Origin of the sequence: Antarcticirhabdus aurantiaca, from assembly GCF_009765365.1 — a bacterium.
In the GTDB taxonomy this organism is placed as follows: domain Bacteria; phylum Pseudomonadota; class Alphaproteobacteria; order Rhizobiales; family Rhizobiaceae; genus Antarcticirhabdus; species Antarcticirhabdus aurantiaca.
This window is the reverse complement of record NZ_VTOM01000031.1, coordinates 1-57,671: the sequence shown is the minus strand read 5'-3', so window position 1 is coordinate 57,671 and position 57,671 is coordinate 1. Positions and strand designations below refer to the sequence as shown.

Annotated in this window: 45 protein-coding genes (1 of these 45 running past the window's edge); 24 read left to right on the top strand and 21 right to left on the bottom strand. The window is 71.5% G+C overall.

The window, feature by feature from the left end; all coding sequences use genetic code 11:
• The 3 genes in view from FZN60_RS25980 to FZN60_RS25970 are tightly spaced (each overlapping or abutting the next) and all read left to right on the top strand, a layout consistent with a single transcriptional unit that may run on beyond the window.
• A protein-coding gene (locus tag FZN60_RS25980) for a fatty acid desaturase (RefSeq protein WP_158876828.1) crosses the window boundary here: on the top strand, positions 1–47 show its 3' portion. It extends 907 nt beyond the left edge of the window; the window shows 47 of its 954 coding nt (coding positions 908–954); its start codon lies off the left edge, out of view; the stop codon is at positions 45–47.
• Positions 44–958 (top strand): DMT family transporter, encoded by a 915-nt coding sequence (locus tag FZN60_RS25975; RefSeq protein WP_158876826.1) that lies wholly within the window; start codon positions 44–46, stop codon positions 956–958. The genes FZN60_RS25980 and FZN60_RS25975 overlap by 4 nt, the downstream gene beginning before the upstream one ends.
• Positions 955–1,770: a phosphate/phosphite/phosphonate ABC transporter substrate-binding protein gene (locus FZN60_RS25970; RefSeq protein WP_246727213.1), complete on the top strand. Its 816-nt coding sequence runs from the start codon at positions 955–957 to the stop codon at positions 1,768–1,770. The genes FZN60_RS25975 and FZN60_RS25970 overlap by 4 nt, the downstream gene beginning before the upstream one ends.
• A 4-nt stretch (positions 1,771–1,774) precedes the next feature.
• Here FZN60_RS25970 and FZN60_RS25965 read toward each other — a convergent pair whose 3' ends face one another.
• Genes FZN60_RS25965 through FZN60_RS25950 form a run of 4 tightly spaced genes read right to left on the bottom strand, consistent with a single transcriptional unit; the run spans position 1,775 to position 7,347 of the window.
• Positions 1,775–3,811 (bottom strand): ABC transporter ATP-binding protein, encoded by a 2,037-nt coding sequence (locus tag FZN60_RS25965; protein ID WP_246727212.1) that lies wholly within the window; start codon positions 3,809–3,811, stop codon positions 1,775–1,777.
• An 8-nt stretch (positions 3,812–3,819) separates the two neighbouring features.
• Positions 3,820–4,701, bottom strand: a complete 882-nt coding sequence (locus tag FZN60_RS25960; RefSeq protein WP_158876822.1) for an ABC transporter permease — start codon at positions 4,699–4,701, stop codon at positions 3,820–3,822.
• Positions 4,698–5,663, bottom strand: coding sequence for an ABC transporter permease (locus FZN60_RS25955; RefSeq protein WP_158876820.1), 966 nt, complete (start codon positions 5,661–5,663; stop codon positions 4,698–4,700). Before FZN60_RS25955 ends, FZN60_RS25960 begins: the two co-directional genes overlap by 4 nt.
• A gap of 22 nt (positions 5,664–5,685) precedes the next feature.
• Complete coding sequence (locus FZN60_RS25950; protein WP_158876818.1) at positions 5,686–7,347, bottom strand: ABC transporter substrate-binding protein; 1,662 nt, start codon at positions 7,345–7,347, stop codon at positions 5,686–5,688.
• A gap of 171 nt (positions 7,348–7,518) precedes the next feature.
• Here FZN60_RS25950 and solA point away from each other — a divergent pair, with 171 nt between their 5' ends.
• From solA to yghU, 3 genes are all read left to right on the top strand, one after another.
• Positions 7,519–8,673, top strand: coding sequence for an N-methyl-L-tryptophan oxidase (gene solA, locus FZN60_RS25945; RefSeq protein ID WP_158876816.1), 1,155 nt, complete (start codon positions 7,519–7,521; stop codon positions 8,671–8,673).
• A gap of 130 nt (positions 8,674–8,803) precedes the next feature.
• On the top strand, positions 8,804–10,276 hold the full coding sequence (locus FZN60_RS25940) for a mannitol dehydrogenase family protein (protein ID WP_158876814.1): 1,473 nt from the start codon (positions 8,804–8,806) through the stop codon (positions 10,274–10,276).
• Between the two features lie 440 nt (positions 10,277–10,716).
• Entirely contained in the window at positions 10,717–11,592 is an 876-nt protein-coding gene (gene yghU / locus FZN60_RS25935; RefSeq protein WP_158876812.1) for a glutathione-dependent disulfide-bond oxidoreductase, read from the top strand.
• Between the two features lie 31 nt (positions 11,593–11,623).
• On the opposite strand, the gene FZN60_RS25930 is transcribed toward yghU, so the two are convergent.
• Complete coding sequence (locus FZN60_RS25930; protein WP_158876810.1) at positions 11,624–12,232, bottom strand: TetR/AcrR family transcriptional regulator; 609 nt, start codon at positions 12,230–12,232, stop codon at positions 11,624–11,626.
• Positions 12,233–12,401: 169 nt separating this feature from the next.
• Between FZN60_RS25930 and FZN60_RS25925 the strand changes: the two genes are divergently transcribed.
• The 10 genes from FZN60_RS25925 (at position 12,402) to FZN60_RS25880 (ending at position 27,238) form a co-directional block, all read left to right on the top strand.
• Entirely contained in the window at positions 12,402–12,905 is a 504-nt protein-coding gene (locus FZN60_RS25925) for a (2Fe-2S)-binding protein (RefSeq protein ID WP_158876808.1), read from the top strand.
• Entirely contained in the window at positions 12,902–13,963 is a 1,062-nt protein-coding gene (locus FZN60_RS25920) for an FAD binding domain-containing protein (protein ID WP_158876806.1), read from the top strand. Before FZN60_RS25925 ends, FZN60_RS25920 begins: the two co-directional genes overlap by 4 nt.
• Positions 13,956–16,211: a xanthine dehydrogenase family protein molybdopterin-binding subunit gene (locus FZN60_RS25915; protein WP_158876804.1), complete on the top strand. Its 2,256-nt coding sequence runs from the start codon at positions 13,956–13,958 to the stop codon at positions 16,209–16,211. The genes FZN60_RS25920 and FZN60_RS25915 overlap by 8 nt, the downstream gene beginning before the upstream one ends.
• Before the next feature lie 743 nt (positions 16,212–16,954).
• Positions 16,955–17,980: a 3'-5' exonuclease gene (locus tag FZN60_RS25910; protein ID WP_158876802.1), complete on the top strand. Its 1,026-nt coding sequence runs from the start codon at positions 16,955–16,957 to the stop codon at positions 17,978–17,980.
• Between the two features lie 124 nt (positions 17,981–18,104).
• Positions 18,105–20,348 (top strand): TonB-dependent siderophore receptor, encoded by a 2,244-nt coding sequence (locus FZN60_RS25905; protein WP_246727210.1) that lies wholly within the window; start codon positions 18,105–18,107, stop codon positions 20,346–20,348.
• Between the two features lie 2 nt (positions 20,349–20,350).
• The gene (locus FZN60_RS25900) at positions 20,351–21,238 is read left to right on the top strand and encodes an ABC transporter substrate-binding protein (protein ID WP_158876800.1); all 888 of its coding nucleotides are present in this window, start codon (positions 20,351–20,353) and stop codon (positions 21,236–21,238) included.
• Positions 21,239–21,240: 2 nt separating this feature from the next.
• Complete coding sequence (gene fhuB / locus FZN60_RS25895) at positions 21,241–23,232, top strand: Fe(3+)-hydroxamate ABC transporter permease FhuB (protein ID WP_158876798.1); 1,992 nt, start codon at positions 21,241–21,243, stop codon at positions 23,230–23,232.
• Positions 23,233–23,281: 49 nt separating this feature from the next.
• Positions 23,282–24,928, top strand: a complete 1,647-nt coding sequence (locus FZN60_RS25890; protein WP_158876796.1) for an NAD(P)/FAD-dependent oxidoreductase — start codon at positions 23,282–23,284, stop codon at positions 24,926–24,928.
• A 56-nt stretch (positions 24,929–24,984) separates the two neighbouring features.
• Complete coding sequence (locus FZN60_RS25885) at positions 24,985–25,875, top strand: NAD-dependent epimerase/dehydratase family protein (RefSeq protein ID WP_158876794.1); 891 nt, start codon at positions 24,985–24,987, stop codon at positions 25,873–25,875.
• Positions 25,862–27,238, top strand: a complete 1,377-nt coding sequence (locus FZN60_RS25880) for an MFS transporter (RefSeq protein ID WP_158876792.1) — start codon at positions 25,862–25,864, stop codon at positions 27,236–27,238. The genes FZN60_RS25885 and FZN60_RS25880 overlap by 14 nt, the downstream gene beginning before the upstream one ends.
• A 6-nt stretch (positions 27,239–27,244) precedes the next feature.
• Here FZN60_RS25880 and FZN60_RS25875 read toward each other — a convergent pair whose 3' ends face one another.
• The 8 genes from FZN60_RS25875 to FZN60_RS25840 form a co-directional block, all read right to left on the bottom strand.
• Positions 27,245–28,993 (bottom strand): ABC transporter ATP-binding protein, encoded by a 1,749-nt coding sequence (locus FZN60_RS25875; protein ID WP_158876790.1) that lies wholly within the window; start codon positions 28,991–28,993, stop codon positions 27,245–27,247.
• A 249-nt stretch (positions 28,994–29,242) separates the two neighbouring features.
• The gene (locus FZN60_RS25870; RefSeq protein WP_158876788.1) at positions 29,243–30,187 is read right to left on the bottom strand and encodes an acetamidase/formamidase family protein; all 945 of its coding nucleotides are present in this window, start codon (positions 30,185–30,187) and stop codon (positions 29,243–29,245) included.
• Position 30,188: 1 nt separating this feature from the next.
• Entirely contained in the window at positions 30,189–31,808 is a 1,620-nt protein-coding gene (locus tag FZN60_RS25865; RefSeq protein ID WP_158876786.1) for an ABC transporter substrate-binding protein, read from the bottom strand.
• A 20-nt stretch (positions 31,809–31,828) separates the two neighbouring features.
• The gene (locus FZN60_RS25860; protein WP_158876784.1) at positions 31,829–32,749 is read right to left on the bottom strand and encodes an ABC transporter permease; all 921 of its coding nucleotides are present in this window, start codon (positions 32,747–32,749) and stop codon (positions 31,829–31,831) included.
• Positions 32,749–33,657, bottom strand: a complete 909-nt coding sequence (locus FZN60_RS25855) for an ABC transporter permease (protein ID WP_158876782.1) — start codon at positions 33,655–33,657, stop codon at positions 32,749–32,751. Before FZN60_RS25855 ends, FZN60_RS25860 begins: the two co-directional genes overlap by 1 nt.
• Positions 33,635–34,240 carry an ANTAR domain-containing response regulator gene (locus FZN60_RS25850; RefSeq protein WP_158876780.1) on the bottom strand — a complete coding sequence of 202 codons (606 nt, stop codon included), beginning with the start codon at positions 34,238–34,240 and terminating at the stop codon, positions 33,635–33,637. Before FZN60_RS25850 ends, FZN60_RS25855 begins: the two co-directional genes overlap by 23 nt.
• Positions 34,237–35,331, bottom strand: a complete 1,095-nt coding sequence (locus tag FZN60_RS25845) for a transporter substrate-binding protein (protein ID WP_158876778.1) — start codon at positions 35,329–35,331, stop codon at positions 34,237–34,239. Before FZN60_RS25845 ends, FZN60_RS25850 begins: the two co-directional genes overlap by 4 nt.
• Positions 35,332–35,544: 213 nt before the next feature.
• Complete coding sequence (locus tag FZN60_RS25840; protein ID WP_158876776.1) at positions 35,545–35,745, bottom strand: heavy-metal-associated domain-containing protein; 201 nt, start codon at positions 35,743–35,745, stop codon at positions 35,545–35,547.
• A 223-nt stretch (positions 35,746–35,968) separates the two neighbouring features.
• Between FZN60_RS25840 and FZN60_RS25835 the strand changes: the two genes are divergently transcribed.
• Complete coding sequence (locus FZN60_RS25835) at positions 35,969–38,305, top strand: heavy metal translocating P-type ATPase (RefSeq protein ID WP_199266653.1); 2,337 nt, start codon at positions 35,969–35,971, stop codon at positions 38,303–38,305.
• A complete protein-coding gene (cueR, locus tag FZN60_RS25830; RefSeq protein ID WP_158876772.1) occupies positions 38,302–38,742 on the top strand; it encodes a Cu(I)-responsive transcriptional regulator in 441 nt (146 codons plus the stop codon). Before FZN60_RS25835 ends, cueR begins: the two co-directional genes overlap by 4 nt.
• On the opposite strand, the gene FZN60_RS25825 is transcribed toward cueR, so the two are convergent.
• The 4 genes from FZN60_RS25825 to FZN60_RS25810 all read right to left on the bottom strand — a co-directional run bounded on the left by FZN60_RS25825 (position 38,743) and on the right by FZN60_RS25810 (position 46,489).
• Entirely contained in the window at positions 38,743–41,892 is a 3,150-nt protein-coding gene (locus tag FZN60_RS25825) for an efflux RND transporter permease subunit (RefSeq protein WP_158876770.1), read from the bottom strand.
• Between the two features lie 6 nt (positions 41,893–41,898).
• Complete coding sequence (locus FZN60_RS25820) at positions 41,899–43,065, bottom strand: efflux RND transporter periplasmic adaptor subunit (RefSeq protein ID WP_158876768.1); 1,167 nt, start codon at positions 43,063–43,065, stop codon at positions 41,899–41,901.
• A gap of 109 nt (positions 43,066–43,174) precedes the next feature.
• Entirely contained in the window at positions 43,175–44,281 is a 1,107-nt protein-coding gene (locus FZN60_RS25815; protein WP_158876766.1) for a siderophore-interacting protein, read from the bottom strand.
• Between the two features lie 3 nt (positions 44,282–44,284).
• Positions 44,285–46,489, bottom strand: a complete 2,205-nt coding sequence (locus FZN60_RS25810; RefSeq protein WP_158876764.1) for a TonB-dependent siderophore receptor — start codon at positions 46,487–46,489, stop codon at positions 44,285–44,287.
• 149 nt (positions 46,490–46,638) lie between these two features.
• Here FZN60_RS25810 and FZN60_RS25805 point away from each other — a divergent pair, with 149 nt between their 5' ends.
• Genes FZN60_RS25805 through FZN60_RS25795 form a run of 3 tightly spaced genes read left to right on the top strand, consistent with a single transcriptional unit; the run spans position 46,639 to position 50,425 of the window.
• A complete protein-coding gene (locus tag FZN60_RS25805) occupies positions 46,639–47,625 on the top strand; it encodes an iron-siderophore ABC transporter substrate-binding protein (RefSeq protein WP_246727208.1) in 987 nt (328 codons plus the stop codon).
• Positions 47,622–49,610, top strand: coding sequence for a Fe(3+)-hydroxamate ABC transporter permease FhuB (gene fhuB, locus FZN60_RS25800; RefSeq protein WP_158876762.1), 1,989 nt, complete (start codon positions 47,622–47,624; stop codon positions 49,608–49,610). Before FZN60_RS25805 ends, fhuB (FZN60_RS25800) begins: the two co-directional genes overlap by 4 nt.
• Complete coding sequence (locus tag FZN60_RS25795) at positions 49,610–50,425, top strand: ABC transporter ATP-binding protein (protein WP_158876760.1); 816 nt, start codon at positions 49,610–49,612, stop codon at positions 50,423–50,425. Before fhuB (FZN60_RS25800) ends, FZN60_RS25795 begins: the two co-directional genes overlap by 1 nt.
• 8 nt (positions 50,426–50,433) lie before the next feature.
• Here the strand turns inward: FZN60_RS25795 and FZN60_RS25790 are convergent, their stop codons facing one another.
• Complete coding sequence (locus FZN60_RS25790) at positions 50,434–51,708, bottom strand: glycerate kinase type-2 family protein (protein WP_158876758.1); 1,275 nt, start codon at positions 51,706–51,708, stop codon at positions 50,434–50,436.
• 204 nt (positions 51,709–51,912) lie between these two features.
• Between FZN60_RS25790 and FZN60_RS25785 the strand changes: the two genes are divergently transcribed.
• Both FZN60_RS25785 and FZN60_RS25780 read left to right on the top strand, forming a co-directional pair.
• Positions 51,913–53,628, top strand: coding sequence for an ABC transporter ATP-binding protein (locus FZN60_RS25785; RefSeq protein ID WP_158876756.1), 1,716 nt, complete (start codon positions 51,913–51,915; stop codon positions 53,626–53,628).
• 74 nt (positions 53,629–53,702) lie between these two features.
• Positions 53,703–53,888: a hypothetical protein gene (locus tag FZN60_RS25780; protein WP_158876754.1), complete on the top strand. Its 186-nt coding sequence runs from the start codon at positions 53,703–53,705 to the stop codon at positions 53,886–53,888.
• Positions 53,889–54,352: 464 nt separating this feature from the next.
• Here the strand turns inward: FZN60_RS25780 and FZN60_RS25775 are convergent, their stop codons facing one another.
• From FZN60_RS25775 to FZN60_RS25765, 3 genes are all read right to left on the bottom strand, one after another.
• Complete coding sequence (locus FZN60_RS25775) at positions 54,353–55,363, bottom strand: NAD-dependent epimerase/dehydratase family protein (RefSeq protein ID WP_158876752.1); 1,011 nt, start codon at positions 55,361–55,363, stop codon at positions 54,353–54,355.
• Between the two features lie 209 nt (positions 55,364–55,572).
• Positions 55,573–56,916: a UDP-glucose dehydrogenase family protein gene (locus FZN60_RS25770; protein WP_158876750.1), complete on the bottom strand. Its 1,344-nt coding sequence runs from the start codon at positions 56,914–56,916 to the stop codon at positions 55,573–55,575.
• Between the two features lie 129 nt (positions 56,917–57,045).
• Positions 57,046–57,234, bottom strand: coding sequence for a helix-turn-helix domain-containing protein (locus FZN60_RS25765; protein WP_158876748.1), 189 nt, complete (start codon positions 57,232–57,234; stop codon positions 57,046–57,048).
• Between the two features lie 301 nt (positions 57,235–57,535).
• Between FZN60_RS25765 and FZN60_RS25760 the strand changes: the two genes are divergently transcribed.
• The coding region (locus FZN60_RS25760; RefSeq protein ID WP_439647312.1) for a sugar phosphate nucleotidyltransferase at positions 57,536–57,671 on the top strand (136 nt) is incomplete at its 3' end.

Sequence of the window (57,671 nt, the reverse complement as noted above, 5' to 3'; positions counted from 1 at the left end):
GGCCGACGCACCCCTTCGACCGCGCGCCCGGCCGCGAGACGCAGTGACGCGCCGCTCGGGGACGCTCGCCGGCGCCGGCTTCATGATCGCTTCCGGCGCCGTCGTCGCGGCGATGGAGGCGGCGGTGCGGGGCCTCAGCCAGACGCTGCACCCCTTCGTCATCGTGTTCTGGCGCGAGCTGTTCAGCGTCGCGCTGCTCCTGCCGCTCTGGCGCCTCGCGGGGGCGCCTCGGATATCGCGCGCCCGCCTGCCGCTGCACGCGCTGCGCGCCGTCCTCAACGGCGCGGCGATCCTCGTCTGGTACCTGGCGCTGCGCGCCCTGCCGCTCGCCGAGGCGACGGCGCTCGGCTTCTCGGCCATCCTCTTCGCCGCGCTGGCCGGCGGCCCGGTGCTCGGCGAGCGGGCCTCGCCGCTGCAGTGGATCGCGATCGCCGCGGGCCTTGGCGGCGTCGCCCTGATCGTCGGCCCCGGCCTCGACATGGGCGCCGCCAGCGCGTTCGGCATCGCCGCCGCGCTCGCATCGGCCGCGCTCTTCGCGGCCTCCATGCTCGTTGCCAAGCTCCAGGCGCGCGGCGACGGCAGCGCGGTGAGCGCGCTCGTCCTCGCCCTCGGCATGGGCGCGCTGGCGGGCGTCCTGGCGGTGCCCGTCTGGGCTTGGCCGAGCGCGGCGGACCTCGGCTGGCTCGGCTTCTTCGCGCTCTGCAACGTTCTCGGCCAAGTCTTCTTCCTGGAAGCCATGCGCCGCGCGGACGCGGCCGTCGTCATCCCGCTCGACGTGGTGCGCCTCGCCTGGGCGCTCGTCTTCGGCGCGATGTTCTACGCCGAATGGCCGGCGCCGCCCGCCCTTCTCGGCGGCCTCCTCATCGCGGGCTCGGGCGTTCTCGTCGTCATCGGCGGCCGTCGGGGCGTCGTTGTTCCCGAGCCCGCCGCGGAGCCGCTGCACGGGGAGAGCCCGTGAGCGACGGCGCCCTCGCCAATCTCGGCATGTACGACCCACCCTGGCTCCGAGGCGCCAACGACGCGCTCTGGGCGGCGCTCGGCCGCCGCCTGCGCGCGGCGGGGATCGCGGACGTGCCGGACGAACTGGAGCGCGAGCCATCCCTTCGCGCGATCTGGGGACATGCGCGCCTCCTTCTCGGCCAGACCTGCGGCTACCCCCTCGTCACCGAGCTCGGCGGAACCGTCGCCGTGGTCGGCCGGCCGACATACGCGCTCCCCGGCTGCCGAGCCGGCTTCCATCGCAGCCTCGTCGTCGTGCGCGCCAAGGCGCCCTTTCGCGGCCTCGAAGACCTCCGCGGCAGCCGCGCCGCGCTCAACGGGCGCGACAGCAATACGGGCATGAACCTCCTGCGCCGCGCCGTCGCGCCGTTCGCGCGAAACGGCCGCGTCTTCGGCGCGGTCGTCGAGACCGGCGCGCATCTCGCGAGCCTCGCGGCGGTGGCGGCGGGCGGGGCGGACGCAGCGGCGATCGACTGCGTCACCTTCGGCCTCGCCGCCCGCCACCGGCCGGACCTGACGGAGGGTGTCCGGATCCTGGCGCAAACGCCCGAGAGCCCCACCCTCCCCTTCATCACCGCGGGCGGGACGAGCCCGGAGCGGATCGCGATCCTGCGCCGCGCCCTTGCCGAAACGATCGCCGACCCGGCGAACACCGGGACCTGCGCCGCCCTCGGCCTCGCCGGCATCGAGCCGGCGGCCGTCGAGGACTACGCCGTGCTCCTGCGCTACGAGGCGGAAGCGGCCGAGCTGGGCTACCCGGTTCTCGCCTGACGCTTCACGCCGGCTCGGCCACGGGCGCGGTGGCCAGTGCCCGGCCGAGCTGCTCGCGCGGCAGGTGGCAGCGGATGGCGTGGCCGGCATCGTCGGCGGCGAGCGGCGGCTCCTCAGTGTCGCAGATCGGGCCGATGCGGCGGGGGCAGCGGGTGTGGAAGACGCAGCCGGTCGGCGGGTTGAGGCCGCTCGGCACCTGGCCTTCGAGGCGGATGCGGGTGCCGCGCTCGCCGGACACGGAGGGCGCGGCCGAGAGCAGGGCTTCCGTGTAGGGATGGTGCGGGCCGTCGAGGACGTCCGTCGCGCGGCCGACCTCCATCAGGCGCCCGAGGTAGAGGACGGCGATCTTGTCGGACAGGTACCGGACGACGCCGAGATCGTGGGAGATCAGGAGGTAGCTGACCTGCCGCTCGGCCTGGAGCTCGGCGAGGAGGTTCAGGATCGCCGACTGCACCGACACGTCGAGCGCCGAGGTCGGCTCGTCGCAGACGACGAGGCGGGGCGAGCCGGCAAAGGCCCGGGCGACAGCGACGCGCTGCTTCATGCCGCCGGAGAGCTGGCGCGGGCGCGCCGGCAACTGGCGCTCGGTGAGCCGCACGGCATCGAGGAGCCGGCGCACCTGCGCCTCGCGCGCGGCGCCCGACAGGCCGGCGAGGCGCTTCACCGCCCGGCCGACGAGGCGTCGCACGCTCTGCGAGCGGTTCAGCGCCGAGTCCGGGTTCTGGAAGACGATCTGGACGGCCTTGATCTCGTCGGCCGAGCGCGAGCGCACCTCGGGCGGCAGCGCCTTGCCGTCGAGAAGGATGCGGCTGCCGGGATCGGGCGCGAGGAGGCCGAGCAGCGCGTGGGCGAGCGTGGACTTGCCCGAGCCGGACTCGCCGACGAGGCCGAGCGTTTCGCCGGGCATCAGCGTCAGCGACACGTCGCGCAGCGCGTGGACCTTGGCGCCGCCGGTGTCGTAGGTCTTGGACAGAGGTTCGAGGGCGAGGACGGGAACGGCCGCGTCGTCCCGCGCAGGCACGGCGAGTGCCGGAGCGGGCGTCGCGCGGGGGAGGTCCGCCACCCGGTCGGGATAGTGGCAGCGGCTGGCGCGCCCCTCACCGACGACGGCGAAGGGCGGGTCGATCGTGCGGCAGCGCTCGTCGGAAAGGCCGCAGCGGGGCGCGAAGACGCAGCCCTGTTTGATCGAGCCCGGCGCCGGGGGAAAGCCGGGAATGGCGTCGAGGGGCGCGACGCCCTTGCGCATGCCCGCCCGTGGCAGGCAGCGCAAGAGGCCTTCCGTATAGGAGTGGCGCGGCTCGGCGAAGAGCGCGCGCGCCGGCCCCTCCTCGACGAGGCGGCCGGCATAGAGCACGCCGACGCGGTCGCAGAGGCCGGCGATGGCGCCCAGATTGTGGCTGATGAACAGGATCGAGGCGCCGAACTCGCGCCGCAGATCGTCGACGAGGTCGAGCACCTCCGCCTCGATCGTGGCGTCGAGGCCCGTCGTCGGCTCGTCGAGGATGAGGAGCGAAGGGGACTTCGCCAGCGCCATGGCGATCACCATGCGCTGCTGCATGCCCCCCGAGAGCTGGTGCGGGTAAGCGCCCATGACGCGGGCCGGCGAGGAGATGCGCACGCGCGCGAGCATGGCCTCGGAGCGCTCGGCCGCTTCGCGGGCGCTCGACCCCAGAATGGCGAAGACCTCGGCCATCTGGCGCCCGATCGTGAGGGACGGGTTCAGCGCCCGGCCGGGGTCCTGGAACACCATGGCAACAGTCTTGGCGCGCATCCGGCGCAGCGCCGCGCGGTCGAGGCTTGTGACGTCCTGCCCCTCGATCAGCGCCCGGCCGCCGGAAATGCGGCCGCTTGGCGGCAGCACGCGCTGGAGGGCGAGCGCGACCGTCGACTTGCCGGAGCCGGACTCGCCGACGAGCCCGTAGGCCTCGCCGCGACCGACCTCGAGGCTGACCTTCGTCAGCACGGGCATCGCCCGGCCGCGCACCGAATAGGAAACGCTGAGCTCGTCGAGGCGGAGAACGGGCGAGGCGGCGGGGCTCATGTGGGCGTTCATTCGGCGAGCGCCCTTTGCAGGGATTCGGCGACGAGGTTGACGGCGACGACGAGCGAGGCGGTCGCGATCGTGTCGAACACCACGGTCCACCAGAAGCCGCCGACGAGGACGCCGTAGTTCTCAGCGATCGACAGGCCCCAGTCCGGCGAGGGCGGCTGGACGCCGAAGCCGAGGAAGGAGAGCGAGGCGATGGTGAAGATGGCGTAGCCGAGGCGCACCGTCGCCTCGACGATGATCGGCGGCAGGATGTTGGGCAGGATCTCCATCACCATGATGGTGAAGGCCCCCTCGCCGCGCACGGTCGCCGCCGCGACGTAGTCGAGGTGGCGCTCGCTCAGCACCGCGGCGCGCACGGTGCGCGCGACGAGCGGGGCGAAGACGAGGCCGACGACCACCACCACGGTCGGCGTCGAGGGGCCGAGCGCGACGAGGACGAGAAGGGCGACGATGATGAGGGGCAGCGACAGCATGACCTCGAGGAGGCGCCCGACGATCGCGTCGATCCAGCCGCCGAAATAGCCGGTGACGAGGCCGATCGCGGTGCCCGCCACGGTGCCGACGAGGGTGGCGAGCGGGGCGATGGTCAGGATGTCGCGCGCCCCGGTGAGGACGCGCGAGAAGACGTCGCGCCCGATCTGGTCGGTGCCGAACCAGTGCTCGGCGGAGGGCGGCGAGAGCGTGTTGAGGAGGTCGTCGGCATAGGGGTCGTAGGGCACGAAGCTCGGTGCGAAGGCCGCGCAGACGCCCCAGAAGAGAAGGATGGCGGCGCCGACGAGGAAGCTCGGCGTGCGCAGGAGCGTCGCGAGCGTTCCGCGCTGGGGCCGGTCTACGGCGGGCGCCGTCATCTCGGCGGGGGCGCGGACGGACAGGTCGCTCATCGCCGGCCTCCGGTTCTCAGGCGCGGATCGAGCATGGCGGTGGCGAGGTCCGCGGCGAGCGTCGTCACGACGAAGAAGCCGCCGATGACGAGGACGCCGGCCTGGAGCATCGCGAAGTCCTTGGCGCGCGCGGCGCCGAGCACCAGCGAGCCGATGCCCTGGTAGCGGAAAAGGGATTCCACGACGACGAGGCCGCCGAGCGCGTAGCCCATCTGGGCGGCGATCACGGTGATGGTGGGGAGCAGCGCGTTGCGGAGCACGTGGCGCGACAGGACCGTGCGCCAGGGCAGGCCCTTGAGGATAGCGGTGCGGGTGTAGTCCGCCGACAACGCCTCGACGGTGCCCGCCCGCGTCATCCGCGCGATGTAGCCGAAGAGGACGATCACGAGCGGCAGAGCAGGCAGGAGGAGGTGCTGCATCTGCGTCAGCGGCCCGGCGCCCGGCGGCCATGTGGCCGAGAGCGGCAGCCAGCGCAGGATGACGGCGAAGACGAGGATGAGCGCGATCGAGGAGACGAATTCGGGGATCACCGTCAGGGACAGGCCCGCGACGCTGATCGCCCGGTCCACCGGGCGGCCGGCATGGAGCGCGGCGAGCACCCCCGCGCCGATGCCGATCGGCACGACGATGAGGAAGACCATCCCCGCGAGCTTCAGGGAGTTGACCAGCGCCGCCTCGATGAACGGCGCGACGGGCGAGCGGTAGGCGTAGGACTGGCCCATATCGCCCGTCAGCAGCCCGCCGACCCAGGAGAGATAGATCTCGACCGGCGGCCGGTCGGCGCCGAGCTGCTCGTTGAGCGCTGCGACGGCGCGGGGATCGGCCAGCGGCCCGAGAATGGCGCGGGCCGGGTCCCCCGGCAGCACCTGGGTGCCGAGGAACACGACGACGCTGAGGAGCCAGAGCGTGAGGAGGCTGAGGCCTAAGCGCTTGGCGAGGAAGCGGCCGAGGGCGTGCGGCATGGGAACCTGTCGCCCCGGCCCGTCAGGTGTAGCTCGCCTTGTGGAGGAAGATCTGCCCCATGGCCGTGGTCTCGACGCCCTGGAGGTTCGGCACGGTCGCCGAGAGGTAGTCGTAGAAATAGGGGAAGATCACCGGCGTCTCGTCGAGGAGAAGCGTCTGAATCGCGCCGGCCTGCGCCTTCTGGTCGGCCGGGTCGAGCGCGGCGATGTAGGAGGCGACGAGGCGGTCGTATTCCGGGTTCTTGAACTCGGCCGAGTTCCAGGTGCCGGTGCTGAGGAGGGGCGCGGAGAGGAAGACGTTGGGCGTGCCGCGATGACCGTAGTCGGTCATGCCGAACTCGGAATCCAGCCAGTCCGACTTGCCCGGCACGGCGTCGCCGTAATAGGCGCCGACGTCCTCGATCTTGAGGTTGACGCGGATGCCGATCTCGCTCGCCGCGTTGCGCAGCAAGGTCGCGAGCGTCGGCAGCTCCTGCATCTGCATCGTCGTGAAGGTGACGTCGAAGCCCGAGCCCATGCCGGCCTCGGCCATGAGAGCCTTGGCCTTGTCGATGTCCTTGACGCGCTGGGGCACGTTCGGATCGGTGGAGGGGAAGACGGGCGCGAAGGGGCTGTCGTTGCCCAGATCCGCCATGCCCTTGAACAGGCCCTTCACGATGGCCGGCCGGTCGAGCGTCATGGCCATGGCCTGGCGCACCCGCTTGTCGGCGAAGCCGCCCTTGTTCTTCATGTGGATCTGGCGGTGGGCGTTCGACTTCAGGCGGATGATGTTGACCGCCGGGTTGTCGAGGAGGGTCTGGCCGCCCTGGACCGAGACCTGCTGGATCATGTCGACCTGGCCGCCGAGGAGGGCGAGGATCTGCGGCTGCAGCTCGGCGTAGAAGGAGAGCTCGACCCGATCGATCAGCGCCGGCCCGTCCCAATAGTCCGGGTTGCGCACCAGACTCAGCCCGACCTTCGGGGTGTAGCTGTCCAGCTTGAAGGGGCCGGTCGCGTTGAAGGTCTTCTCGAAGTCGCCGGCATAATCGGCGGGCACGATGATGGCGTTGTAGTTGTCGGTGGAGACGTAATAGGGGAAGTTGCCGTTCGGCGCGTCGAGGGTGAAGCGCACCGTCAGGTCGTCGACCTTGGTGGTGCCGCCCTTGGACAGGACGCCCTTCAGCGCCGAGAGCGCGTTGGAGCCGTTGGCGGGGTCGGCGAGACGGTCGATCGAGGCGACGACGTCGTCGGCCGTCATGGTCCGGCCGTCGTGGAACTTGACGCCCTCGCGCAGCTTGAAGGTCCAGACGCTGCCGTCCTCGTTCGGCTCCCAGGAGGTCGCGAGCATGGGCCGGAGCCGCAGGTCCGGCCCGTCCATGACGAGGAAGTCGCCGACGAGCTGGAGCGGCAGGAGGCCGCCCTGGTCGTAGACCGAGACCGGCTCGATGGCGCCGGCCGGGGTGATCTGCGCGACGCGCACCGTGCCGCCGGGCTTGGCCTCTTGCGCCAGGGCGCGGCCGACCGGGTCGATGCCGACACCCTTCAACACGCCCGCCATGACGGCGGCGGAAAGGCCGATGCGGCTGCCGTGGCGCAGAAAGGCGCGGCGGTCGAGACGGCCGGCGAGGAACTCGTCCACGACCTGGTTCTCGAGGGGTGTCCGCCCCCGCCGCAGCTGGTCCAAGGTCTTGATGAAACGCGACATGGCGGCGATCCCCCGATCCGGATTGCCCGATGATTAGACAAGTTTGAAATCAGTGCAACCGGCCGAATGGTCAGTTTGACGGAAGATTTTCCGGGACTAAACTCCCCGCCGCCCGCGACGCCGGTCAAATGATAAGCCGGCGTCGCATTTCCGACCCAAAGCGAGGCCCCGATGGCTCCTTTCGATTGCGACGTCGCGGTGATCGGACTCGGCGCCATGGGCAGCGCGGCGCTGGCGCAGGCCGCCGCGCGCGGCGCGAAGGCCATCGGCATCGAGGCGCGCACGCCCGCCAACAGCTTGAGCTCCTCGCACGGCGACAGCCGCATCATCCGCCTCGGCTATTTCGAGGATCCGAGCTACGTGCCGATGCTGCGCCGCGCCTACGAGACCTGGCGCGCGCTGGAGCGGCACACGGGCCGGGAGGTGCTGACCATCACCGGCGTCCTCCAGATCGGCCGGCCGGACAGTCCGATCGTGTCGGGCACGCTCGCCTCCTGCCGGGAATACGACCTCGCCCACGAGGTCCTCGACCCCTCCGCCATGGCCGCGCGCTTTCCCGCCTTCGCGCTCGATCCCGACGAGATCGCCGTCCTGGAGCACCAGGGCGGCTTCGTGCGGCCCGAAGTCGCCGTCGCCGCGCATCTCGACTGGGCGCGCGCGAACGGCGCCGAGCTGCGGCTGGACACGCGCGTCGAGGCGATCGAGCCGGACGATGCGGGGGTGACGCTGCGCATCGGCTCCGAGCGCCTGCGCGCGAAGGCCGTCGTCGTCGCGACCGGCCCGTGGATCGCCGAGCTGGTGCCCGCGCTTCGCGGCCTCGCCCAGCCGATCCGCCAGGTCGTCGCCTGGTACGAGCCGAAGAACAAGGCCGCGACGGCGCTCGGCACCATGCCCGTCTTCCTGCGCGATGCCGGCCCCGTCGGCTCCTTCTTCGGCATGCCGGCGCTGGGGCCGGACGGCGTCAAGGTCGGCAAGCACGCGCATTTCCGCGAGCCGGTCGGCGATCCCGACCAGGCGGACGCCCCGGCGAACGCGCGCGACACCGACCTCCTCGACGAGTTCATTGCCCGCCGCCTGCCGCTCGCCGCCGGGCCGCGGCTGGCGACGACCACCTGCCGCTACACCATGCTGCCGGGCGAGGACTTCCTTCTCGACCACCTGCCGGGCGAGCGCCGCGTCGTCGTCGCCTCGCCCTGTTCGGGCCACGGCTACAAGTTCGCCAGCGTCGTCGGCGAGATCCTCGCCGACCTCGCGCTGGAGGGCGCCTCGCGCCTGCCGGTCGAGGCCTTCGGCTTCGAGGCGCTCGCGCGAAAAGCGGCGGCCTGATCGGGTGTCCTGCCGAAGGTTGAAGCGCTCGCCGGGGCCGCTTGCCTCCCCGCGCCGCCGGGCGTAGCACCATCGCCATGACCGCCCGGGCCCGCTGCGTCGGCCCACGGCACCTGGAGGAGATCCGCCGATGACGCCCGTCGAAGCCGCCGCCCTCGGCGCCTTGTCCGCGACCGCAGCCGTGCCCTCCTACGACCGCGCCGCCCTCAGGGCCGGCATCGTCCATATCGGCGTCGGCAACTTCCACCGCGCCCACCAGCTCGTCTACCTCGACGAACTGTTCGGGCAGGGCCAGGCCCACGAATGGGGCGTGACGGGCCTGTCGGTGCGCCTGGAGGACAAGGGCCTTCGCGACGACCTCGTTTCGCAGGACTGCCTCTACACCGTGACCGAAGTGTCGGAAGCGGGCGCGGACACGCGGGTGATCGGCGCGCTCGTCGACTTCGTCGAGCCGGGGAACCGCGCCGCCATGCTCGCGGCACTGACCGCGCCCGACACGCGCATCGTCTCGCTCACCATCACGGAAGGCGGTTACTACGTTTCCGGCGACAAGCCGGACCTCGGCCATCCCGACCTCGTCGCCGATGCCGGCAACCTCGACGAAGCCCGCACGGTCTTCGGCCTCATCGTGTCGGCCATCGCCGCGCGCCGGACCGCCGGCGCCCCGCCGCTGACGGTCCTGTCCTGCGACAACCTTCCCCACAACGGCGACCTGACGCGCACCCTCGTGGAAGGTCTCGCCCGTGCCGCCGATCCGGACCTCGCGGCCCATATCGCGCAGAGCGTCACCTTTCCCAACTCGATGGTCGACCGCATCACGCCGGCGACGACGCCGCAGCAGGTCGAGCAGCTGAAGGCGCAGAAGGCGATCGCCGACAAGCGGCCGGTCTTCTGCGAGCCCTTCAAGCAGTGGGTGATCGAGGACCGCTTCGCCAGCGGCCGCCCCGCGCTGGAGGCCGTCGGCGTCACCTTCGTCGAGGACGTCACGCCCTACGAGCTGATGAAGCTGCGCATCCTCAATGCCGGCCACGCGACGATCGCCTACCCCGCCGCGCTCCTCGGCATCGAGCTCGTCCACGAGGCGATGCGCGAGCCGCTCGTCGCCCGCTTCCTCGCCAGCGTGGAAACGAACTACCTCCTGCCCGCCTCGCCCTCGATCGAGGGGGTGAGCCGCGAGGACTATCTCGCCACCGTCACCCACCGCTTCGGCAATCCAGAGGTGCGCGACACGACCCGCCGCCTCTGCCTCGACGGCTCGAACCGCCAGCCGAAGTTCGTGCTGCCGGCGGCGCGCGAGCTCCTGGCGCGCGGGGAGGACGTATCGGGCCTCGCGCTCGTTTCGGCGCTGTGGTGCCGCTACGCCTATGGCGAGCTGGAGGATGGAACTCCGATCGAGCCGAACGATCCCGACTGGGACACGATCCGCGCCGCGGCCATCGAGGCGAGGCAAGACCCCTCGCGCTTCCTGGCGATGCGCCGCGTCTTCGGCGACCTCGGAGAGGACCCGCGCTATGCCGAGGCTTTCGCGGGGCACCTGCGCTCGCTCTGGGCACGCGGCGTGCGCGACACGGTCGAGGACTATCTCCGGCAGAAGCCGGCCTGAGGGCATCCGGCCTCGAAGGCCGGCGCGCCGACCGGCGGCATGCCGCCGGTCGGGCTTTGTCCGGATTTGGCTCAGGCCAGCATGACGACCGCCACCGGCAAGCCGGCCACGATCATGCCGACCAGGATGCCCAGGGCCGGCGAGCGCTTGATCGAGTCCATCGGATCGCTCCTCTGCTCGTTGCGTCGAACAGGAGGCTCGGCCGATAGGCTTAAGGAAGAGTTAAGCGGCGCGCGGCAGCGGGACGAGATTGGGTCGATCGCCCCGCCGCCGGCCGAGTTCCCGGAACTGGCGTCGCTGACAACCGCCCGAGGTGATTGCACCCTGGCCCGCGACCGGTGAAGAAATGGTTGGCGGCCGCGTGCCGGCTCGGCGTTCCACGTTGGCATCGCACGCGCCCTTGCCCATATCTCGCGCGATTCCTCCTTCGGAGACCTCAGATGACCGACAGCGCCGACTACGTACCGCCGAAGATCTGGACCTGGGACAAGGCGAGCGGCGGGCGCTTCGCCAACATCAACCGGCCGATCGCCGGGCCGACCCACGACAAGGAACTGCCGGTCGGTCGCCATCCGCTTCAGCTCTACTCGCTCGCCACGCCCAACGGCGTGAAGGTCACCATCATGCTGGAGGAGCTTCTCGCCCTCGGCCATGGCGGGGCCGAGTACGACGCCTGGCTCATCCGCATCAACGACGGCGACCAGTTCGGCAGCGGCTTCGTGTCGGTGAACCCGAACTCCAAGATCCCCGCCCTTCTCGACCGGAGCGAGCCCGAGCCGGTGCGCGTCTTCGAGTCCGGCTCGATCCTGATGTACCTCGCCGAGAAGTTCGGCGCCTTCCTGCCGCAGAACCGCGCGGCGCGCGCCGAAACGCTGTCCTGGCTGCAGTGGCAGATGGGCAGCGCCCCCTTTCTCGGCGGCGGCTTCGGGCACTTCTACGCCTATGCCCCGGTCAAGATCGAATACGCGATCAACCGCTACGCCATGGAGGCCAAGCGCCAGCTCGACGTCCTCGATCGCCGGCTGGCGGAGAGCGAATACGTCGCCGGGCCGGACTACACCATCGCCGACATGGCGATCTGGCCCTGGTACGGCGTGCTCGCCCGGGGCGAGATCTACGAGGCGGGCGAGTTCCTGCAGGTCCAGGACTACAAGAACCTCCAGCGCTGGACCGAGCTCGTCGGCGCCCGCCCGGCGGTGAAGCGCGGCCGCATGGTGAACCGCGTCTTCGGCGATCCGGCGAGCCAGCTCCACGAGCGGCACGAGGCGAGCGACTTCGACACGAAGACGCAGGACAAGGTCGCGCCCCAGGCCTGACGGAGCGGCCGCGGGCTCGCGCCGGCGCGGCTCAGCCCGCGACCGCGTCGGCCGGAAGCGGCGCGGCCGCGCGCAGCCCGTCGACGAAGATGTCGACGAGGCGGATGACGTTGGTTTCCCAATCCTCCTGCCGGCCCATGAGCGACAGGCCGACGAGGGCCTGGAGAACATCCTCCGGCTCGACGTCGCCGCGCACCTCGCCGGCGGCGCTCGCGCGCCGCAGAAGAACGCCGAGCGCCAGGGTCAGCTGCGCGGAGGAGAAGGCGTAGATCTCCGACGACTTGTCGATCGCCAGCGTCAGGGCGGTCAGCATGCCGCGTTTCGTCGCGGTCAGCCGGACGCCCGCGTGAAGCCAGAGCCGCAACGCCCGAAACGGCGGCTCGCTTTTGGCGAGCGCCTCGGCCAGCCCCGCCAGCTGCTCCACCTCGCGCCGGTAGATCGCCTCGAACAGCGCCTCGCGCGTCGGGAAGTGACGGTAGAGCGTGCCGATGCCGACCCCGGCGCGCCGGGCCACCGCTTCCAGGCTCGCCTCGGGGCCGCCGGCGCGGAAGATCTCGGCCGCCGCCGCCAGCAGGCGCTCGCGGTTTCGCAGCGAATCGGCGCGGGGCTTGCGCGTTGCTTTGTTCGGGTCCGTGACCATTTTGGACCTTGGAACTCCTCCAGGCTTGAAAACGGAGGGACCCTCCGTATAATTGCGTGCAGGCCGGTCGACGGATCGGCGCGACCATCGATCCAGCGCCGCCTAGCGCGCGGGCGCCGGCGGCGACTTCGATCAATCCGGTTCGACTTATCACTGAACGGGTGACGGCATGAACCATTCCATTCGCCTGACAATCAACGGTGAGGAGCGGCGGATCGACCTCGACGATCCGCGCGTGACGCTGCTCGACCTCCTTCGCGAGCGGCTCGACCTGACCGGCACGAAGAAGGGCTGCGACCGCGGCCAATGCGGCGCCTGCACGGTTCTTCTCGACGGGCGGCGCGTCAATTCCTGCCTCGCCCTCGCGGTCAGCCTCGACGGATCGAGCGTCACCACGATCGAGGGCCTCGCCACGAACGGCGAGCTGCACCCCGTCCAGGCGGCCTTCATCGCCCATGACGGCTTCCAGTGCGGCTACTGCACGCCGGGCCAGATCATGAGCGCCGTCGGCCTCATCGCGGAAGCGCAGGCGGGCGGCGATCCCGAGCGGGTGCGCGAGGGCATGAGCGGCAATCTCTGCCGCTGCGGCGCCTATGCCGGCATCACCGAGGCGGTGATCGAGGCGGGCGCGCGCATGGCCGAGGCGAGCGGACGCCAGGAGAAGGCGGCATGAACAGGTTCGAATACGTCCGTCCCGGGACCCTGGCCGAAGCCGTGGCGGCCGCGGCCGCGCCCGGCGCCGCCTTCCTGGCCGGCGGCACCAACCTCCTCGACCTGATGAAGGGCGGCATCGCCCGGCCGGATCGGCTCGTCGACCTCACCCATCTTCCCGGCCTCGACGCGGTGGAGCGCCTTCCCGATGGGAGCACGCGCATCGGCGCGCTGGTGCGCAACGCCGACCTCGCCCACGATCCGGATTTCGCCGCCCGCTATCCCGCGATCGCCGAAGCGCTCCTGTCGGGCGCTTCCGGCCAGCTGCGCAACGCCGCGACGGCCGCCGGAAACGTCCTCCAGCGCACGCGGTGCCGGTATTTCTACGACACGGCGAGCGCCTGCAACAAGCGCGAGCCCGGCAGCGGCTGCGACGCCCTCGGCGGCGAGAACCGGGCCCACGCCGTTCTCGGCTGGAGCGAGCACTGCATCGCCACCCATCCGTCCGACTTCTGCGTGCCGCTCGCCGCGCTCGGCGCGGTGGTGGAGCTGGAAGGACCGGCCGGCCGCCGCGAGGTGCCGCTCGCCGAGTTCCACCACCTGCCCGGCTCGACGCCGGAGCGCGAAACGGCGCGCGGCCCGGGCGAGATGATCGTCGCCCTCCGCCTGCCGCCCGAGGCCGCCCGCTTCGCCGCCCATTCGCGCTACCTCAAGGTTCGCGAGCGCATCTCCTACGCCTTCGCCGTGGTGTCCGCGGCGGCCGCGCTGACCCTGGCGGATGACGGCCGGATCGGCGAGGCGCGGCTCGCGCTCGGCGGCGTCGCGCTCAAACCCTGGCGCTCGACGGAAGCGGAGGCCGCGCTCGCCGGACAGGCGCCCGACCGCGCCGCCTTCGAGCGTGCGGCGGAGATCGCGCTGGCCGATGCCAGGCCCTCCGGCGACAACGCCTACAAGATCCCGCTCGCCCGGCGCATCGTGGTGCGGGCCCTGCAGCTCGCCGCCGCCGGCACGCCGGAGCGGCTGCCCGCCCTTCCGGCCTCCCCCTTCGCTCCCGCTCCCGGAGGTGTCCTCCATGTCTGAGATCAGCCTGACCGACGACGCCCGGCACATGCGGCACGGCTCCAACATCGGCCAGCCGATGACCCGGCGCGAAGGCGTCCTCAAGGTCACCGGCACGGCGACGTTCGCCGCCGACAACCATCCGCCGGGCATGCTCTATGCCGTTCTCGCCGTCTCGACGATCGCCCGCGGGCGGGTCGTCTCGCTGGACGAGGCGACCGCGCGCGCCCACCCCGGCGTCGTCGAGGTGATCACCCCGGCGAACCGGCCGCCGCTCGCCATGGACCCGGACGCCAAGACCAACCCCTTCATGTTCCGGCTCGACCTCCTGCAGAACGACCGCGTCCGCTATCCCGGCCAGCCGATCGCCGTGGTGGTCGCCGAAACCCTGGAAGCCGCGACCGAGGGCGCCGCGCTCCTCGCGCCCCGCTACGAGGAAGAGCCCGCCCGCACCGGGCTCGACGGCGCCGAGATCTTCGTGCCCCCGGCCGTCGGCCCCGGCCATCCGCCGGAAGCCAAGACGGGCGACGTCGAGGCGGGGCTGCAGGCCGCGGTTCGGCGCGTCGAGGCCGTCTACGAGACGCCGGCGCAGTACCACAACGCCATGGAGCCGCACGGCGTCGTGGCGAGCTGGGACGGCGACCGCTTGTCGCTCGACATGCCGACGCAGGCCCTGGCGATGGCGCAGGGGCGCATCGCCGGGCTCTTCGGCGTTTCGCCGGAGAACGTCCACATCCGCAGTCCCTATCTCGGCGGCGGCTTCGGCTCGAAGGGCTTTCCGAGCGGCCCGCAGGTCCTCGGCATCCTGGCGGCGAAGATGACCGGGCGCCCGGTCAAGCTGGTGCTGCGGCGCGAGCAGATGTTCGGCCCCGTCGGCCACCGCGCGCCCACGCGCCAGCGCATCCGCATCGGCCTGTCCGAGGACGGCGGGATGACGGCGCTCGCCAACCACACCCGCACCGCGTCGAGCACCTTCGACGACTTCTTCGAGCCGGCCGCCGACGTCGCCCACACGCTGTATGCCAGCCCGGCGATCGCGACGAGCTACGAGGCGGTGCGCCTCGACACGGGAACGCCGCTCTTCATGCGCGCGCCGGGCGAGGCCTCCGGCTCGATCGCGCTGGAAAGCGCCATCGACGAGGCGGCCGAGGCCGCGGGGATGGACCCCCTCGCCTTTCGCCTGCGCAACTATGCCGAGGTCGAGCCGATCTCGAACAAGCCCTTCTCTTCCAAGGCGCTGCGGACCTGCTACGAGGAGGGCGCCGCGCGCTTCGGCTGGGCGGGCCGGCCGCTGGAGCCGCGCTCGATGCGCGACGAGGCGGGCCTCCTCACCGGCTGGGGCATGGGGACGGCGACCTTTCCCGCGCTGATGTTCCAGGGCAAGGCGCGGGCGACGATCCGGCGCGACGGCAGCGGCCTGATGGAGACCGGCGCCCACGACATGGGCCAGGGCGCGTGGACCGCGCTCGCCCAGATCGCCGCCGACGCGCTCGGGCTCGGGATCGACGAGGTGGAGTTCCGCTCCGGCACTTCGGACCTCCCGGATGCGGGCATCGCCGGCGGCTCCGGCCACACGGCGACGGCCGGCATGGCGCTGCACGCGGCCGGCACCAACGTCCTCGCCAAGCTCGCCGAACTCGCGACGGCGGACGAGCGCTCGCCGCTCTTCGCCGCCGGCAATGTCGGCACGATCGCGCGGGCCGGCCGACTGGTTCGCCGGGACGACGAGAGCCGCGGCGAGCGCTTCGCCGACATCCTGTCGCGCGCCGGCCTCGACCGGATCGAGGCGGACGGCGGCGCGGCGATGGACCCCGCGGCGCAGGAGGCCTACGCCATGCACGCCCACGGGGCGGTCTTCGCGGAGGTGAAGGTCGATCCCGATTTCGGACAGGTTCGGGTAACGCGGCTCGTCGGCGCCTTCGCGGCGGGGCGGGTGATCAACCCGCGCATGGTGCGCAGCCAGCTCCTCGGCGGGATGATCTGGGGCGTGTCCTTCGCCCTTCACGAGCACGCCGTCGTCGACAAGCGCTCGGGCCGGGTGATGAACGCGGACCTTGCCGAGTACCACGTGCCGGTGAACGCCGACGTGCCCTCCCTCGAAGCGATCCTCGTCCACGAGGACGACCCGCACGTCAACGCGCTCGGCATCAAGGGCGTCGGCGAGATCGGCATCACGGGGACCGGCGGCGCCATCGCCAACGCGATCCGGCATGCCACCGGCAAGCGCGTCCGTCGCTTCCCGATCGGCCTCGCCGATCTCCTCGACTAAGCGCATCTCCGAACGAATCGAGGCGGAGCAGGTCCGCCTCGCCGCCGGATCATGCGGCGATATCAGGAGGTTGAGGACCCGATCGCGGACGGGCTGCCGGCTCGTCCGCGCGTGCCCGTCAGTGGTGGCGCGGACGGTGCCGGTCGGCGGCCCAGCCGAGCGCCGCGAGAAATCCGCTCACGCCGGTCGCGACGAGCGTCACGCCGAGAATGAAGTCCATCGTGGTCACGGCCTGTCCTCCCAAGACGTCGAAGTTGCGTCACATCTGTGGCAACGCATCTCCTCGCCCTTTTGTTCGGAAGGTGCGGCGTTTTACTTAAGTTGCTTCGATTCGCCGGTACCGCTCCCTCCGAGCGGGCCGCAGGAAACGGGCCGCCGGGGCTGCTCCGTCGCCGGTCTCGACAAGACGATCGTCGCCCCAGGTCAGGAACGTCTTGTTGTCCTAGCCGTGAAGGGCGCAGGCGACGGCGCGGTTCTCGCCGCCGTCCGGCGTTACCGTGAAGGACGGATCGTCGACGTCCACGAAACGGCAGGCCGCCGCGGCCGGTCCCGCCATCTCTTCGAGTCCAGCGTCGGACGAGGCCCGGAGATCGAGCGCGGCGGCGCGCAATTCTGGGGATAAGCACGCCTTCGAACAGGTCGGCAGGTTTTCCTTCACCCGCGCCGAACAAGGTCATGGGACCATGCGGGCCCGACGCGAAAGCCGATCGCGGGTCCGCCCGATCGCCTGGACGCCCATGCCGATGAAACGCCGCCTCCTGTCCGACGCCTCGCAGGGCGACCTCTTCGCCGAGGTGCGGCAGGACGGACTCGACGCGTTCGCGGCGGCGCGCCTCGACGACCAGACCCGGCGCCGGCAGGCGCGGTCGGTGCGGGCGGCGCCTCTCGTCCCGGACGAGGCGGAGATGGCGCGCCGGCTGGAAGCCAGCGGAGACTACCGCGTGCTGCGCCGGCTGGAGCCGCGGCCGGTGCGGCCGCTGCCGGTTCCGCGCGCGGCCTCCACGCGCATCGGCATCGTTCTCGACACCGAAACCACCGGGCTCGACCACGGCCGCGACGAGATCATCGAGCTCGGCATGCTGGCCTTCACCTATGACGAGACCGGCATCGGCGAGGTCGTCGGCGTCTTTTCCGAGCTGCGCTGCCCGAGCCTGCCGATATCGGCCGAGATCACCCGCATCACCGGCATTACGGCCGAGATGGTGGCCGGCCGGACCATCGACCCGGAAGCGGTGCGCCGCTTCGTCGAGCCGGCCGACCTCGTGATCGCGCACAATGCCCGCTTCGACCGCCCGTTCTGCGAGCGCTTCGCGCCCGGCTTCGAGGCGAAGCCCTGGGCCTGCTCGGTGGCGGAGGTCGACTGGACCGGCCTCGGCTTCGAAGGCACCAAGCTCGGCTACCTCGTCGGTCAGAGCGGCTACTTCCACAACGGTCACCGCGCCGTTGACGACTGCCACGCGCTGCTCGAAGTCCTCGCGCAGCCCGCGCGCGCGGCCGCCGAGCCGCCGTTCCGCCAGCTTCTCGCCTCCGCGGCGCGGGCGCGGCTGCGCCTCTTCGCCATCGCCTCGCCCTTCCACACCAAGGACGTCCTCAAGGCACGCGGCTATCGCTGGAACGACGGCAGCGACGGGCGCCCGAAATGCTGGTGGCGCGAGATCGCCGAGGAGGCGCGCGAGGAGGAGACCGAGTTCCTGCGCCGCGAGATCTACCGCGCCGACGTCGACCTCCACGTGCAGCGCCTCACCGCCTGCGAGCGCTACAAGGCCTGACGGGCGGGCCCGTCACTTTTTGGCCACAAGGGGGAGACCCCGCACTTAGCCGGCAACGGAGCCGGTTGCCGGATATTAAGTTGAGTTGATAAATCATCTTATCAGCTCTTCCGGGAATCGCCTCGTGTCCGTTCGCTCCGCCCTGCCGCTCGCCTGCCTCCTGCACACCGCGTCCCGTCCGGCGCTCGCCGCGATGCTGCTCCTGGCGGCGGGAGGCGGCGCTTCGTCGGCGCAGGAGGTGATCCAGCTCGAGACCGTCACCGTTTCCGGCGAGACCGAGGGCACCGGCGGCGAAGCCGGCGAGGGCTCCGGCACCGTCACGACGCAGGACACCGGGCCGGGCGAGCCGAACCAGCAGCAGGGCTTCGTCGCCCAGCGCAGCGCCGGCGCCACCAAGAGCAACACGCCGCTCATCGAGACGCCGCAATCGGTGTCGGTGGTCACGGCCGACCAGATCGAACGGCAGGAATCGCGCTCGATCCGCGCGGCGACGCGCTACAGCGCGGGCGTCACGCCCGAGTTCACCGGCGGCTCCGACACGCGCTTCGGCGGCTTTGCCATCCGCGGCTTCGACGCCACCGCCAACTCCGCCTTCTTCGACGGGCTGCGCCTGCCGTCCAGCACCGTCATCAACTTCTTCGGCCTCGACCCCTACGGCGCCGAGCGCATCGAGATCCTGAAGGGCCCCTCCTCGGTGCTCTACGGCCAGAGCGGCCCGGGCGGCCTCGTCAACTACGTCTCCAAGAAGCCGACCGACGAGACGCTGCGCGAGATCCAGCTCCTCGGCGGCAGCTTCGGCCTCCTGGAAGGGCGCTTCGACGTGTCCGGCCCAGTCTCCGACGGCAGCCCCTTCGCTTATCGCCTGACGGGCGTCGCGCGCGATTCCGGCAACCAGGTCGACCACGTCGACGACGACCGCCTGTTCATCGCGCCGGTGCTGTCCTGGAACCCCGATCCGGAAACGAGCCTGACGATCTCCGGCAACTACCAGCGCGACCGCGCCGGCTGGGGCCTCCAGTTCAATCCGGCCTCCGGCACCGTCTACCCCAACAACGGCCGCCGCATCCCGGTCGACCGCTTCCTCGGCGAGCCGGACTTCGACTACTACGACACCGACCTCGGCTCGGTCGGCTGGCAGTTCTCCCACCAGCTGAACGAGACCTTCACGCTGCGCCAGAACGCCCGCTATGCCGGCATCCGCCACGACGAGGCGAGCCTCAACGGCGGCGGCTACCTCGACGAGGATGCCGGCCTCCTCAACCGCAGCGGCGGAACCGGCGCGGCCGATCTCGACACCTTCGCGATCGACAACCAGCTCCAGGCCGAGTTCGAGACGGGCGTCCTCGGCCACACGCTGCTCGGCGGCCTCGACTACCGCTACACGCGCTTCGACGACCGCATCGACCTCTACGCCGCCGGGCCGATCGACGTGTTCAACCCGGTCTATGGCAGCCCGGTGACGCGCCTCGGCGCGTATTACGACAACACCGTCAGGCAGCGGCAGACCGGCCTCTACCTCCAGGACCAGGTCAAGTTCGACCGCCTGTCTCTGCTGCTGAGCGGCCGCTACGACTGGGCGACGACCGAGCTGGAGCGCCCGACGAGCGATTTCCTGAGCGCCGTCGACGACACGGCCGACGCCGAGGCCTTCACCGGCCGCGTCGGCCTCATCTACAACTTCGACAACGGCCTCGCTCCTTACGTCACCTATTCCGAGTCCTTCCTGCCGCCGCTCGACGTCGGCGCCTCGGGCAACCTCTTCGAACCGGAAACGGGGCGCCAGTACGAGGCCGGCATCAAGTACGAGCCGCCAGGCTGGAACGCGATGCTGACGGCCGCCGTCTTCGACATCGTGCGCGACGACGTGATCCGCTTCGACGCGGTTGGCGCGACCTTCCAGCCGCGCCAGACCGGCCAGATCACCTCGCGCGGCCTGGAGCTGGAGGCGGTGGCCTCCCTCACCGACAGCCTCGACCTGCGCCTCGCCTACACCTACCTCGACCCCGAGATCACCGAGGACCCGGACGGGGGCCTCGAGGGTCTGGTGCCGACCACCGTTCCCAAGCACACGGCCTCGGCCTGGGCGGACTATACGATCCGCAACGGCTCGATGTTCGACGGCCTCGGCTTCGGCGCGGGCGTTCGCTACGTCGGATCGAGCTTCGGCGACGATGGGAACACCTTCAAGGTTCCGAGCGCGACCGTGGTCGACGCGCTGATCAGCTACGAGCGCGAGAACATCGAGCTTTCGGTCAACGCCACCAACCTCTTCGACAAGGAATACGTGGCCTCCTGCGGCAATCGCGACTTCTTCTGCTTCAACGGCGAAGGACGCCGGGTCGTCGGCAAGGCCTCGATCCGCTGGTAGGCATGACGTTTCCGAAAACAGGCACCGGCGCCTTGTCGCGCCGGGCCTTCCTGGCGCTCGGCGCGGCCGGCCTCGCGGTGCGCCCGGCCTTCGCCGCCGACATGCGCGTCGCCTGCGTCGAATGGACGGCCGCGGCGACGCTCCTGTCGCTGGGCGTGGCGCCGGTCGCCGCCGGCGACGTGCCGGACTATCCGACCTGGGTGGTCGAGCCGGCGATGCCGCGCTCGGTGATCGACCTCGGCTCGCGCTTCCAGCCGAACCTCGAACTCCTGGTCGAGATCGCGCCCGACCTCGTGGTCGTGACGGAAGGCTACGGCGTCGACGCCGGCACCTTCGCCAGCCTCGCGCCCGTCCACACCCTCAAGACCATCCCGGCGGACGGCGAAAGCGCCCTCGCCAACGCCGCGGCGGAGGCCCGGCGGCTCGCCGAGCGGATCGACCGCCCGGAGGCCGCGCTCCGCCTCGAAGCGGAAACGCAAGCCGCCTTCGACGCCGCCCGCGCGGGCCTCGCTCCGCTTGCCGGCGCGCCGGTATGCGTCGCCAGCCTCTTCGAGGAGCGCTCGATCCGCATCTACGCCTCGGGCCTCGTCGACGAGGTCCTCGACCGCATCGGCCTCCTGAACGCCTGGGACGGCGAGACCGGCGGCTGGGGCTTCTCCTATGTCGGCATCGAGCGCCTCGCGACGTTGCCCGAGAACACGCGCCTCGCCCTTCTCGACCCGCTGCCCGATCCCGTGCGCCTGCGCCTCGAGGCGAGCTCCCTCTGGGCGAACCTGCCGGTGGTGCGCGAAGGCCGCGTCTTCCAGGTGCCGCCGGTCTGGCCCTTCGGCGGGCTCGACGCGGCGGGCCGCCTCGCCCGCATCCTGGCCCAGGCACTGGGAACGTCATGACGATGACGCTCGCCCGCCCAAGGGCGCGCGCGGTCCTGCCGCTCGCAGCGCTCTGCCTGGCTCTCGCCCTCCCCGCGCTTCTCCTGACGCTGCGCGACGCGGCCGGCGTCCTGCCGCTCGACCGCTGGCCGGCGGCGCTCGCCTCGCCCGACCTCGCCGACCCGGCCGAGCTTCTGGCGCGCCACGCCCTCGGTCCCCGCATCCTCGTCTCGCTGCTCGCGGGCGCGGCGCTCGCCTTTGCCGGCACGCTTCTGACGCAAGCCCTGCGGAACCCGCTCGCCGAGGCCGCGACGCTCGGCACCGCCGCCGGCGCGAGCCTGGCGCTGACCGCCGCGACGCTCTTCGCGCCGGTGCTCCTGTCCGCGGGGCGCGAATGGGTGGCGCTGGCGGGCGGGGCGGCCGCCACCGCGCTCTCCTTCGCGCTCGCCTCGGGGCGCGGCTTCTCGCCGGTGCGCCTCATCCTGTCCGGCCTCGTCGTGACGCTCACCGCGGGCTCCGCCGCCGCGACGCTGATGGCGCTGAAGAGCGACTACGTCTCGGAAGTCTTCGTCTGGCAGAGCGGCTCCCTCCTTCAGAACGGCGACGGGGTGGCGAAGTCGCTGGCCTGGCAGCTCGCCTTGGCGATCCTCGCCACCCTGCCGCTGGTGCGCGCCCTCGCCATCATCGGCATCGACGACCGGGCCGGCGCCGCGCTCGGCCTGTCGCCGGCGCGGGTGCGGCTCGGCACGGTCGCGATCGGCGTCGTCCTCGCCGCCGCGGTGACGGCCGGCGTCGGCGTCATCGCCTTCCTCGGCGTCGCCGCCCCGGCCTTGGCGCGCCTGGCCGGCGCGCGCACCTTCAAGGCCCGGCTCGTCGCTGCGCCCCTTCTCGGCGCGCTGATGCTCTGGCTGACCGACCGCATGGTCGCCGCCCTTTCCACCGGCCTCGAACTTCCCGCGGGCGCGGCGACCGCCGTCCTCGGCGCGCCGCTGATCCTCGCCCTCCTGCCGCGGGTCCGCTCGACGCTGCCGCAGGCGGACAACGCACCGCCCGCCATCCGCCGCGCTTCCCCGCGGCTTCTTCTCGGCATCGCGCTTGGTATCCTGGCTCTCGTCCTCCTCGCCCTCGGCTTCGGCCGGAGCCTGTCCGGCTGGAGCTGGCTCGCCCCCGCGCAATGGGCGGACATCCTGCCGCTGCGCGCGCCGCGCACCGTCGCGGCGGCCGGCGCCGGGCTGCTGCTCGGCGCGGCCGGCGCGCTCCTCCAGCGCGTCACCGGCAATCCCATGGCGAGCCCGGAGCTTCTCGGCGTTTCCGGCGGCGCGACGCTCGGCGTCCTCGCGCTGATGCTCGCCTCGTCCGTCGCACTCGGACCCCTGTCCGCGGCCGTCTGCGCGGGCGCCGGCGCGGCGCTCGCGACCGGCCTCGTGCTCGGGCTCGGCCTTCGACGCGGCGCCTCGCCCGACCGGCTGCTCCTCGCCGGCTTCTTCGTCTCGACCTTCGCCTCGAGCCTCGCCGCCGCATTCCTCGCGAGCGGTGACCCGCGGGCGCAATGGCTCCAGACCTGGCTCACCGGCTCGACCTATCTCGTCTCCGGCGGCCAGGCCGCAGCCGCCGCGCTTGCCGGTCTCGCCGTCCTCGCCCTCCTGCCGCTCGCCGCGCGCTGGCTGGCGATCCTGCCGCTGGGTGCGCCCGTCGCCACCGCGCTCGGACTGCCCGTGGCAGCCTCCCGCGGCGCGCTCGTCGCGCTCGCGGCGGTGTCGACGGCGCTTGCCGTCCTCGTCGTCGGGCCCTTGAGCTTCGTCGGCCTCATCGCCCCGCACACCGCGCGCATGCTTGGGCTTCGCTCGCCCGCCCAGGAGGCGCAGGCCGCCGCCCTCCTCGCCGCCGCCATGCTGGTCGCGGCCGACTGGCTCGGGCGCACCGTGATCTTCCCCTGGCAGGTGCCGGCGGGGTTGCTCGCCGCCGTTCTCGGCCTGCCGGCCTTTGTCTGGCTGATGCGCACGGGCCGCGCCTGAGGCGGCCCGACCCTGGCGCCATGGCCGGCGACCCGCTAGATACGGCGCCATGCTCCGTTTGTCCGAACTGAGGCTGCCGCTCGGCCACGCGCCCGAGGCCCTGGCGCCCGCCATCCATGCCCGGCTCGGGCTCGAGCCGGCCGACCTCCTCGGCTTCGTGATCGCCCGCCGCGCCAACGACGCGCGGCGGAAATCCGCGATCATGATGGTCTACACGCTCGACCTGACCTTGCGCGACGAGGACGCGGTGCTCGCGCGCTTCCCCGGCGACCCCAATCTCAAGCGCCGCCCCGACACCGACTACCGCTTCGTGACGCGCGCCGAGCCAAGCGAGGACCGCCGGCCGGTCGTCGTCGGCGCCGGTCCCTGCGGGCTCTTCGCCGGGCTGATCCTCGCCCGGATGGGCTTCCGGCCGATCATCCTTGACCGCGGCAAGGCCGTGCGCGAGCGCACAAAGGACACCTGGGGCCTGTGGCGCCGCCGCGAGCTGACGCCCGAATCCAACGTCCAGTTCGGCGAGGGCGGGGCCGGCACCTTTTCCGACGGCAAGCTCTGGAGCCAGGTCAAGGACCCGCGCCATCTCGGCCGGAAGGTTCTGGAGGAGTTCGTCGCGGCCGGCGCGCCGCCCGAGATCCTGACGGAGGCGCATCCCCACATCGGCACCTTCCGCCTCGTCACCATGGTCGAGAGCATGCGCCGCACCATCGAGGAGCTCGGCGGCGAATATCGCTGGCAGACCCGCGTCGACGACGTCGAGCTGGAGCGTGCGCCGGACGGCTCGCGCCGCCTCGCCGCGCTGCGCCTGAGCACCGGCGAGACGCTGGCCGCCGACACGGTGGTTCTCGCCGTCGGCCACAGCGCGCGCGACACCTTCGCCATGCTTCACGAGCGCGGGGTCCACGTCGAGGCCAAGCCCTTCTCGATCGGCGTGCGCATCGAGCACCCGCAGTCCTGGATCGACCGGGCGCGCTTCGGCGCCTGCGCCAAGCATCCGGACCTGGGGGCGGCGGCCTACACGCTCTCGCACCACTGCCGCGACGGCCGCACCGTCTACAGCTTCTGCATGTGCCCCGGCGGGCGCGTCGTCGCCGCGACCTCCGAGGAGGGGCGCGTCGTCACCAACGGCATGAGCCAGTATTCGCGCGCCGAGTTCAACGCCAATTCCGGCCTCGTCGTCGGGATCGACCCGGATCGCGACTATCCCGGCCACCCGCTCGCCAGCATCGCGCTCCAGCGCGAGCTGGAATCCCTGGCATTCAAGGCCGGCGGCTCGGACTATTCGGCGCCGGCCCAGACCGTCGGCGACCTCCTCGCCCGGCGGCCCTCGACAGCGCTCGGCTCGGTGGTTCCCTCCTACAAGCCGGGCGTGACGCCGACCGACCTCTCGACCTGCCTGCCCGCCTTCGTGCTGGAGGCCTTCCGCGAGGCGCTGCCGGTCTTCGGGCGGCAGATCGAGAACTACGACCACCCGGACGCGGTCATGACCGGCGTCGAGACGCGGACCTCCTCGCCGATCCGCATCCGGCGCGGTTCCGATTTCCAGAGCGTCAACGTTTCCGGCCTCTTCCCGGCCGGCGAGGGCGCGGGCTATGCCGGGGGCATCCTTTCGGCGGCGATCGACGGCATCAAGGTCGCCGAGGCCGTCGCCCTCAAGATGCAGGCCGACCGCCCGCGGCAGATGAGCGCGGCGGAGTGATCCGCGCGGCGCGCCCGCGTTCGCGCACGACGACACCAGAAGCACAAGGATTGTCCATGAAGCGCATCGTGTTCACCGGCGGCGCCGGCAAGGCCGGCCGCCACGTCGTGCCCACCCTCCTCGACCGCGGCTACGAGGTGCTGAACGTCGACCTGACGCCGCTGGACCATCCTGATGTCAACACGCTGATCGCCGACATCACCGACAGCGGGCAGATGTTCAACGCCCTCACCACCCATTTCGGCTTCGAGGGCTTCGAGACGGGCCGCGTGCCGGCGCCCGTCGACGCGGTGGTCCACTTCGCGGCCGTCCCCCGCGTCCTGATCCGCCCGGACAACGAGACCTTCCGCATCAACACGGTCGGCACCTACAACGTCATCGAGGCGGCGGTGAAGCTCGGCATCCGCAAGATCGTGATCGCCTCCTCCGAGACCACCTACGGCGTCTGCTTCGCGGAAGGCGACAAGGACTTCCACGCCTTCCCGCTGGAAGAGGACTACGACATCGACCCGATGGACAGCTACGGCCTGTCGAAGCTCGTCAACGAGAAGACCGCCCGCGCCTTCGCCATGCGCACCGGCGCCGACATCTACGCGCTGCGCATCGGCAACGTCATCGAGCCGCACGAATACGGAAACTTCCCCGGCTTCCTCGCCGACCCGATGTCGCGCAAGCGGAACGCCTGGAGCTACATCGACGCGCGCGACCTCGGGCAGATCGTCCATCTGTGCCTCGAAAAGGACGGCCTCGGCTTCCAGGTCTTCAACGCCACCAACGACACCATCACCGCGCGCCAGCCGACCGCCGAGTTCCTGGCCGAGCACTGCCCGCAGATCCCGGTGACGAGGCCGATGGGCGCGTACGAGGCGCCGCTCTCGAACCGCAAGATCCGCGAGGTGCTGGGTTTCCGCGAGGAGCACAACTGGCGCCAATATGTCGGCGAGTGACGCGGCGGTCGCCCGGCTCGACGAGGCAGCGGAAGACGGGCTCGCGGCGGGACCGCGCTTGTGGGCCTTCGCGGCCATCGCGGTCGCGACCTTCATCGCCGTCCTCGACGGCGCCATCGCCAACGTCGCGCTTCCTCCCATCACCCAGGCCTTCGACATCCGGCCCGTCGACGCGATCTGGATCGTCAACGCCTACCAGCTGGCCGTCACGGTCCTGCTCCTGCCCCTCGCCAAGCTCGGCGAGGTGGTGGGCTACCGCCGGGTCTATCTCGGCGGCCTCCTCGTCTTCACGCTGGCCTCGCTCGCCTGCGCGCTCTCGGATTCGCTCCCCCTCCTGATCGCGTCCCGCGCCCTGCAGGGCTTCGGCGCGGCCGGCATCATGAGCGTCAACATCGCCCTCGTGCGCTTCATCGTGCCCCAGGCGCTGCTCGGCCGCTCGCTCGGCTACGTCGCGATGATCGTCGGCGTGTCCTCCGCCGCCGGACCGACCATCGCCGGGCTGATCCTGGCGGTCGCGCCCTGGCAGGCGCTGTTTCTTCTCAACCTGCCGCTCGGGGCTCTCGCGCTCGCCGTCGGCTGGCGCATGCTGCCGCGAACCCGCGGCGCGGGCGGGCGCTTCGACGTTCTCGGCGCGCTCCTCAGCGCGGCGACCTTCGGCCTCCTGATCTCCGGCATCAACGGCCTCGGCCACGCGGAAGGGTCGGGGCTCGCTCTCGCGCAGATCGCCGCGGGCGTCGTGGTCGGACTCGTCTTCGTGCGCTCGCAGCTGACGCTGCCCGCGCCCCTCCTGCCGGTCGACCTCCTGAAGCTGCCGGTGATCGCGCTCTCGGCCGTCACCTCGATCCTGTCCTTCGGCGCCCAGGCGATCGCCTTCGTCTGTCTGCCCTTCCTGTTCCACGACACGCTCGGCCGCTCGGCGACCGAGACCGGGTTCCTGATCACGCCCTGGCCGGTCGCGACCGCCATCGCCGCCGTGGTGTCGGGCCGCCTCGCCGACCGCCTGGCCGCGGGGAAGCTGGCGGCGACGGGCCTCGCGCTCTTCTCGGCCGGCCTCCTGGCGCTCGCGCTGCTTCCGGCCAACCCGTCCGATGCCGACATCGTGTGGCGCCTCGTTCTCGCCGGCACCGGCTTCGGCCTGTTCCAGACGCCGAACAACAAGCTCCTGATCGGCAGCGCCCCGCGCGAGCGAAGCGGCGGCGCGGCGGGCGTCCAGTCGACGGCGCGGCTCCTCGGCCAGTCCGGCGGCACGGCGCTCCTCGCGGTGGTCTTCGGCCTCGTCGCCGACAGCCCCGCGACCTTCGCGCTGGTGCTCGCGGCGATCCTCGCCGGCCTCGGGGTCGTGCCGAGCGCCCTGCGGCGCTGAAAACCCTTATTCGGCGGCGACGAGGTGGCCGCCGCCGACGTCGCGGAGTGCGAGGCGCGCCGGCGGGTCGTTCGGCTTCCTCACCGCGCTCGGAATGTCGCCGACGAGGCGCGGGAAGGCGGTGCGGCGGCGGGCGGGATCGGGCACCGGCACCGCCTCGATCAGCCGGCGCGTATAGGCGTGGCGCGGCGAGCCGAAGACCTGGGCGCGCGTGCCGGTCTCCACGATCTGGCCGAGATACATGACGGCCACGCGGTCCGAGATGTTCTCCACCACCGCCATGTCGTGGCTGATGAAGAGGTAGGCGATGCCGAACTCGGCCTGCAGCTCCTTCAGGAGTTCCAACACGCGCTTCTGGACGGACACGTCGAGCGCCGACACGCTCTCGTCGGCGATGATGAGCTTCGGCCGAAGCGCCAGGGCGCGGGCGATGCAGACGCGCTGGCGCTGGCCGCCGGAGAACTGGTGCGGGTAGCGCCGCATGGCGTCCGGCTGGAGCCCGACGCGCTCGAAGAGGCCGGCCACCCGCTCGCGCCGCTCGGCGGCCGAGCCGATGCCGTGGATGACGAGGGGCTCGGCGACGAGGTCGCCGACCCGCATGCGCGGGTCGAGCGAGGCGAAGGGGTCCTGGAACACCATCTGCACGTCCCGCCGCAGGGCCTTGCGCTCAGGTGCCGACAGGTTCGCGGCCGGCCGGCCGGCGACGGACAGCGAGCCGGCATAGGGCACGAGCCCGGCGATGGCCTTCGCCGTCGTCGACTTGCCGCAGCCGCTCTCGCCGACGAGGCTCAGCGTCTGGCCGGCGGGGATGTCGAAGGAGATGCCGGCGACGGCGTGGACCTCGGCCGTCGTGCGCCCGAGAAGCCCGCCCTTCAGCGGAAAGCGGACGGAAAGGTCGCGGATCTCGGCCACCGGCGCGGCCACGGCGACGGTGGCGACGGGTGCGCCCTCGCTCCCCGTCCCCATGCGCGGAACGGCGGCGAGAAGCGCCTTGGTGTAGTCCTCGCGCGGGGCCGCGAAGAGCGGCGCCACCGCCCCGCTCTCCACCGCCTGGCCCTCCCGCATCACCACGACCCGGTCGGCCATCTCGGCGACGACGCCCATGTCGTGGGTGATGAGGATCACGGCGGTGCCGCGGCTCGCCTGGATCTCCTTGAGGATGCCGAGGACCTGCGCCTGGATCGTCACGTCGAGCGCCGTGGTCGGCTCGTCGGCGATGAGGACGTCGGGCTCGAGGGCCAGCGCCATCGCGATCATCACGCGTTGGCGCATGCCCCCCGACAGTTCGTGCGGGTACTGCCGCATGCGCCGCGCCGCCTCGGGGATGCGCACCGCCTCAAGCGCTTCGAGCGCCAGCCGCCGCGCGTCCGCGCGCGATGCGTCGCGATGCGCCTCGATGGCCTCCACCAGCTGGCGCCCGATGGTCAGAACCGGGTTCAGCGAGGTCATCGGCTCCTGGAAGATCATCGCGATCCGGTCGCCCCGCACGCGCCGCATGGCGCGCTCGGGCAGCGCGGTCAGGTCCTCGCTGCCGAGCCGGATCGACCCGCCCGCGACCACCGGCCCGGGTTTTGGCAGAAGCCCCATGATCGCGAGCGAGGTCAGCGACTTGCCCGACCCGGACTCGCCCGCGATGCAGAGCGTCTCGCCGCGGTGGAGGGTGAAGGACAGATCGTCGACGAGGCGGCGCCGGGCGGTGCCCGAGCCGACGGCGATCGTGAGGTTGGCGACGGAAAGGACGGGTTCGGCAGTCATGACAACTCGTGAAAGGCAAGGCACGGCGCCGAAGCTGCCCCCTTCGCCCGTTTCGGGAGACGGTGCCGGCAGGCGGATGAGGGTCTCCGGTCGCCGCGCGTCCGGTGGTCCAAGCGCGCTCGCAGCGCGCCCTGGAAAAACCCTCACCCGCCCCTTCGGGGCACCCTCTCCCGTCGCGGGAGAGGGGGAGGTGCGAGCCCGCCAAAGGCTGCGGCTGCGGTTGCGGCTGCGGGAGCGGGGCTGGTCCGCCTACTCGAACACCACCCGCGGGAAGTAGAACGACACGACCCAATTCGGCATGTCGACGATCTCCGAGATCCGGAGATCCCCGCAGGTCGAGACCAGCATGTAGGCGTCGACGGGGTTCATGTTGTAGCGGCCGGCGAGCAGCTCCACCATGTCGGCGACGGCCTGGCGGGCACCCGTCATGAGGTCGGGCCCGACGCCCGTCGTCACCTCGTAGCCCTTGGCGTCGAGGTGGCGCGTCACCGGTCCCGGCGTCGTGAAGCGGGGCATCGCGAGCTTGGCGCCCTTCACGAGGTCGAGCGTGAGGACGGCGTTCATCGGGCTCTCGATCGCCGTGCCGCAGACCTCGCCGTCGCCTTGAGCGGCGTGGGTGTCGCCGACGGAGAACAGCGCGCCGGCGACCTCGACGGGGAGGTAGAGCTCCGTTCCCGCCGCGAGATCGCGGATGTCGAGGTTGCCGCCGACCCGGCGCGGCGGAACCACCGAATGGTGGCCCGGTTCCGCCAGCGCGTTGCCGATCGTCCCCGCGAAGGGCTTCAGCGGCACGCGGCCGTGCGCGCCGAAGGCCGCCGGCTCGAGCGAGGTCGGATCATAGGACCAGAGCGTCAGCGCGGGCTCGGTGAACTGGTCGGCGAGAAGGCCGAAGCCGGGGATGTTCGCCGTCCAGCCGAAGCCGGACGGTTTGAACCCCTCGATCGTCACCTTCAGAGCGTCGCCGGGCTCGGCGCCCTCGACGAAGATCGGGCCCGAGACCGGGTTGATCTTGGAAAAGTCGAGGGTGGCGACGCTCTCGACCGTGGACTCCGGCGTCAGCTGGCCGGCGGAACTATCCCGGCACTCGAACTCGATCGTCGATCCCGGCGCCACGCGCAGCGCCGGTTCGAGCGAATTGTCCCAGCCGAAATGATGCTGCCGGCCGTGAATGGTGTAGTCGCAGGCCTTGCACATCTCACTTCGTCTCGACGTACTTGTAGTTCATCGGGGTGTTGACCGGGTCGATATAGAGTGCGTCCTCGCCGCCCATCCGCTCCGAGCGCATGGTGTAGCGCTTCTCGTTGAAGACCGGCGCCCAGGGGGCGTCGGCCATGACGCCCTCGTAGACCTGCCCCCACGCCGCGGCGCGCTCGGCGGCCTTGGCCGGGTCGACGATGGCGTCGGCTTCCGCGGCCTTGGCGTCGAGCGCCTCGTTGCAGTACTTCGCCCAGTTCCAGCCGCCTTCCGCCGCACCCGCGCAGCCGAGGATGGGGCCGTAGAAGTTGGACGGGTCGGGGAAGTCGGCGATCCAGGCCATGCCGCCCGACCAGATCATCGGCGCGCCTTCCGCCGAGCCGCCGGCGGCGATGACGTTGGCGGCCGCCAGGCTCTGGATCGAGGCCTTGATGCCGATGGCCGCCAGATCCTGCTGGATCGCCTGCGCGATGCGCGGCTGCGGGTCGACGTTGGCGACGAAGAGCTCGGTCTCGAAGCCGTCGGGATGACCGGCCTCGGCGAGGAGCTTCTTGGCGCCCTCGACGTCGTACTTGTAGCCCTCATAGGCCTCGACGTAGCCGGGCATGGTCGGGGGCAGCGGCTGGTTGGCGGGGGTCGCGCGGCCGTTGATGATCTGGACGATGCGGTCCTTGTTGATCGCCATGTTCACCGCCTGGCGCACCTTCAGGTCGTCGAAGGGCGCGGCCTTGGTGTTCATGGTGATGTAGCCGGTGTGGAGCTGCACGCCCTCGACGACGCGCGCCTTCTGCGCCGGGTCGTCCATCACCTCGCGGAACTTCGCCGGCGGAATGCCGTCGCCGGGCACGTCCACCTCGCCGTTCTGGACGCGCAGGAGCGAAACCACCGGCTCCTGGCCGATCTCGAAGGTGATCTCGTCGAGCTTGGGCGCGCCCTCGCGGTAGTAGTCCGCGTTCTTCGTGAGAACGAGGCGCTGGCCGAGCGTCCACTCGCTGAGCTTGAAGGCGCCGGTGCCGACCGGGTTGCGGCCGAAGTCCGCGCCGGACTTCTCGACCTCCTCCTTGGGCACGATGAAGGAGAAGTTCAGCGCCATGACCGACAGGAACGTCGCGTCAGGGCGCGACAGCGTCACCTCGACGGTCTTCGGGTCGAGGATCTTGACGCCCGAGAGCTCGCTGGCGGTCCCCGCCTGCATGGCGTCGAAGCCCTCGATCGAGCCGAGGAAGCCGGCGCCCGGCGACTGGGTCGCGGGGTTCACGGTGCGCTCGAAGGAGTACTTCACGTCGTCGGCGGTCATCGCGCGGCCGTTGTGGAACTTGACGCCGTCGCGCAAGCGGAAGGTGAAGACCTTGCCGTCGGGCGAGATCTCGTAGGACTCGGCAAGGCCCGGCCGAAGCGTCGCCGTGCCCGGCTCGTAGTCCATCAGCCCGTCGAAGATCGCCTTGATCATCGAGAAGTTCTGCCAGTCGTAGCCGATGGCGGGGTCGAGGGTCGCGATGTCGTCCTTGTAGGTCACGACGATCGAGCCGCCGCCGTCCTGGGCCATCGACATGGAGGGGGCGGAGAGAAGCGCTGCCGAGAGGGCCAGCGCCGCCGCGGTGCGCTTGAGGAGAGAGGTCATGAACGAAGCGTCCTTCCGGTTTACTGGAGCTTGATGCGGGGATCGACGAAGGGGGCGAGGAGGTCGGCGAGGAGATTGCCGAGAACGATGGCGACGGCCGAGACGAGGGTGACGCCCATGATGATCGGCAGGTCCACGCGCTGGATCGCCTGCCAGGCGAGCTGGCCGATGCCGGGCCAGCCGAAGACGCTCTCCACCACGACGATGCCGCTCATGAAGAGGCCGATATCGATGCCGATCATCGCGATGATCGGCAGGATCGCGTTGGGGAAGGCGTGGCGCAGGAGGATGGTCCAGCGCTTCAGGCCCTTGGCGCGCGCGGTTCGGATGTAGTCCTGGCGCAGGACGTCGACCATCGAGGAGCGCATCATCCGCGCGTACCAGCCGGCCCCGAGGATGCCGAGGGTCAGGGCCGGCAGGACGAGGTGCGAGAACGTGCCGTAGCCGCCGATCGGGAACCAGCCGAGCCGCACCGCGAAGACGTAGAGAAGGAGGAGGCCGACCACGAACTGCGGCGCCGACACCGTGACGAAGGAGGTCACCATCAGGGCGTGGTCGCTGGCCCGCCCGCGCCGCACGGCGGCGAGCAACCCCATGGTGAGGCCGAGCGCCAGCTCGCAGGCGATCGCCGCCACCATCAGGAGAAGGCTCGCGGGCAGCCGCGCCAGGATGAGGTCGGACACCTGCGAGCGCTGGAGATAGGAGCGGCCGAGGTCGCCCTGGAGGAGGTTGCCGAGATAGCGGGCGTACTGGACGAAGAAGGGCTGATCGAGGCCGAGCTGGGTGCGGATGTTGGCCACCTGGGCAGCGGACGCCGTGCGACCGGCGATCTGCCGGGCGGGATCGGCCGGCAGGAGGTAGAGAAGCGCGAAGGTGACGAGGCTGACGCCGAGAAGGATGAGCGCGGCTTGGAACAAGCGGCGCAGGAGATAGGTCGCCATCAGCCGCGCCCCTCCTCGGTCGGATCGAGGACGTCGCGGAGCGCGTCGCCGACGAGGTTGAAGGCGAGGGCCAGGAGCAGGATCGCCGCGCCGGGGAAGAACACCAGCCAGGGGGCGGCCTGGAAGTAGGTCTGGTTCTCGAAGATGATGTTGCCCCAGGAGGCGTCGGGCGGCTGCACGCCGACGCCGAGGAAGGAAAGCGTCGCCTCCAGCAGCACCGTCGTCGAGATGCCGAGCGTGCCGTAGACGATCACGGTCGAGGTCAGGTGCGGCAGGACGTGGGCGAAGAGGATGCGGGCGCGGCTCGCGCCCAGCGTCACCTCGGCCTGGATGAACTCGCGCTCGGACAGCGAGCGCGTCTCGGAATAAACGACGCGCGCGACCTGCACCCAGTTCACCAGGGCGATGACGAGGGCGACGATCCAGAGGCTCGGCCGCAGCACCGCGGCGAGGCAGATGGCGAGCAGCAGCGCGGGAAAGGCCATCATCAGGTCGGTGAAGCGCATCAGCACCGTGCCGACGATGCCGCGGAAGTAGCCCGCGACGACGCCGACCAGCGTGCCGATGATCAGCGCCGCGCCGTTGGCGACGACGCCGATGATCAGCGAGTTGCGCGCGCCATAGAGGAGGCGGGAGAGCAAGTCGCGGCCGAGGAGGTCGGTGCCGAGCCAGAACTGCGCGGACGGCCCGAGCGGCGCGCCCTCCAGGCTCAGGCCGTCGAAGAACTGCTCGTTGGGGTCGTAGGGCGCGATCCAGGGCGCGAAGGCGGCGGACAGGACGACGGCCGCGATCACGAGGAGGCCGAGGACGGCGAGCTTGCGGCGCAGGAGCCGGGACACCACGCCCTCGCCGGTGACCGGCGCGCTCGGCGGCAGGACCGGGGCGTCAGGCCCGACGAGGACGCTCATGCGAGCCCTCCCCGGTCTTGAGGTCGACGACGCGCCGCGCCGCCTCCTCCAGCGTCACCTGCCAGCTCATCGCCAGCGCCCTGAGCTGCGCATAGGCCTGCTCCTCGTTTGTGGTCCGGGATGACAGCGCGACCACCGCGCGCACCACCGTCTGGCGCTCGGCGACCCGCTCGCGCAGGCTCGCGATCTCGGCGGCGAGCCGCCGCCGCTCGTCGAAGGCCCGGCGGGCGATCAGGAGCGCGGCGTAGACGCCGGCGCTGCCGACGGGCTTCAGGAGCTGCGCGTCGGCCTGGCGCGACAGCGCCCATTCGATGCGGCCCGGCGCTTCCGAGCCGATGAGCGCGACGAGCGGCATCGGCGCCTCGCCCGGTGCCCAGGGGAACTGCTCTTCGAAGCCGAGATCGACGTCGAAGAACAGGAAATCGGCGCCGGCGGCCGAAGCCGGCAGCTCGGGCCAGGCCTCCTCCACCTCCAGGCCGATCGCGCCGAGCTGGCGCGTCAGCGCCTCGACGCCGGCATGCGGGCGGTGCAGCACGACGGCTTTGGCGCCGCCGAGATTGGGAATGCGCGTCCGGCGGATCATCGAACGAGCCTCAGGCCCGGACGGAAGGTCGCCGCGGGATCGTAGTGCGACAGGTAGGGGTCGGGCTCGACGGCGCCGCGGCTTTCCTCCAGCACCTCGAAGCGGGGGCCGGCGATGCGGGCGATCTTCACCGGCAGCGCGGCGTGCTGGGTGCGGGCGTCGATGCGGATCGTCCCGAGGGCCGTCACGTGCGGCCGGCTCGCCAGGACGCGGCGCACCGCGTCCGGCGCGTCGGTGCCGGCCGCCTCGATCGCGTCGGCGAGCACCGTCACCGCCGCGTGCGCCGCCGCCTCGAAGGAGGAGCGCGGCCCGGGGCCGCCGTCGTGGACGAAGGGCAGGCAGGCGAGGTGCCCCTCGCCGAACGGCGCGATGGAAGGCAGCTCGCTTTCGGTGAGGTTGCAGGACACGATCGGGCGGCGCTCGGGGCGGAACCGCGGATCGTCCCGGCCGAGCGCCGCGTAGGCCGCGTAGAAGGCGTAGGACGAGGGGCCGATCAGGTTGTTGAGGACGAAGGCCGGCGCCGTCGCGCGGATTTCCTCGATGAGGCGCGACACGTCGGTGTCGCCGAGCGGCAGGTAGCGCTCGCCGCGCACCTCGCCGCCGGCATCGGCCACGAGGTCGCGGGCGATGCGGTTCATCTCCCAGCCCCAGATGTAGTTGGAGCCGACCAGAAAGGCGTCGCGCCCGAAGCGCGCGGCGACGTGGGCGACGAGCGGCACGAGGTGCTGGTTGGGCGAGGCGTTGAGGTAGACGACGTGGTCGTTCGCCTCGAAGCCCTCGTAAGGGGCGGCATACCAGAGGAGGCCGCCCTGCTTTTCCAGCGCCGGGATGATCTCCTTGCGGCTCCAGGAGGTGATGCAGCCGACCACGTGGCGGGCGGGCGTGTCGCGCAGGATCTCGGCGGCGAGCGGGGCATAGGCGTCGATGCGCCCGGCCGGATCGCGCTCCACCGGCTCGAAGGCGATCGAGCGCCCCGGATCGGCGTTCACGGCCTCGATGGCCCCGAGCGCGCCGGCGCGGCTCGCCTCGCCCAGCAGCGGGTAGCTGCCGGAGCGCGAGTACAGGATGCCGATGTCGATGCGCCGCTTCACGAAAGGGTCGTTCCAAACGAAAAAGCCCCGAGATCCGGCGAGGCGGGAAGCGCGTCGCAGAACCGTCGGGGCTCGATTGCCGTCCGGCGAACAGGGCCGGTATTTCGCTCAACTTGGCTTATCGCTCGGGGCCGCGTCAAGCCCGAATGATGCGTCGTTGATCGTGCCTAATCCGGCATCACGTCGCTCGATCAATAAGCAGCCGTCGCGCGCTCACGCTGCCACGACCACCGCGGGAAATCCGGCCGCGTCGAGAGCGGCGACGATCTCCTCAGGGCGTCGCGCGGTGTCCACCTCGACGCGCTTGGCGTCGAGGTCGGCGGCGACGCTGGCCGCGGGATCGAGCTTCTGGACGGCCCGCGTGACGGAGCGGACGCAGCCGCCGCAATGCATGGCGTCGATAGCGAGCTTCATGAAAGGTGCCTTTCCAAGCTGTTCGGGCGGGAACTCGAACGGGGGATATGGGGCTTCCCATCATGGCAAGGTCAAGCCGGACGCCGGCTCGATAGGTTCGACGGCCATCGGCGGCGTCCAGCCGTCGGCTATCGCCGCCGCCCTTGACCTTCCCATGATGGGAGACCTTATCTCTCCCGGCGACGGCCGCTCGTGCGGCCCTCGCAGCCGAAAGATTCCTGCCATGGCGACCGCCGCGCTCACCCGTCCCGCACCCGTTTCCGCCTCCCGTCCGGCCGCGTCTAGCCGCGCCGTCGCGCTCGGCGTGGAGGGGATGAGCTGCGCGTCCTGCGTCGGGCGCGTCGAGCGGGCGCTGGCCGCCCTGCCCGGGGTCGAGGCGGCGAGCGTCAACCTCGCGGCCGAGCGCGCCGACATCCGCTTTTCCGGCCCGGCGGACGCGCAGGCCGCGATCCGGGCGATCGAGGACGCGGGCTACGACGCGCGGCTCCTCGACGAGGCGCGCGACGCGGGCGCGGCGGAGGACGAGGCCGCCGCCCGGCGCACGGCCGAGACGCGGCGGCTGAAGCGCTCGGCGATCCTCGCGGCCGTTCTGGCGCTGCCGGTGGTGGTCCTCGAGATGGGCTCCCACCTCTTCGCGCCCGTCCACGCCTTCGTCATGGAGACGATCGGCATGCGGGAAAGCTGGATCCTCCAGTTCGTCCTGACGGCCCTCGTCCTGGCGGTGCCCGGCCGGCGGTTCTTTTCCTCGGGTGTGCCCATGCTCCTCAAGGGCGCGCCGGACATGAACGCGCTCGTCGCGCTCGGAACGGGAGCCGCCTTCGGCTATTCGACGGTCGCGACCTTTGCCCCTGGCCTGCTGCCGGCCGGAACCGTCGCGGTCTATTACGAGGCGGCGGCCGTGATCGTCGCGCTCGTTCTTCTCGGCCGCACCCTCGAAGCGCGCGCACGCGGCCGCACCTCGGAGGCGATCCGCCGGCTGATCCGCCTCCAGCCGAAGACGGCGCTGGTCATGCGCGACGGCCGCGCCGTCTCCGTGCCCGTCGCCGAGCTGCAGCGGGGCGACATCGTTTCCGTGCGGCCGGGCGAGAGCCTGCCGGTCGACGGCGAGGTGACGGAGGGGTCGAGCTTCGTCGACGAGTCGATGATCACCGGCGAGCCCGTGCCCGTCGAGAAGGTGCCGGGCGCTAAAGTCGTCGGCGGCACGGTGAACGGCGCCGGCGCGCTAACGATGCGCGCGACGGCGGTCGGCTCGGCCACGGTGCTCGCGCAGATCGTGCGCATGGTGGAGGCGGCGCAGGGCGGCAAGCTGCCGATCCAGGCGCTGGTCGACCGCGTGACGCTGCGCTTCGTGCCGGCCGTCATGGGCGCCGCGCTCCTCACCTTCCTCGCCTGGCTCGCCTTCGGCCCGGAGCCCGCCCTGTCCTACGCCCTCGTCAACGCGGTCGCCGTCCTCATCATCGCCTGCCCCTGCGCCATGGGGCTGGCGACGCCGACCTCGATCATGGTCGGCACGGGCCGGGCGGCCGAGCTCGGCCTCCTGTTCCGCCGCGGCGAAGCGCTGCAGTCCCTGCGCGACGCGCGCGTCGTCGCCTTCGACAAGACCGGCACGCTGACGCAAGGCCGGCCGGAGCTGACCGATCTCGTCCTGGCGGAAGGCTTCGAGCGGACGCAAGTGCTGGCGCTCGTCGCGGCCGTCGAGGCGCGCTCCGAGCATCCGGTCGCGCGGGCGATCCTGGCCGCCGCCGAACGGGAGGGCCTCGCCCTCGCCTCCGTCGAGGGCTTCGAGGCGCAGCCGGGCTTCGGCGTGTCCGCCCGCGTCGGCGGCCGGCCCGTCGCGGTCGGCGCCGACCGCGCCATGACGTGGCTCGGCCTCGACCTCGCGCCCTTCCGGGCTGCGGCCGAGCAACTGGCGGAAAGCGGGCGCTCGCCGCTCTACGCTGCGGTGGACGGCCGGCTGGCCGCGCTCCTCGCCGTGTCCGATCCGGTGAAGCCCTCGGCGCGGGCCGCGGTGGCCGCGCTGAAGGACCTCGGCCTCGCGGTCGCGATGGTGACGGGCGACAATGCCCGCACGGCCGCAAGCGTCGCCCGCGAGCTCGGCATCGACGAAGTCGTCGCCGAGGTGCTGCCGGGGGCCAAGGTCGAGGCGGTGGAGCGGCTGCGCGCCGCGCATGGGCCCATCGCCTTCGTCGGCGACGGTATCAACGACGCGCCGGCGCTCGCCGCCGCCGACGTCGGGCTGGCGATCGGCACGGGCACCGACATCGCGGTGGAGGCGGCGGACGTGGTCCTGATGTCGGGCGCGCTCGACGGCGTGCCGAACGCGCTGGTGATCTCGCGCGCCGTGATCGCCAACATCCGGCAGAACCTCTTCTGGGCCTTCGCCTACAATGCCGCGCTGATCCCGGTCGCGGCGGGCGTGCTCTATCCCGTGAACGGCACGCTGCTCTCGCCGATCGTCGCGGCGGGGGCGATGACGCTGTCGAGCGTCTTCGTTCTCGCCAACGCCCTGCGGCTGCGGGCCTTCCGCCCCGCGGTCGAGGCACGGGGAGCCGCGTCATGAACATCGGCGAAGCGGCGAAGGCCTCCGGCGTCTCGGCCAAGATGATCCGCTACTACGAGGAGACCGGCCTCATCGCGCCGCCGGAGCGCTCGCCCGCGGGTTACCGCACCTACGAGCCGAGCGAGATCCACACCCTCACCTTCATCCGCAGCGCGCGGAACCTCGGCTTCTCCATGGAGGAGATCGCGGAGCTGCTGGCGCTCTGGCGCGACCGCGAGCGGCCGCGGCGGGAGGTGAAGCGGATCGTCGAGGCCCATATCGGCGACCTCGAAGCGCGCATCCGCGCGCTCCAGGACATGGCCGGCACTCTGCGGCACTTGGCGGATGCCTGCGGCGGCGACGACCGGCCGGACTGCCCGATCCTGAAGAGCCTCGCCGCGCCCGAGCCCGATACCCTGCCCGATCCGCCCGCCCCGCACCGTTTCGGCGCGATCTGATCATTCCGCCGGCTGCGGCAGGCCGTCCTCTTTTCCGGAGGGCTCGCCCTTGTCGGGATGCGCGCGCTCCAGCTCGGCGAGCTTCGCCTCGCGGGCGTTGCGGGGCGCGGTGAAGCGGGCGAGCGCGACGTAGAGCGTGGGCACGACGAAGAGCGTCAAGACGGTTCCGAGCGTCGTGCCGCTGGCGATCACGGCGCCGACCGTGATGCGCCCTTCCGCGCCCGCACCGGATTCGAGGATCAGCGGCACCGCGCCGATGATGGTGGCGAGCGTCGTCATCAGGATCGGGCGCAGGCGCTGGCCCGCCGCCTCGACGGCGGCCTCGAAGGGCTCGGCGCCCTCCTCGCGCAGCTGGTTGGCGAATTCGACCAGCAGGATCGCGTTCTTGGCGACGAGCCCGATCAGGAGAAGCATGGCGATCTGGCTGTAGATGTTCAGCGTCTGGCCCATCGCGACGAGGATCAAAACGCCGCCGGCGAGCGCGGTCGGCGCCGAGATCAGGATCACGAAGGGGTGGACGAAGCTCTCGAACTGCCCGGCCAGCAGGAGGTAGACGAGGACGAGGATCATCGCGAGGATGAAGAGGACGGCTGCGCCCGTCTCCTGGTAGTCGAGGCTCTGGCCGGTGAAGGCGATCTCGGTGCCGGGCGGCTGGCTGGCTTCCGCGATTTCCGTCAGCCGGTCCAGCGCGTCGCCGAGCGAGAGGGTGGGACCGAGATTGGCGCCGAGGGTGATCGAGGGCTGGCGGTCGAGCCGCTCCAGCTCGCGCACCGTGCCCGTCTCCTGCCGCGTCACGAGGCTCGACAGGGGGATCAGCGCGCCGGTGCCGGCCCGCACGAAGACGTTGTCGATGTCGGTCGGCGACAGGCGGTCCTCGGGGCGCCCCTGCAGGATCACCTCGTATTCCTCGCCGCGGTCGACGTAGCGCGTCACCTCCGCTTCGCCGAACATGATCTGCAAGGTTTCGCCGACGGCGCGCGCGTCGACGCCGAGGGCACTGGCCCGGGAGCGGTCGACCGCGATGGAGATTTGCGGCTTGGTGTCGTCGTAGTCGGAGTCGAGGTTCACGAGGCCGGGAATGCCGGCGCCGTCCGCGACGATCCGCTGCGCCCAGGCGTCGAGGACGGCGCGGTCCGGCCCCTTCACCACCATGGAGACGGGCCGCCCGCGGCCCTGGCCGAGGCCGTTCGGATTGATCGCGAAGGCGCGAACGCCCGTCACCTGCGGCAGCGCGTCCTGGAGGCGCTCCACGAAGGCCATCTGCGTTTCCTCGCGCTCCGACCAATCCTTGAGCTGGGCGATGAGGATGCCGACGGTGGTCTGGCCCTGGCCGGGACGGCCGGGGGACAGGATGGACAGGACCGAGCGTACCGGCCCGTTCTCGCCGGAGGTGTCCTGGACGACCGCTTCGAGCTGCCGCAGCTTGTCGGCCATATAGGCGGTGGATGCGCCCTCCGGCCCCTCGACGCGCACCCGCACCGCGCCGCGATCCTCGTCGGGCGCGAGCTCGGCCGGGGTGGACGCAAAGGCGAAGGCGCCGATGCCGACGAAGACGGCGCCGGCGAGCAGCGTCAGGACGGGGTGGCGGATCGCGCCGGACAGCGCCTTGGCATAGCGGCGCCCGAGCCGGTCGAGGTGCCGGCCGACGAAGTGCTCCATGCGGCCCGGTTCTTGCCTGTCGCGGAACAGGAGCGAGGAGAGCATCGGCCCCAGCGTCAGCGCGGCGATCGTCGAGAAGGCGACGATGGCGGCGAGAACGACCGCGAATTCGCGGAACAGGAGGCCGACGTTGCCTTCCAGGAAGGCGAGCGGCAGGATCACGGCGATGAGGACGAGGGCGCTCGCGAAGACCGCGAAGCCGACCTGGCGCGTCGCGCGGGCGGAGGCGAGGAGCAGCGGCTCGCCCTTTTGATGGCGCCGGCGGATGTTCTCCATGATCACGACGGCGTCGTCGGTGCACAGGCTGATCGCCAGGATCACGGCGAGGATCGTCAGCGTGTTCAGCGAGAAGCCCATGGTCGCGGCGATCGCGGCGGCCGGGATGATCGAGGCGGGGATGGTGGCGGCCGGCACGACCGTCGAGCGGATCGAGCCGAGAAAGACGAAGATCACGACGACGATGACGGCCACCGTCTGGAGGAGGGTCGTCCCGACGTTCTTCAGGTTCTCGCGGATGAAGACGGCCTCGTTGTAGCCGACGTCGATCGACACGGAGGCCGGGATCTGGCCGCGCACGGAGTCCAGCTCGGCGATGACGCCGGCGGCGATGTCCAGCGTGTTGGCGTTGGACTGGCGGATGATGCCGAGCGAGATCGCGTCCTGCCCGTCGACGCGAAAGCCCGAATCCTGGTCCTCGACGCCGACCTCGACGCGGGCGACGTCGCCGAGCCGCACGCGGTCGCCCTGCCGGTCGATCAGGGAAAGCTCGGCGAAGTCCTGCGCCGAGGTGAAGCGCGTGTCGGCGCGAAGGGTGATGGCCTGCGTCGGCGTCTCGATCTCGCCCGCCGGCAGCTCGACGTTCTCCGCCTCCAGCCGCGCCGAAACGTCGGAGGCGGTGACGCCCCGGGCGGCCATGGCGCGGCGGTCGAGCCAGATGCGCATGGCGTAGCGCTTCTCGCCGCCGATCTGGATCTGCGAGACGCCGGACACGGCGCCGATGGCGTCCACCACGGTGCGGTCGACGATGTCGGTGAGCGCGGCCGTGTCGTACTCGTCGGAGCGCACCGTCAGGTACATCATCGGCTGGTCGTCGGCCGAGGCCTTCTCGATGATCGGCTCCTCGACGAGGTCGGGGAGGTCGTTGCGCACCCCCGAGACCTTGTCGCGGATGTCGGCGGCGGCCGCGTCGATGTCGGCGCCCGCCTCGAATTCGAGGTCGATGTCGGAGGCCTCGTCGCGCGTCGTCGAGCGGATCTGCCGGACGCCGGCGACGCCCGACAGGCCCTCCTCGATGATGCGCGTCACCTCGCGCTCGACCACCTCGGCCTGCGCGCCGCGATAGGTGGTGTTGACGGTGACGGTGGGGGGATCGACGTCGGGGAACTCGCGGATCGGCAGGGCGAAGAGGGCGCCGAGGCCGATGGCGATGAGGAGAAGGTTGATGCTGGCGGCGAGGATCGGGCGGGAAACGGCCGTGTCGAAGAGCCTCATCGCGCCTCAGCCCTCGCTCGCGGCAGGGGAGGCTGCGGCCTGTTCGGGCGCCGGTGCCGGCGGGGCGCGGGCGGGCGGGCGCTCCTCCACGGACTGGCCGGGCTGGAGGTCCTGGAAGCCCTCCACCACCACGCGCTCGCCGGGCTGGAGGCCTCGCACGATCTCGATCCCGTCCGGCGCGCGCTGACCGATCTCGACCTCGACGCGCTCGGCCTTGTTGTCGGCCACGCGGAACAGGAAGTGCTTGGAGCCCTGGAGCTGGACGGCCAGCGGCGGCGCGATCGTCGCGCCCTCCTTCAGGCCGAGCTCCAGCGTCACGTTCATCAGCATGCCCGGCAGGAGCGCCTCGTCGGCGTTGGGGATGGTCGCCTCGACGGTAACGGTGCGCAGCGCCGGATCGACGCGGCTCGCGATCGCCGTCACCTCGCCCTCGAAGCGGCGCTCGGGATAGGCGGGCGAGGTCGCGAAGACCTTGGCGCCCTCCTTCACCTGTCCGAGGAAGCGCTCGGGAACGGTGAACCGGATCTCGATCGGGTCGATGGCGTCGAGGAGCGCGATCTCGGCGCCCGGCTGGATCAGCGCGCCCAAGCTGATCGTGCGAAGGCCGAGGCGCCCGTCGAAGGGGGCGCGGACGTTGTAGTCGTCGAGCCGCTCGCGGGCCGAGGCGACCTGCGCTTCCGCGGCTTCCGCCTGCCGGCGCAGGTCGTCGGCGACGGCCTGCGGGCCGATCTCCCGCTCGGCGAGGTCCTGAGCGCGCTGGAAGCCCTGCAGCGCCTCGCTAGCCGCAGCCTCAGCCACCCGCACCTCGTCCTCGGCATCGGCCGGGTCGAGCCGCACGAGGATGTCGCCGGCCGAGACGTCCTGCCCGTCGGTATAGGCGATCTCCTCGACGCGGCCGGACACGCGGGAGGTGACAACGACGCTTTCGCGCGCCACGGCGTCCCCCACCGCCTCGACGGTGATCGCGATGTCGGCGGCGGTCACGTCCGCGAGCACAACGGGCGCCGGCGGCTCGCCACCGCCCCGACCGTCCTGGCCTTGCCCCCCGGAGGGCGCGGCCTCGGCGAGGCCGAAGCTCGGCACGCCCGCCGGCCAGCCGTTGAGGGAGACATAGCCGCCGAAGCCGGCGGCTGCGACGAGGCCGAGGACGAGCGTGGCGCGAAGCGGTTTCATGCGCGGAGGCGTCTCCCGGGAGCGGCAGGTGTCCCGGCGCCAATCGCTCAGCCGCTCAATCGTTCCGGGTGCCCGGTCCTCGCGGGACGCGATGCCGCAGGGCCGGCGCCTACTCCTCGCCGGCGGGCGCGTGGGCCTCGTCGCCGGCAAGACCCCGGCGCCAGTAGGACACGACGAGGTGGCGATCCTTGCGCAGCCGCCGCTCCTTGCGCAGGAACTTGCGGATCTCGCGGAAGTCGGCGAACTCGCAGCCCGCCCAGACGAAGGTGTCGGCGGGCATGGCCGCCCAGTCGAGGCCGCGAACGGCCTGCGACAGGAGCCCCGCCGTGCCGGCCGGCGCGCCGTTGCGGTGGAGCCAGACGACCTGCGCCTCGGCGCCCTCGGGCACCGCGATCGGCAGCTCGTCGGCCGGCCCGTCGACCTCCAGGAAAACCACCGCGTGGGTGCCGGGCTTCAGGCTCTCGACGATGCGGGCGACGGCCGGCAGCGCGGTGTCGTCGCCGAGGAGCACGAGCGAGGCGGCATCCGGCTCCATGCCCCCGCCCGGACCCATCATGCCGACCGGATCGCCCGGCCGCGCGTCTTCGGCGAAGAGCGAGCCCGGCGTGTCGAGGCCGGGATGGAGCACGATGTCGATGTCCACCCATCCCGCCGCCACGTCGATGCGGCGGATGGTGTAGACGCGCGCTTCCGGCCGGTCCGGCCCCTGCGGCCACACCATGCGCCCGTCCTCGCCGAGCGTCGGCCAGACCGGCGCGCGACCTTTCGGCGGCCAGACGAGGCGGATGTGGAGGCCGTCGCTGGCGTAGCGGCCGAGATCCTCGCCGGCGAGCCGCACGCGCTGCATGTGCGGCGTCAGGCGCGTGGTCGAGACGACGCGCATCTCGCGCAGAAAAGGCGGCAGGCGCACGTCCGTGCCGTCGCCGTTCCAGGCGAAGGGCTCGACCGGACCCTCGGCCATCTCGGCGAGGTGCTCGGCGACGCCGAGCTTCATGTAGGACAGGCCGATCGGGTCGCAGCCGTCGACGGTGACGCTGATGGCGTCCGGGCCCGAGACGATCAGCCGGGCCGAGCCGTAGGGCACGTCGATGCGCCCGATGCCGTCCGCGAAGCTCGCATCGCCGTGCTCGGCATAATGCTCGCAGACGCGCTCCAGGAGCTGCCAGCTGCCGGGAACCCGGATCTCGGCGGAAGCGGTGAGGGGGAAAGCGCTCATGGATCAGAACCTGTACCGGACGGAGCCGATCACGTTGCGCTCGGGCTCCTTGTAGCAGAAGCCCGAGGAGCAGATCTGCGCGTCCTCGTCGAAAAGGTTGGTGGCGTTGACCTGGACCCGCAGGCCCTGGACCTGCGGCACGTCGTAGTGGACGGCGGCGTCCACGAAGGCGCGCGCGTCGTTCTCGAACGTATTGGCGTCGTCGGCGAAGCTGGAGGACAGGTACCGGACGCCCGCGCCGAAGCCGAGGCCCTGGGCGGCGCCGCTCTGCACCGTGTAGTCGCCCCAGATCGAGACGGTGTGGTTGGGCGTCGAGGACTGCTCCTTGCCGATCGTCTCGGGCGCGCCGTCGCGGAACTCGACTTGCGTGTAGGCGTAGGACGCGATCAGGCTGAAGCCGTTGTCGAAGCTCGCCTGCCCCTCCAGCTCGAAGCCGCGCGAGCGGATCTCGCCGCGCTGGACGGAGATGTTGGTGGAGAAGTCGGCGCTCGGAACCAAAACGACGCCGTTCTCCTGGGTGATCTCGAAGACCGAGGCCGTCACCAGCGCGTTCGTGTCGGGCACCTGATATTTGACGCCCGCTTCCCACTGCTCCGCCTCGGTCGGCACGAAGGCCGAGCCGTCGGGCCCGAGGCCGATCACCGGCGAGAAGGACGTCGCCCAGCTGGCGTAAGGGGCGATGCCGTTGTCGAAGAGGTAGGACAGGCCGACGCGGCCCGACCAAGCGTCGTCCGTCTGCTTGTCCTCGGGCCCGAGATCGTCCGGGGTGCCGCTCTTCGACTGCGTCTCGACCCAGTCGTGCCGGCCGCCGAGCGTCAGCGTGAAGCCGCCATAGGCGATCTCGTCCTGGAGGTAGAGGCCGATCTGGCCCTGGTCGACGGTTCCCGCGACGCTGGTGGACGGCGTCGCGATCGGCGCGCCGTAGCTCGGGTTCGAGACGGAGATCGAGGGCGCCGAGCCGAAGCCCTCGCGGTTCTCGAACTCGGCATAGGAGCCGTCGACGCCGCCGATCAGCGTATGGGCGAGCGCGCCGGTCTCGAACTTGGCCTCGAGCTGCGTGTCGGACACGATGCCCTTCAGCGTCTGGTCGACGTTGCCCGTGCCGCGGGCGAGGACGTCGTTCACCGGGCCGCCGAAGGGGTAGACGTATTCGGCATAGACGTCGGCCGCTTGGTAGCGCGCCTTCTGGCGGAAGACGAGATTGTCGCCGATGCGCTGCTCGAACTCGACGCCGATCCGCCCCTGCGTCTGGTCGAGATCGTTGAAGTTCGGGTCGCCATAGGGAAAGTCGGTGACCGTCCGGTTCTGGTTGAGGTAGGCGACCGTGCCGCCGCTGCGCGAGCGCTGCAGCTCGCCGAGGACGGTGAGCGAGGTGTCGCCGTCCGGTGCGTAGGTGAAGGCCGGCGCGATGGCGAGGCGGTCGTCCGAGGCGAAGGGATAGTCCGTGTCGGCGTCGCGCGCGACGCCCGTCAGGCGGTAGAACATCGTGCCGTCGGCGTTCATCGGGCCGGCCGCGTCGAAGTTGGCCTGGTAGCGGTCGTTGGTGCCGATCTGGCCCTCGATCTCGCGGACGGTCTGCGTCGTCGGGCGCTTGGAGCGCAGGTCCACGATGCCGCCGGCGTTGGACGAGCCGTAGAGACCGGCCGAGGGGCCTTTGAGGATGGTGATGCCGCCGAGCGTGTAGGGCTCGATGTCGAAGGTGGCGAAGCCGTTGTTGAACTCGCGCAAGCCGTCGCGGAAGATGCCGCTATAGGTCGCCGAGAAGCCGCGGATGAAGAAGGCGTCGAAGCGCGGGTCGAGGCCGAAGGCGCCGACGCGAACGCCCGGCACGTAGGACACCGCTTCGAGCAGGGTCTGGACGTTGCGGTCCTCCAGCTGCTGCTCCGTCACCACCGAGACCGATTGCGGCACCCGGACCAGCGGCGTCGAGGTCTTCGTCGCGGTGTCGGACAGGGTGGCGACGTAGCCGTCCGCCTGGAAGGTCGCCGCCGAGGCGCCGGCCTCCGGTGCGCCGCTGGCGTTGCGGGTGGTCGAACCGCTGCCGCCGACGGCCGCGTTCGCGTCGCCGTCCGTATCCACCGTCACCGTTTCCAGCTGCACCACGCCGCCGGTCGGCGCCTGCGCCTGAGCCGCGACGGCGAGCGTCAGGGTCGCGGCGCTCGACAGGAGGAGGGATCGCAGGAAGCGGGTGGCGGGGGAACGCGGCATGGGAACGGACCTTGAAAAAGCTCGGCCCCCGCTCGGTTGCGCTTGCGAAGGGCGTGGCCTCATCGGTAATAAAACAGGATAAATGGAGTCAACATATCGCTCGGGCGGCACAAGGGCCCGGCGAAGCCACGCTGGGAAAGCGGAACTCCTTGAAAGCGCATTCTTTTCGCCGGCCGGCGCGCCAGAGCGCCGCTGCGGTCTCCCTCGACGATCCCCAAGGGAGACTTGCATCCCAGCAACAGTTTCTCGAAGGATTCCAATCTGTTGGGGCGCGGCAGGCGTCGCGCCGCGCCGTTCTGGCGGGCCTCGCCGCGCTTCTCGCCGCGCCCGTCCTTCCGGCCCGCGCGGCGCTGCCGCGCATCGCGGTCCTCGACTACGCGCTCGCCGAAACGCTGATCGCGCTCGGGCTCCCGCCGGTCGGCCTTTCCAACGCCCGCGGCTGGAGCCGCTGGGTGGTGGAGCCGGCCCTGCCGGCCGGCACCGTCGACCTCGGCATCGACCTCGCGGTCAATCGCGAGGTGCTGGCGGGCCTGAAGCCCGACCTCATCCTCACCACCGACTACGTCGCGGCCCAGGAAGACGCGCTCTCGGCCATCGCGCCGGTGAAGCGCCTGACGATCTACGACGGCTCGGCGCCCGTCCTGGACAAGGCGAAGGCGGTGACGCTGGCACTCGGGCAGGCGGTGGGGCGCGCCGCCGAGGCATCGCGCTTCGTCGCCGAGACCGAGGCCGATTTCGCCGATCTGAAGCGCCGCAACGTGCAGGCGAACCGGAGGCCGGTGCTCGTCCTGTCCTTCATGGATGCGCGGCACGTGCGCGTCTACGGCCGGCCGGGCCTCGCCGCCGGCGTCCTCGACGCGATCGGCATCCCGAACGCGTGGGAGCCCGAGACCAACCTCTGGGGCTTCGAGACCGTGCCGGTGGAGCGGCTGGCGCGGGCCGGCGAGGCCGACATCCTCGTTCTCGACCCTGTGCCGCCCGACGCCCTGCCGACCCTCCAGCGCAGCCCGCTCTGGCGCGAGCTGCCGGCGGTGAAGCGCGGGCGGCTGACGATCCTGCCGCCGGCGCTGATGTTCGGTGCCCTGCCCTCGGCCCGGCGCTTCGCCCGTCTCGCGACCGAGGGGCCGAGCACGTGAGCGCGCTGCGCCAGCCGAGCGGGCCGGGCGCTCTCGCGCTCGGCCTCCTCGCCGCGACCCTCGCGGCGGGCGTCCTCGTGCTCCTGCCGGCCGTGCGGGAGCTGGCCGGGGCGCCGCCGCCCGCCGCCGCCTTCGATCCCGGCCGGATGGTGCTGCTCTACTCGACCCTGCCGCGCCTCGTCATGGCGCTCTTGTGCGGGGCGATGCTCGGGCTCGCCGGCGCGCTTCTCCAGGCGGCGCTCGGCAATCCGCTGGCCTCGCCGACGACGATCGGAACGGATGCCGGGGCGCGCCTCGCCCTCGCGCTCGCCGGCCTCTTCGCGCCCGCGCTTTACGGCTGGGGGCGCGACCTCGTGGCGCTCGGCGGGGCGGGGGCGGCGACCGGCCTCGTCTTCCTTCTCAGCCACCGCCAGGGCTTCGCGGCGGTGTCGCTGGTACTGGCCGGGCTCGTCGTCAGCCTTTACGCCGGGGCGCTGGCCGGCCTCCTCACCCTCGTCGAGGACCGCTACCTTGCCGGCCTCCTGATCTGGGGCGCGGGCTCGCTGTCGCAGCAGAGCTGGGACCCGGCGATCGGCCTCGCCACCCGCGCCGCCCTCCTCCTGCCGCTCGTTTTCCTTCTCGTGCGCCCGCTCCAGCTCGTGGAGCTCGGCGAGGACGCCGCGCGCGGGCTCGGCGTGCCGGCCGCACGCCTGCGCCTGTTCGCGATCGCGCTCGCCGTCGCCCTCGCCGCCTTCGTGTCGGCCGCCGTCGGCGTCATCGGCTTCGTCGGGCTCGTCGCACCGACGATCGCGCGGGCGGCGGGCGCGGCGCGGGTCAAGCACCGGCTCGTCTGGTCGGCGGTGCTGGGCGGCCTCATCCTCCTCCTCACCGATCTCCTGGTCACGCTGCTCGCCGGCCCCTTCGCCGACTTCCTGCCGACCGGGGCCGTCACTGCCGTTCTCGGCTCGCCGATCCTTCTCTGGCTCCTGCCGCGCGTGTCGCGCAGGGAGGCGCCGCCGCTCAAGCCGGCCGATCCCGAGCGGGCCCGGCGCCGCCCCGGCCGGGGCGCCCTCGCCTTCGCCCTCCTGGCGCTCGCCGCCTTCGCCGCGGCGCTGCTTCTCGGCCATGGCCCGGGCGGCGGCTTCGGCGTCGCGACGGGCGCGGCGCTCGACGCCGTTCTCCCGTTCCGCTGGCCGCGCCTCGTCGGCTCGGCCGGGGCGGGCGCGCTGCTGGGCCTTGCCGGTCTCCTTCTCCAGCGCCTCACCGCCAACCCGATGGCGAGCCCGGAGGTGGTCGGCGTCAGCGCCGGCGCGACCTTCGCGATGGTGCTCTCGGTCTTCCTGATCGGCGTCGCGGGCGCGGCCTCGGTCACCGCGGCGGCGCTTCTCGGCAGCCTCGCGGCGCTTCTCCTGGTTCTCGCGGTCGCCCGCCGCTCCGGCTTCGCGCCCGAGCGCGTGCTTCTCGCGGGTCTCGCGGTGAACGCCCTCCTCGACGCGGTCGTGGTGGTACTCTCCGCGACGGGCGACCCGCGGGCGATCCAGCTCCTCGGCTGGCTCGCCGGCTTCACCGCCAACGTGTCGCCCGGCTCGGCCGTGCTCGTCGCCGTCGGCGCCGGCCTTCTCGTGCCGCTGGCGCTCCTTCTCCAACGCTGGCTGGCGCTGCTGCCGCTGGGCTTCCCCCCGGCCGCCGCTCTCGGCGTTCCCGTGCCGGCCGCGCGGGCGACGCTCCTCGCCATGTCGGGCCTCGCCGTGGCGCTCGCGACGCCGGTGATCGGGCCGCTCTCCTTTGTCGGGCTGATGGCGCCCAACATCGTGCGCCGGCTCGGCATCCAGGCGGCCGGCGCGGCGATCCTCGCCTCCGCCGCCTGCGGCGCCCTCGTCCTCCTCGTCGCCGACATCGCGGCGAACGCCCTCGCCTATCCCCTCCAGCTGCCGACCGGGCTCGTCGCGAGCCTCGTCGGCGCCCCCTTCCTTCTCTGGCTCCTCCAGTCGCGAAAGGCCGCCTGATGCCCTCCCTCGCCGTTGCCGCCTCTCCCCGGACCCGCCCGGCCCCGGCCTTTGCCGTGCGCGACCTCCGCCTCGCCATCGGCGGTCGCACGATCCTCGACGGCGTCGGCTTCGACCTTCCCGCCGGCCAGGTCACCGGCATCCTCGGGCCCAACGGCTCGGGCAAGTCGACGCTCCTGAAGGTCCTCGCCCGGCAGATGCCGGCGGATGGCGGCAGCGTGCTCTTCGAGGGCCGGATCCTGGAGGGCTGGCGCTCGCGCGACTTCGCCCGCCGCGTCGGCTACCTGCCGCAGCAGCTGGCACCCGCGGCCGGGCTGACGGTCTCCGAGCTCGTCGCGCTCGGCCGCTATCCCTGGCACGGGGCGCTCGGGCGCTTCTCCGCGACCGACGCCGAAAAGGCGGAGGCCGCGCGCCGCATCACCGGGGTCGAGCGCTTCGCGGACCGTCTCGTCGACCAGCTCTCGGGGGGCGAGCGCCAGCGCGTCTGGATCGCCATGCTGATCGCCCAGGACGCCGCCTGCCTCCTTCTCGACGAGCCGATCTCGGCCCTCGACGTCGCCGTCCAGATCGAGGTGCTCGACCTCGTGCGGCGCCTGGCGCGCGAGGACGGGCGGACGGTGGCCGTCGTCCTCCACGACATCAACATGGCCGCCCGCTTCTGCGACCATCTCGTCGCCCTGCGCGGCGGGCGGCTCGTCGCCGACGGCTCGGTCGACGACCTCGTGCGCGCCGACCTCCTGGAGAGCATCTACGCCCACCCGATGACGGTGATCCCCCATCCCGAGACCGGGCAGCGCATCGCATTTCCGCGATGAAGACGGGGCTAGCGAACGAGCATCGCCCGGAAATCGTTCACGTTGGTGCCGGTCGGGCCCGGCTCGAACAGCGTGCCCAGCGCCTCGAAAGCGGAGTAGGCGTCGTTCGCCGCCATGAAGCCGGCGAGCGGCTTGCCGCGCGCCCGCAGCCGCTCGGCCGTGTCGCCGTCGCAGAAGGCCCCGGCGTTCCGCTCGCTGCCGTCGATGCCGTCCGTGTCGGCGGCGAGCGCCAGGGCGCCCGGCACGCCGTCGAGCGCTTCGGCGAGGCCGAGCAGGAATTCCGTGTTGCGCCCGCCGCGCCCGCCCGTTCGCCGGACCGTCACCGTGGTCTCGCCGCCCGACAGGATCACGCAGGGGCGCGGAAAAAGGCCTTGCTCCACGGTCTCGCGGGCGAGCGCCCCGTGCATGCGCCCGACGTCGCGCGCCTCGCCCTCGATCCGGTCGGAGAGGATGACCGCCGTCAGACCTTCCGCCTGCGCCGCGGCCTTGGCCGCCTCCAGCGAGCGCCGGGCCGTGGCCAACGTCACGACGGCGTCCCCGTCGAAGGCGCCGCCCGGCCGCGGCGCGTCGGCGGCCGGGCTCGTCAGGTGGGCGAGGACGTGCGGCGGAAGATCGAGGCCGTAGCGCGCGACGATGGCGAGCGCCTCCTCGCGGGTGGCGGCGCTCGGAACGCTCGGGCCGGAGGCGACGACCGAAACGTCGTCGCCGGGAATGTCGGAGACGACGAAGGTGACGACCCGTGCGGGATGCGCGGCCGCAGCAAGGCGCCCGCCCTTGACCTGCGACAGGTGCTTCCTCACCGCGTTCATCTCGCGGATCGAGGCGCCGCAGGCGAGGAGCTGCCGGTTCACGGCGCGCTTCTCCTCCGGGGAGATGCCCTCCGGCGGCAGCGAGAGCAGCGCCGAGCCGCCGCCGGAGATCAGCGCCACGACGAGGTCGTCGGCGCCCGCGCCCTCGGCCAGCGCCAACATCTGCCGGGCGGCGTCGAAGCTCGCTTCGTCCGGGACCGGGTGCGCCGCCTCGACGATGGAAACGGCTGTGGTGTCCACCCGGTCGCCGTGCTTCACCACCACGAGCCCGCCGTCGATCCGGTTGCCTGCCGAAAGCCACGCCGCCTCGAAGGCCTGCGCCATGACGCCCGAGCCCTTGCCGGCGCCGACGACGATCGTGCGCCCGCGCGGGGCCGCCGGCAGGTTCGCCGCGATGCCCGGCGCCGGATCGGCGGCCGCGACGGCCGCGCGATACAGCCGCTCCAGGAGTTCCCGATCGCCCGCCCCGTCCATGCCTTGGTGCCTCCCCGCACGCCGTTCCTCCCCTGGCATAGCCGAACCGGGCCCGGCCGCAAGTCCGCCGACAGGAAAGGGCACCGCCTTCCGAAACCGGGTTGCCCGCGGCCGGGACCGGGCGGATAAGCAGGCGTCCTTAAAGATCGATCCACTCTCCGCCGCGCGCCTTCGCGGCCCGTCCGCTTGTTTCCGGAACTGCCCATGCTGTCCCGCTTCTTCAGCTACTACGCCCCCTACAAGGGCCTCTTCGCGCTCGACTTCGGCTGCGCGGTGCTTGCCGGCCTCCTCGAGCTCGGATTCCCGCTCGCCGTCGCGGCCTTCGTCGACGACCTCCTGCCGGCGGGGCGCTGGGACCTGATCCTCCTCGCCTCGGCCGGGCTGCTCCTCGTCTACGTCCTCAACACGGGCCTCATGGCCGTCGTGAACTACTGGGGCCACATGCTCGGGATCAACATCGAGACCGAGATGCGCCGGCGCGCCTTCGACCACCTGCAGACGCTGTCCTTCGGCTATTTCGACAACAACAAGACCGGCCACCTCGTCGCGCGCCTGACCAAGGACCTGGAGGAGATCGGCGAGGTCGCCCATCACGGGCCGGAGGACCTCTTCATCGCGGTGATGACCTTCGCCGGCGCCTTCGCGATCATGCTCTCGATCCACGCGCCGCTCGCCCTCGTCACCGCGGCGATCGTGCCGCTCGGCACCTGGCTGACCACGGTCTACGGCGGCCGGATGACCCAGACCTGGCAGGGCATCTACGGCTCGGTCGCCGACTTCAACACGCGCATCGAGGAGAACGTCGGCGGCATCCGCGTGGTGAAGGCCTTCGCCAACGAGGAGCACGAGCGCAAGCTCTTCGCCCGCAACAACGCCCTCTATCGCGCCCGCAAGCTCGACGCCTACCGCATCATCTCCTGGACGCTGTCGCTCAACTACATGTCGATGCGGCTGATGCAGCTCGTCGTCATGCTGGCCGGCACCTATTACGTCATGCAGGGCCAGCTCTCCTACGGCGGCTTCGTCGGCTTCCTGCTCCTCGTCGGCGTGTTCTTCCGCCCCGTCGAGAAGATCGCCTCGGTGATCGAGACCTATCCGAAGGGCATCGCCGGCTTCCGGCGCTACTGCGAGTTCCTCGACACCCCGCCGGAGATCGCCGACCGGCCCGGCGCCGTCGCTCTGCGGAACGTCCGGGGCGCGGTGCGCTTCGAGAACGTCACCTTCGGCTACGATCCGGCAAAGCCCGTCCTGCGCGGCGTCACGCTCGACGTTTCGCCGGGCGAGACCGTCGCCTTCGTCGGTCCCTCGGGCGCCGGCAAGACGACGCTGCTCTCGCTCCTGCCGCGCTTCTACGAGCTGCAGGGCGGGCGCATCCTCGTCGACGGCACGGACGTGCGCGACGTGACGCTGGCCTCGCTGCGCCGCCACGTCGGCATCGTCCAGCAGGACGTCTTCCTGTTCGGCGGGACCCTTCGCGAGAACGTCGCCTATGGCCGCCTCGACGCCACGGAAGCCGAGATCCGCGAGGCGATCGCCCGCGCGCATCTCGACGGCGTCGTGGCCGACCTGCCGGACGGGCTCGACACGCTGATCGGCGAGCGCGGGGTCAAGCTCTCGGGCGGCCAGAAGCAGCGCCTGTCGATCGCCCGCATGTTCCTGAAGAACCCGGAGATCCTGATCCTCGACGAGGCGACCTCCGCGCTCGACGCCGAGACCGAAAGCGCCATCCAGGCCTCGCTGCGCGAGCTCTCGGAAGGGCGCACCACGCTGGTCATCGCCCACCGCCTCGCCACCATCCGCCACGCCGACCGCATCGTCGTGGTCGACCGCGCCGGCATCGTCGAGGAAGGGCGCCACGGCGAGCTCCTCGGCCGCCCCAGCCTCTACCGCCGCCTCCACGAGGCGCAGTTCGGCACGTGAGGCCGGCCGATGGAACGCCCGGGGCGCTTCTCGCCTTCCCCTTGCAGAACCCCAAGCGACACGGGAGGCTGTCCATGAGCGAAGCGAGCAAGACCCCGGCCAAGACCGGACAGGGCGATCCGATCCTGCCGGTGCCGGTCGGCGAGGACGGGATCGTCCAGCCGGAACGCGGCGGAGAAGCCGAAGCGCCCCGGCCGTCGGGCGACACGGACAAGGACGCGCACGACCTTGCCCACGGCAACGACCTGAAGACGCCCTGACGCCAACGCTTGGCCGGGCGCCTTCTTCCGCGCTGCAACAGATTTGACACGCGGAATCAAAGGTCTAGTCTTCCCTTCAGACGGAGGAGAACGGACGATCCGGGACGCCTCCGCTCGCAAGGCCACCCTTTCGGGCGCTGCCCCCGAGCGGCTCCATCCCGCCGGTCCGCAAACCTCCCGCGAACGCGGCCGGCGAGGGCGACGAAGATCGCCCCGCGGCCCAAGGGAGGCAGCGATGGACACCATCATCGACTTCGTCACCGGCTTTTCGCCGACCTTCTACGTCACCGTCCTGCTCGGCGCGGCGCTGAGCCTTCTCGGCGAATAGGCCGGCGGAGCCGCCGGCCGCGCGCCGGCGCGACGGACGCCCAGGATCCCGGCGAGCTCCCGCCGCCTCACCGGCAGGGTCGCGAAGCCGCCGACCCGCAGGGGCGCCGTTGGCCGCGCCGCGGCGGCCGGTGGGGTCAGACATGATAGCGCTCCCGATACCAGTCGACGAAGGCGGCGACCCCGTCCTCGAGGCTCACGGCCGAGCGGTAACGGGTGAGCGCCTGGAACAGGGCGAAGTCGGCATAGGTCGTCACGACCTCGCCCTTCTGCATCGGAAGCATGGTCTTGACGGCGGCCACGCCCATGCGGCGCTCGATGGCCCCGATGAAGTCCATGAGCTCGACCGGGCGGCTGGTGCCGATGTTGACGACGCGCCAGGGGGCGACGGGCGAGAGCGTGTCGGCGACGCCCGGCGCCGTGACCGGGTGGCCGATCTCGGGAACCTTGCCGGCGAGGCGCACGATGCCCTCGACGAGATCGTCGATATAGGTGAAGTCGCGCTTCATCTGGCCGTTGCCGTAGACCTCGATCGGCTCTCCCCGGGCGATCGCGCCGACGAAGCGGAACAGCGCCATGTCCGGCCGGCCCCAGGGGCCGTAGACCGTGAAGAAGCGGAAGCAGGTGGTCGGCAGGTTCCACAGGTGGGCGTAGGAATGGCTCATCGCCTCCCCGGCCTTCTTCGTGGCGGCGTAGAAGCTCAGCGGCGAATCCGTGTTGTCGGTCTCGGAAAAGGGCGCCTTCTCGTTGCCGCCGTAGACCGAGCTCGTCGAAGCGATCATCAGGTGGCGGGGCGCGACCTCGCGCGCCAGCTCCAGCACGTTGAAGGTGCCGACGAGGTTGGCGCTGACATAGTCTTCGGGATGATCGAGGCTGTGGCGCACGCCCGCCTGGGCCGCGAGGTGGACGATGAGGTCCGGCGCCTCGTCGCCGACCGCCCGGCGGAGCGCCTCGCGGTCCTCCAGCGCGCCGATCACGGGGCGAAAGCCCGGCATCGCCTCCAGGATCGCGTGCCGGTCCCGCTTCAGCGCGACGTCGTAGTAAGAGGTCATCGCGTCGAAACCGACGACCGCGTGGCCTTCCGCCAGGAACCGCCGGGCGAGATGGAAGCCGATGAAGCCGGCGGTTCCGGTGACGAGGATTCGCATGGCGACCTTCTGCTCTTCGATTGCCGGTCGCGCGGGAGCGTGTGCGGACACGCGGCGGCCCTAGCCGAAGACGCATAAGTGAAATCGACCGGGCCGGCGAGGGTCGGACGCTTCGCGCGCTCCATCCTCGCCGGGCTCGGCGCCATGACCGCACCGCGGCGATCAACGGCCTATGACGGCGAGAGCCTGTGAGACCCGTCCCGCCGGCTCTATTCCGCGGCCTCCAGGAGGTGGCCGCGCGCCACGCCGCTCGGGCGCCCGACGCAGGTGTATTCGAAGCCGTGCCGCTCCACCTCGTCGTAGCGGTAGATGTTGCGCAGATCCACGAGGACCCGGTGCCTCATCGCCGCGCCGATGCGCTCGAAGTCGAGCGAGCGGAACTGGTTCCACTCGGTCACGATCACCAGGGCGTCGGCGTCCGAAACAACGTCGTAGGCGTCGTCGCAGAACTCCACCCCCTGGAGGAGGTGGGAGGCCGCCTCCATCCCCTCGGGATCGAAGGCGGCGATGCGCGCGCCCTTGTCCTGAAGGGCCTGGATGATGCTGAGCGCGGGCGCCTCGCGCATGTCGTCGGTGTTCGGCTTGAAGGTCAGGCCGAGAACCGCGATCTTCTTGTCGCGCACGCTTCCGCCGCAGGCGGCGATCACCTTGCGGGCCATGGCGCGCTTGCGGTTGTCGTTGACCGTGACCGTGGTCTCGACGAGGCTGAGCGGGCTGTCGTTGTCGCGCGCCGTCTTGACGAGGGCGAGCGTGTCCTTGGGAAAGCACGAGCCGCCGTAGCCGGGGCCGGCGTTCAGGAACTTCGACCCGATGCGCTTGTCCATGCCGATGCCGCGCGCCACGTCCTGGACGTTGGCGCCCACGGCTTCGCACAAGTCCGCCATCTCGTTGATGAAGGTGATCTTGAGCGCCAGGAAGGCGTTGCCCGCATACTTGATCAGCTCGGAGGTGCGGCGCGACACGAAGAACAGCGGCGAGGCGTTGAGCGAGAGCGGGCGGTAGACCTCGGCCATGACGCGCTTGGCCCGCTCGTCCTCGGCGCCGATCACCACGCGGTCGGGGATCTTGAAGTCGGCGATGGCCGCGCCCTCGCGCAGGAATTCGGGATTGGACACGACGGCGAAGTCGCCGGCCGGGTTCACCTGGCGCAGGATGCGCTCGACCTCGTCGCCGGTGCCCACCGGAACGGTCGACTTCGTCACCACCACGGTGAAGCTCGTCATCGCGCGCCCGATCATGCGGGCGGCGTCGTAGACGTAGGACAGGTCCGCGTGGCCGTCGCCGCGGCGCGACGGCGTTCCGACCGCGATGAAGACGACGTCGGCGTCGGCGACGGACGGCTCGATCTCGGTGGTGAAGACGAGTCGCCCCGCCTTGGCGTTGTTGCGCACGAGGTCTTCGAGCCCCGGCTCGAAGATCGGCATCTCACCCTTGTTCAGCCGCTCGATCTTCGCTTTGTCGAGATCGACGCAGGTGACGAAATGGCCGAAGTCGGCGAAGCAGGCGCCACTGACGAGGCCCACATAGCCGGAGCCGAGCACGGTGATGCGCATGACGAAACTCCTGGATCTTTCCTTTGAAGGTCGGCTCGCCAGGGGTAGCCCCAGGCCGCCGGAAAGGCCAGCGCTCCCATGGCGCGGAAGGACGGCGGCACCAAGGCGCCGGGCGACGCCGCCGAACGGTCAGTCGATGAGGTGGGCGCGCAGGGCGAGGGCGACGGCGTGCTCGTCGGTGTTGGCACCCAGATGATGGCGGATGCGCGCCATGGTGCGCTCGATGCCGGTGAGGTCGAGCCGAAGACGGCTCGCCGCCTCCTCGTAGGACTCTCCTTCGGCCACCAGCTGGAGGACGCTCCGGTCGCGCCCGTCCATGGCGCCTCCCGCGCCATCCCGCTGAAAAGTCATCCCGGTGTGAGGAATGAGCACGCCAAGCCTCCATGATCGAGACGAGCGGCAGGTGAGACGCCCAGGAGTGCGATCACGTGCGGAGCCAGCCGTCGGCAGGCCGAGTATCGGGGCAAAGTCTTGAACATCAATTGCGTTTTGCAACGCCGCACACATATCGGCGGCAAACGGCTCGCCCGTTCCGGGAGCGCCGGGGGCCCTGATTGATCTTTATTGGTTTATCGCGCCGGCCGTTATGGCATAGATCCACGACTTCGATCTGGCAGGAATGGTTCGCGCGATGACCTCACTGATTGTACCGATCATCATGGCGGGTGGTTCGGGCACGCGGCTTTGGCCTGTGTCGCGCGACACGATGCCCAAGCAGTTCATCCCGCTCTTCGACGAGGGGCGCTCGACGTTCC

Excerpts from the sequence above, each read along its gene's own strand:
- FZN60_RS25965 (WP_246727212.1), bottom strand. The coding sequence starts at position 3,811 with ATGAGCCCCGCCGCCTCGCCCGTTCTCCGCCTCGACGAGCTCAGCGTT.
- FZN60_RS25960 (WP_158876822.1), bottom strand. The coding sequence starts at position 4,701 with ATGAGCGACCTGTCCGTCCGCGCCCCCGCCGAGATGACGGCGCCCGCC.
- FZN60_RS25955 (WP_158876820.1), bottom strand. The coding sequence starts at position 5,663 with ATGCCGCACGCCCTCGGCCGCTTCCTCGCCAAGCGCTTAGGCCTCAGC.
- FZN60_RS25950 (WP_158876818.1), bottom strand. The coding sequence starts at position 7,347 with ATGTCGCGTTTCATCAAGACCTTGGACCAGCTGCGGCGGGGGCGGACA.
- solA (WP_158876816.1), top strand. The coding sequence starts at position 7,519 with ATGGCTCCTTTCGATTGCGACGTCGCGGTGATCGGACTCGGCGCCATG.
- FZN60_RS25940 (WP_158876814.1), top strand. The coding sequence starts at position 8,804 with ATGACGCCCGTCGAAGCCGCCGCCCTCGGCGCCTTGTCCGCGACCGCA.
- yghU (WP_158876812.1), top strand. The coding sequence starts at position 10,717 with ATGACCGACAGCGCCGACTACGTACCGCCGAAGATCTGGACCTGGGAC.
- FZN60_RS25930 (WP_158876810.1), bottom strand. The coding sequence starts at position 12,232 with ATGGTCACGGACCCGAACAAAGCAACGCGCAAGCCCCGCGCCGATTCG.
- FZN60_RS25925 (WP_158876808.1), top strand. The coding sequence starts at position 12,402 with ATGAACCATTCCATTCGCCTGACAATCAACGGTGAGGAGCGGCGGATC.
- FZN60_RS25920 (WP_158876806.1), top strand. The coding sequence starts at position 12,902 with ATGAACAGGTTCGAATACGTCCGTCCCGGGACCCTGGCCGAAGCCGTG.
- FZN60_RS25915 (WP_158876804.1), top strand. The coding sequence starts at position 13,956 with ATGTCTGAGATCAGCCTGACCGACGACGCCCGGCACATGCGGCACGGC.
- FZN60_RS25910 (WP_158876802.1), top strand. The coding sequence starts at position 16,955 with ATGAAACGCCGCCTCCTGTCCGACGCCTCGCAGGGCGACCTCTTCGCC.
- FZN60_RS25900 (WP_158876800.1), top strand. The coding sequence starts at position 20,351 with ATGACGTTTCCGAAAACAGGCACCGGCGCCTTGTCGCGCCGGGCCTTC.
- fhuB (WP_158876798.1), top strand. The coding sequence starts at position 21,241 with ATGACGCTCGCCCGCCCAAGGGCGCGCGCGGTCCTGCCGCTCGCAGCG.
- FZN60_RS25890 (WP_158876796.1), top strand. The coding sequence starts at position 23,282 with ATGCTCCGTTTGTCCGAACTGAGGCTGCCGCTCGGCCACGCGCCCGAG.
- FZN60_RS25885 (WP_158876794.1), top strand. The coding sequence starts at position 24,985 with ATGAAGCGCATCGTGTTCACCGGCGGCGCCGGCAAGGCCGGCCGCCAC.
- FZN60_RS25880 (WP_158876792.1), top strand. The coding sequence starts at position 25,862 with ATGTCGGCGAGTGACGCGGCGGTCGCCCGGCTCGACGAGGCAGCGGAA.
- FZN60_RS25875 (WP_158876790.1), bottom strand. The coding sequence starts at position 28,993 with ATGACTGCCGAACCCGTCCTTTCCGTCGCCAACCTCACGATCGCCGTC.
- FZN60_RS25870 (WP_158876788.1), bottom strand. The coding sequence starts at position 30,187 with ATGTGCAAGGCCTGCGACTACACCATTCACGGCCGGCAGCATCATTTC.
- FZN60_RS25865 (WP_158876786.1), bottom strand. The coding sequence starts at position 31,808 with ATGACCTCTCTCCTCAAGCGCACCGCGGCGGCGCTGGCCCTCTCGGCA.
- FZN60_RS25860 (WP_158876784.1), bottom strand. The coding sequence starts at position 32,749 with ATGGCGACCTATCTCCTGCGCCGCTTGTTCCAAGCCGCGCTCATCCTT.
- FZN60_RS25855 (WP_158876782.1), bottom strand. The coding sequence starts at position 33,657 with ATGAGCGTCCTCGTCGGGCCTGACGCCCCGGTCCTGCCGCCGAGCGCG.
- FZN60_RS25850 (WP_158876780.1), bottom strand. The coding sequence starts at position 34,240 with ATGATCCGCCGGACGCGCATTCCCAATCTCGGCGGCGCCAAAGCCGTC.
- FZN60_RS25840 (WP_158876776.1), bottom strand. The coding sequence starts at position 35,745 with ATGAAGCTCGCTATCGACGCCATGCATTGCGGCGGCTGCGTCCGCTCC.
- FZN60_RS25835 (WP_199266653.1), top strand. The coding sequence starts at position 35,969 with ATGGCGACCGCCGCGCTCACCCGTCCCGCACCCGTTTCCGCCTCCCGT.
- cueR (WP_158876772.1), top strand. The coding sequence starts at position 38,302 with ATGAACATCGGCGAAGCGGCGAAGGCCTCCGGCGTCTCGGCCAAGATG.
- FZN60_RS25825 (WP_158876770.1), bottom strand. The coding sequence starts at position 41,892 with ATGAGGCTCTTCGACACGGCCGTTTCCCGCCCGATCCTCGCCGCCAGC.
- FZN60_RS25820 (WP_158876768.1), bottom strand. The coding sequence starts at position 43,065 with ATGAAACCGCTTCGCGCCACGCTCGTCCTCGGCCTCGTCGCAGCCGCC.
- FZN60_RS25815 (WP_158876766.1), bottom strand. The coding sequence starts at position 44,281 with ATGAGCGCTTTCCCCCTCACCGCTTCCGCCGAGATCCGGGTTCCCGGC.
- FZN60_RS25810 (WP_158876764.1), bottom strand. The coding sequence starts at position 46,489 with ATGCCGCGTTCCCCCGCCACCCGCTTCCTGCGATCCCTCCTCCTGTCG.
- FZN60_RS25795 (WP_158876760.1), top strand. The coding sequence starts at position 49,610 with ATGCCCTCCCTCGCCGTTGCCGCCTCTCCCCGGACCCGCCCGGCCCCG.
- FZN60_RS25790 (WP_158876758.1), bottom strand. The coding sequence starts at position 51,708 with ATGGACGGGGCGGGCGATCGGGAACTCCTGGAGCGGCTGTATCGCGCG.
- FZN60_RS25785 (WP_158876756.1), top strand. The coding sequence starts at position 51,913 with ATGCTGTCCCGCTTCTTCAGCTACTACGCCCCCTACAAGGGCCTCTTC.
- FZN60_RS25780 (WP_158876754.1), top strand. The coding sequence starts at position 53,703 with ATGAGCGAAGCGAGCAAGACCCCGGCCAAGACCGGACAGGGCGATCCG.
- FZN60_RS25775 (WP_158876752.1), bottom strand. The coding sequence starts at position 55,363 with ATGCGAATCCTCGTCACCGGAACCGCCGGCTTCATCGGCTTCCATCTC.
- FZN60_RS25770 (WP_158876750.1), bottom strand. The coding sequence starts at position 56,916 with ATGCGCATCACCGTGCTCGGCTCCGGCTATGTGGGCCTCGTCAGTGGC.
- FZN60_RS25765 (WP_158876748.1), bottom strand. The coding sequence starts at position 57,234 with ATGGACGGGCGCGACCGGAGCGTCCTCCAGCTGGTGGCCGAAGGAGAG.